The sequence below is a fragment of the Nostoc sp. CALU 546 genome (assembly GCF_048836525.1).
In genome coordinates, this window is record NZ_JAWJTF010000017.1 from 1 (window position 1) to 57671 (window position 57671).

The following is a 57671-nucleotide window of genomic DNA, read 5'->3' on the forward strand; positions in this document are numbered from 1 at the left end:
TGGTCGATATGTTTGGCTATCTCTATCTGAGCAAGCCATTCAACTATTAATGGAATATCGTCTATCCGCTCGGAGCTTATTTTTACTTCTGTCTCACTCATCGATGCACCACCACCTGACATCATTCTCTACTCAAACTACCCCCAAATCCACTCTCATCAGGGAGTTGCTTCAAAAATCCTCTTAATCATTACCCCTCAAGGAATTAATTCCTTTGACTGCCTTAAAATCAGCGAACGCACAGTATTGAGTTTGCTTTGCAGGTCAAGAGTCTGGAAAGCTTAAACTTAGATGGTGTCGGCAGTATTGAAGCTAAGGATATTCAAGGCAAACAGTTATCAGTTTCTCTTGATGGCGTGGGTAGCATGGCGATCGCAGGAAGCGCTGATGTACTAGACCTTAGCCTTTCTGGGGTCGGAAGCTTTAAGGGCGAGGAGTTCAAGACTAAACAGGCTACGGTTCGCAATAGCGGCGTGGGGAGTGCGGTGGTCAATGTGAGCGATCGGTTAGATACAACTGTATCTGGCGTGGGGTCAGTAGAGTATATTGGTTCTCCCCAAGTTCGAGAATCCGTGAAAGGGGTGGGATCAGTCAAGAAACGGTAGTTTTTATCAAAAACCATAAAGTTTCACTCGTACATCAACCGTTACGTTTCATATCGTATTCAATCAATTCATTCAGGAAATAGAACAAACACCCGTCACAGTAATGCCAGAAGTTAAAGTTGTTAACTCAAATATTAAAAGGGTACTGAATTTTATCAATGTTCCCATTAATCGTCTCTGCACAAGGGTAATCAAATGACATTCATACGGGCTTGGCGATTTATAACATTTATGCTGGCTTCGTTTAGCCTAAGTTTGTCTATGACCCATTTGCTAGAGTTGCCGCAAAGAATGCAGTTTGACCAACAACTATGGGTTAAAGTAACGGTTTTTGAAAATGTTTATAAGTTGTTTGGCTCAGTCGGCGCAGCTTTTGAAATTACAGCAATTCTGACGGGAATTGTGTTGGTATTTCTTGTTGGCAAACGTGGTTCAAGTTTCTACTGGACTTTGGGCGGAGTAATTTTCTTGGTACTTGCATTTGTGAGTTGGATAATATTTGTTGCGCCAATGAATGCTGAATTCGCCAAATGGTTGACGAATCCCATTCCAGCAGATTGGATGCGGTATCGGGATCAATGGGAGTATGCACATGCAATTAACGCCTTGATCAAAATTATTGGGCTAAGTTTGCTCGTTATCTCTGTGCTTGTAGAAACGCCGAGAATGGAGAAATTAGACTGAGACAATATGGAAAGTGAAACCAAATTAACGCTGATTAAAATTATTCACACGTTGATATGGGTATTCTTCAACTTTGTGATTTTCTATATGCTTTATGCCGCGATTGCTCACAATCTCAACATCTGGCTCTGGATTGGTTATGGATTTGTATTTATAGAAGGGCTAACTCTGTTAACTTTCAAACTTCAATGCCCATTAACTTTGATGGCTCGTAAATATTCAAACTCTACAAAAGACAATTTTGCAATTTATCTTCCCAATTGGTTATCCCAGTACACAATGCTGATCTATACATCTATTGTAGTAATTATTTCAATCATCACAATTTATCAACTTCTGAATTAACAATTATAGGTAAGCATCATGTGGATGAAATGGATTGCAATGATTGGTGTTTTCATCATAGTCTGCCTCGGACTTGCTGCGATCTATGGTAGCTATCGCTGGCAGTTAAACACTGATAACTTACGAGCCAAATTAATAAATGGACGGCAAACAATTAAGCCCCAAATCTATGAGCAAAAAGAAATTGAAGGCTTACCAGATCCCGTACAGCGATTTTTTCGGACAGTACTCAAGGATGGACAAGCGATCGTGGCTGTGGTCAAGCTCTCTCAGCAAGGACAGTTCAATCTGAATGAAACAGAAGCCAAGTGGAATCCTTTTACTGCCACTCAAATTGTGATGACTCAACGCCTCGGTTTTGATTGGGATGCACGCATCCAGATGGTTCCAGGAGTTAATGCCTTTGTTCATGATACTTATCTCTTAGGAGAAGGCAGCTTACACGCATCATTACTCGGTCTTTTTACAGTTGCAAAAATGCACGGTGCGCCTGAAAACAATCAAGGTGAATTGTTACGGTACTTTGCTGAGGCAACTTGGTATCCTACTGCCCTATTACCCAGTCAGGGTGTGCTATGGGACGCAATTAATGACACCTCCTCTCGCGCTACTTTGACGGATGGTGCAACAACTGTCTCCCTCATATTTCAGTTTAATGCTGAAGGGACGATCGCTACTTGTCGGGCTGAGGCTCGTTATCGTGACAAGCTTACTGCTATGCCTTGGGTCGGTCGATTCTGGGAATATTCAGTTTGTAATGGGATGCTTATTCCCTTAGAAGGCGAGGTGGGATGGGAGTATCCAGAAGGCACTCGGCTCTATTTTAAAGGAAGAACTACAGAGATTCACTATGAGTTCGCGTCTTGATGGACTGTAATCGAAACAAACATCAAAAAGTATGTTACGACTAGCGGAGCCTGACTATGCAGGAATTTCTATTTGCTCTAACACTATCAGCTTTGCCCGTTGTCAGCAACTTCATGGGAGCAATGATTGCTGAAGCCTTACCATCATCAAAACAAACATTAGGACTTGCACTGCACGCTGCTGCTGGCGTACTGCTAGCGATCGCATCTACCGAACTGATACCAAGAGTTGCGATGTCTGCGACGGGCTACGCCTACGCTAAACCTGTTTGGGCAGCTATTTTAGCGTTGTTTTTGGGTGGAGCTTTTTTTGTCTGGATTAATCAGCTTCTCAATTTAAGCAAAAATCGACTGCGTGGTGTTGATCATAATACCGTTAGTTGGGTGATTTTTCTAAGCATTGCCATCGACTTATTTGGCGATGGCTTAATGATTGGCACTAGTTTAACGATCGCGCCTCATCTAGGGGTGATGCTGACATCGGGGAGAGTTGTGGCTCACATTCCCGAAGGATTTGTCACCAACGCAGAGTTTAAGAGTCAAAATATGCCGCGAACACAGCGATTTTGGTTACTTGCGGCGTTTCTTATCCCTGTTTGGCTGGGCGCGACGCTGGGCTATTGGGGATTGCGCGGACAAACTGATCTACCCAAGTTAATTGTACTTGCATTTACAACAGGTACTTTGATGGTGGCGATCGTTGAAGAAATTCTTCCTGAAGCCCATCAAACTCAAGATACAAACTTATCTACGTTGACGTTTATTGGGAGTTTTGCACTTTCAATGTTGTTCTCATCTTATCTTGAATAACTCACCAACTCTGTATTATTTACAAAACTCTAGTTTCTATCAACGTAAACAATATGTCTACTGATAAATTTATCAAACTTGATATTTTAGATAAGATGAATTTAAATCTGCTTCCTTCAATTAACGCCAAGTTGATGATTGTCAACCATGCTGTGACAAAACCAGATTTGACAAGACCGGAAGGAGCTATTACACATGATGAAGCATTGTTTTTCACTCCCTTATGCTCGATGATATTTTTGGCAATTTTCATTTTTAAATTGCTAGATGCTTGGAAGATTGCAGGAGAAAAATTTACAACGGTCAACTGCTTCCATCAACTTCCCTGTCGGAACTGTCGCTTCTTTACAAACAACCATTATTTATACTGCACAGTACACCCCTCTATTGTCCTCACAGAACAAGCACTTGATTGCTCTGACTACTGTCCCTTAAGTGAGAATTTAGAATGAAAAATTGTGATAAATCCAGGCTTACTACCCACCGCAAAATAACCCGCAATCGAGAGGTAACTGATGCCAACTACAACAGACTTTAAAGACTACTATGCCATTTTGGGAGTAAGCAAAACCGCAACCCCAGAAGAAATCAAACGGACTTACCGCAAGCTTGCCCGCAAATATCATCCTGACCTCAATCCTGGAGACAATGACGCAGAAACAAAGTTCAAAGAACTGAACGAAGCAAATGAAGTACTCTCTGATCCAGAGAAGCGGCAGAAGTACGATCGCTTTGGTCAGCACTGGAATAATCCTGGTTACACTGAAGCGCCGACACCTAGCGGAACTAATGCTGGGACGAGCGACTTCGATCAGTACGGCGATTTTGATTCGTTTATCAACGATCTGCTGGGTCGAACGAGACGTAAAACCTCCACTGGTGGATTTGATGATTTTAATGGTGGATTTCGTTCTCAAGCCCCTGCACCAGATACCGAAGCTGCGATCGCCCTCACATTTTCTGAAGCATTTCACGGTGTCCAAAAGCGGCTGCAACTCGACGACGAAACGATCAACGTCCGCATTCCCGCAGGTGCAAAACCAGGCAGTCGAATTCGGCTCAAGGGTAAAGGTCGTCCTAGTCCATTCTCTCAACAGCGCGGTGATTTGTATCTAACTATCGAAGTGTTAACCCATCCCTTCTATCGATTTGAGGGCGATAACCTTGTTTGTGACATTCCAATTCGCCCCGATGAAGCAGTTTTAGGGGCAGAAATCAGCGTACCAACCCCCGATGGTAGCGTGACAATGAAAGTTCCTAAAGGGGTGCGATCGGGGCAATCGCTTAGACTGCGCGGCAAAGGCTGGACATTGCCCAAAGGGGGACGAGGTGACTTATTTGCCAAACTTCAGATTGTCACGCCGCAAGACCTGAGTGCGATCGAGCAAGAATACTACGAAAAAATCCAGGCAAACACTAGCTTTAACCCACGTACCCAGTTAGAGGAGATTAAATTATGACCTTCAGCCTTTCTAAAACCGTGGTTTCCCTCGAAGGTGAGCAACTTTACAGCTTTGAATATGCTGCATTGATCACTAAAACTTCGACTACCCTGGTGAAGTTTTACGTTGAGTTAGGCGTAATCGAACCCATCGGTGATTTACTACATTCCCGCGAAATTGCGCGAATTGCTCAGATTCAACGCTTGCGTCGAGATTTGGGGCTGAACTTAGTCGGAGCGGCAATGGTGTTAGATATGACGAGTGAAATTGCCCAATTACGGGCACAGCTAAAGGTGTATCAGTCTCATTCATCAAACTCGTTATGAGCTATCTGAACCAACGGTCAAAGCCTGCGTTAGATCAGGAGCGCAGTGAGGTGTTGCAACAGTTGGAAGATTGGCTAGAAACGCCGATGCTGGTGCTGGGCTTTGCTTGGTTGGGACTTTTTATTGTTGAGCTAGTTTGGGGGTTGAATCCTCTATTAGAAGCGATCGCTGCTATCATTTGGATCACCTTCATCATAGATTTTGGTATCAAATTTCTCCTCGCACCTCACAGAATTTCCTACCTTCGACATAATTGGTTGACCGCTTTTTCGCTGTTTATTCCAGCGCTGCGAATCTTTCGGATTTTGCGAGTCATGCAGTCTTTGCAATCAGTTCATGCGGTTCGAGGGTTACAGTTGTTGCGAGTGATGACACGAACCAACAAAGGAATGCGAGTCCTGGGAGCCAGTATTGGGCGGCGAGGGTTTGGCTATGTGGTGGGATTAACTATAATTGTCACTCTAATTGGAGCGGCTGGAATTTATGTGTTTGAGCGTGAACTTCCTGATGGCACTATTACCGATTATGGTACTGCACTGTGGTGGACGGCAATGGTGATGACTACCATCGGGTCTGATTACTTTCCGAAAACGGCAGAAGGGCGGGTACTATGTTTTTTCCTGGCACTGTATGCGTTTGCGATCAGTGGTTATGTGACGGCAACTTTGGCAACATTCTTTGTTGGTCAGGATGCCGAAAATAATGAAGCAGAACTAGCGGGTGTAAAATCAATTAAAGCCTTGCAAGCAGAAATTACCGCACTGCGAACTGAGATTCAAGCTTTAGCACGACGAGATTTAAATAATTCGTAATTCGTAATTCGTAATTTGTAATTCGTAATTAAGTTTTGTATCGTATTCAATCAATTCATTCAGGAAATAAAACGACCGTCTATCACAGTAATATCATAAGCCAAAGTTGTTAATTTGACTCTGGTAAGCAGTTCTAAAATTCAATGTGGAACTAGTGAACAAAGGAGATATCAATGAAAACAAAAGTAGGGCTGTGGATTGACCATAGAAAAGCTATTGTCGTGACTGTTACGGAGAAAGGGGAAGATATAAAAGAGATCATATCGGAAGTAGAAAAACAGCCTCGGCGTTCTGGTGATTCACTTCTGAAGGGCGCTTACGAATCACATCAAGTACCCGCAGATGATAGCCTCCAGAGAAATTTTACAGGACAACTTAATATTTACTATGATGCAGTCATTTCATATATTCGTGATGCAGAGTCTATTCTGATATTTGGCCCAGGTGAGGCAAAAGATGAACTGAAAAAACGTCTTGAAGAAAATAACCTCGGTAGACGCGTCGTAGGCATTGAAACAGTTGACAAGATGACGGATCATCAAATTGCTGCCAAGATTCGACACCACTTTGCCGAGTCGCGTTAAGCAGCAAAAAGATTTAACTCTTAACTTGCACCCTAGCAATTAGAAATCGTGGCTATACCAACGTACTCCTTTGGAGAACCCGTTGGCGCAGCCTCTCGAAGAGAAGGGTAGGCCGCCTACGGAGACTAACGCAAAATCAAGGCTTTTTAACCTGCGGAGGCAGGTAAAGTCTCGTGTAGCCGCAACTTCTAGTCGCCTAGTGCAAGATATTAAGTTAACGCAAATCAGTTGACTAAGCTGTTGCGCGTATAACTTGCACTTTTTATGGTTTGAAACCCTTGTTGCAACAGAAATACTCTGGAAAATTAAAGACACAACAGCTTAACCCCAAAAAATCAAACCGATGAATCCCCAACTCTCCACGTTTTGGAGCTTACCTTATGAAAATGTTAAGCCAGTCTCCCAATTCATCCAAAAAGCCTAAAACGGGATCTAGCCAGTCTGTAGACTCATCCAACGCACTTATCGATATCGCTCAACATGATGTAGATGGAGTTCTGCACTTATTTGACACTTCCCTGGAGGGGTTGACTGAGACTGAAGCCCAGCAGAGGTTAGGGAAATCAGGGCTGAATGAGATCGCCCGTGAAAAAGCGATCGCGTGGTATATCCAACTGCTGAAAACGGTGACTAATCCCCTCTCGCTTTTACTCATTGTTCTGGCGACGATTTCACTGTTAACTGGGAGTCCAACAGCCGCCTCGATCATTTTTGCGATGGTGATTTTCGGTGGTTTGCTGCGCTTTTCACAAGAATTTCAGTCGAACAAAGCCGCCGAAAAGCTGCGGGAAATGGTGAGCGCAACGGCAATGGTGAGTCGCTTGAGTGCCGCACCGAAAAAAGAGAAGGGAATAACAACAGGAAAGGAAATTGCCGTAAAGTTGCTGGTTCCTGGTGATGTTATCTTTCTTTCAGCCGGAGATATGATTCCAGCCGACGTGAGGCTGATTGCTACCAAAGATTTATTCCTCAGTCAGTCAACCCTCACCGGGGAATCTCTACCCACTGAAAAACACCCAGAACTCCCAGATCACAATGAGAAAAACCCACTAGAGTTAGTCAATCTCTGTTTTATGGGTACGGCGGTAGTCAGTGGTTCTGGAACAGCCGTTGTCGCCGAAACGGGTAGTCATACTTATCTAGCATCATTGGCTAAAACCGAATGGCACTAAGAAAAGCCGAAATGCTTGTGGGTTAAGCAGTTTGCAACTGCTTTCGTAATTCGTGCCGGGGTTTGGTCATTAACGGGTAAGCTTTTGGGCGGCGTTTACGGACTCGTGGTTCACTACGACCTGGGCGGTCGGGAACAGCCTTGTGAGCAATAACTTTTAACAAAGTGCAGTAAATTTGAAGACGTTTTGTTGAAGTTGCAGCTAATAATGTGGGAATAAAGTTAATTAAATGGTGGCGAGTACCTTGCAGCGATAAACGTAATGGAGGAGTAGTGTAAGTAGTTCCAGCCGACCACATTAAGCTACGAAGTAGATTGTAAGCAAGCAAAAAAACGTAAATTTCTTTGCGTACCATTGAGGGACTTTTACACCGCAAAACATCCATTCCTAGAGTAGTTTTAAGATGTCTTAAATCCAACTCAACATCCCAACGTTTACCGTAAATTCCAACAATTTCGAGAGTATAATAAGAAGATTTATCTAAAAGAGTAGTAATTAAACTAACTTGTTGAGTCCGAAAACCAGGAATAACAATGTAGTAATAAATTTCCCGCACAGTAATGGAAGAAGGTAGAGCATCAAATTCATCTTTGTTCAATCCTTTTGGACAACTTTTAGGCTTATACCAAGTAACTAATTTGTCACAATCTCCAACAATTTTGCCTTTTCGCATGGTTGTTGTGCGAGATTGATGCTTCCGAAATATAGCATCACAACCGAGTTTGGTAATAGCAATCATATCGGCGTAAGCGCAAAAAGCCCTATCTCCTAAAAGTACATCATTTGGTTTGAGAAAACTGTACAACCTCCGAGCTAATTTAATATCATGAGTGTTCAAAACGTCTATGCACAAAGCAACAGCAGCTCCTGTCACTAAACTAAATACCACACCAATTTTAGCAATTGGGAAGCCACATCCAGGCTTTTGGCTACTGGGCTGAGGGTATTCTTTTTGATTCTCTACAGTGTCAGGCATCGAGACAGTTGACCTCGAGACAGTTGACCCATCTATTACTTTGACATTTCGACCACACCATAAATATTCTGATGCTACTTTCTGTTCTAGGCTTTGTGCCGAAAAATTGAAGAGTTTTTCTAATAACTTTTCTGGAAGCCTTGCCCTAGCTTGGCAGTAAGCACTCGTATCTGTTGAAGGGACTTCTACTTCTTCACCAGCCAAATGTGCAATTATTTTACTCACAGCATTATTACAAGTTTTATCAGTATCCAGCACTTGTGATAAAAATGCCCATAAAGTTATTAATGGGTCAAATAACCGCTTTTTGTATTTAATTTTTAGCTCCGAGATTGCAAGTCTTATCACAGGCTCTGGCAATAGTTCTTTAAACGGTAGCCCCAAACTTTGGCTAAATTTATCCTTGAGGATTTGTACTCGTAGTGTCACAGTAGTATTTATGATGTTTGCTTGCTCGTCTCAAGGAAAGTATTTCATGAACGAGTAAGCTTTTCCTACCTACCAGAAATTTTTAGACAACTTGTACATCTGATTCCACTTTCTGATGCAAGACAAAGCGATGGCGTAGGCGATCGCTTCCATGACACTGCCATCTTGGACGACCACCTGACCCTCCTCCACTGTTCAATAGCTATTTAAAGCTGTAGCCCTTATTCCGTATAACTTAGAGCTTTTCTTAGTGCCATTCGGCTAAAACCGTTAGTGGACGAAAACCACGAACAAGCTTTGACAAAGGCGTGAATGGCGTGACTATGCTGCTGTTGCGCTTTATGCTGGTCATGGCTCCACTAGTCTTTTTGATCAATGGGGTGGTTAAAGGCAATTGGATCGAGGCATTCACCTTCGCTTTATCTGTGGCTGTGGGGCTGGCTCCAGAAATGTTACCTGTGATTGTCACGGCAAATTTGGCCAAAGGGGCAATTACCATGTCTAACAAAAAGGTGATTGTCAAAAATATTGATGCGATTCAAGACTTTGGCTCAATGAATATTCTCTGTACTGACAAAACAGGCACTCTAACTCAAGATAAAATCGTCTTGCAGAGACACTTAGATCCCTACGGTCAAGAAAGTACAGATGTTCTCAAATATGCCTATCTCAATAGCTTTTACCAGACTGGCTTAAAAAATTTATTAGATGTCGCCGTTCTCGCTCACAATCAAGAACTTGCATCTTTAGACATTGAGAAAAACTACCAGAAATTTGATGAAATTCCCTTTGACTTTGTGCGTCGTCGGATGTCTGTCGTTGTCGAAGAAATGGGAAAACAGCATATCCTAATTTGCAAAGGTGCAGTTGAAGAAGTCCTAAAAGTCTGCACCCAACTCAAAGTTGATGACAAGGTTTTGCCAATGGATGAGTCAGTCCATATCAAGGTTGCCGATTTACAACAAAAACTAAACTCTGAAGGGTTACGGGTAGTCGCGGTGGCATACAAAGTGATGCCAACCGATCAATTGCATTATGCCATTACCGATGAGAGTAATTTGGTTCTGTTGGGCAACATCGCGTTTCTCGATCCACCCAAAGATTCCGCAGCCCAAGCGATTAAAGCCCTCAAGCGCAATGGAGTTGATATAAAAATTATCACTGGGGATAATGAAATCATTACTCGTAAAATCTGCAAAGATGTTGGCTTACCTGTCCAAAACGTTTTATTAGGTAGCGATATTGAATCTCTATCAGATGATGAATTAGCTTCATCTGCTGCAAATACAACTATTTTTGCTAAATTCTCTCCCACTCAAAAAGCTAAAGTTATTCAAGTGCTGCGAAAAAAAGGCAATATTGTAGGATACATGGGAGATGGGATCAATGATGCAGCCGCTTTGCGGGAGGCAGATGTGGGCATCTCAGTTGATACGGCAGTCGATATTGCTAAAGAGTCGGCAGACATTATTTTGTTAGAAAAAAATTTGTTAATCCTAGAATCTGGGGTAATCGAAGGTCGCAAGACTTTTGCCAATATCATCAAATATATCAGAATGGGCACTAGCTCTAACTTTGGGAATATGTTTAGCGTTTTGGGCGCGAGTGCGATTCTGCCATTTTTACCGATGCAGCCAGTGCAGATATTAATAAATAATCTCCTCTACGACTTTTCGCAAACGGGCATCCCCTTTGATGATGTGGATCAAGAAGCCCTAATCAAGCCGCCGAAATGGAAAGTTGATAATATCCGGCGCTTTATGATCTTCATTGGCCCAGTTAGCTCCATTTTTGACTATTCTACCTATGCCTTGATGTGGTTTGTATTTGGGGCGACTTCTGTAGACAATCAAGCTTTGTTCCAAACAGGTTGGTTTGTCGAAAGTCTGATGACTCAAACGCTGATTGTCCATGTGATTCGCACACCTAAGATTCCTTTTTTCCAGAGTCGGGCTTCTTTGCCCATGCTGTTGATCACCGCCACTGTGATGGTAGTCGGAATGTATCTGCCATTTTCTCCAATTGGGGCTAGTTTAGGGTTTGTTCCTTTGCCAGCCGTTTATTTTCTTTGGTTAGCTTTAATCCTAACTTGCTATTGTATATTGACTCAATTTGTGAAAACTTGGTTCATCAAGAAATATGGATATACCTAAGAACCTAGTACCGCAAGGCGGAATTCAAAATTTAAAATGACGCTCTCTACGAGACGCGAAAAGCGAACCTGACTTTTCACGGGATGTGAAAAGTCAGATTACGTCAAGGGCTTGTACAAAAAAGCTATTCATCTTCGTCTCCTGATGGTCGTTCGCTCTCGCTTTGTTGGCTGTTCCACTCCAAAACAATACGCTCTAGCATTTCATCCTGCGTACAGTTATTTACAACAGCGTATTCCTTAATTAACTCTGTTACTTTTAGACTAATGTGGCGTATATCTAGTGGGTTATTTCTTGCCGTTTTCATGATATTTTCCCAGAATATTTAAGCAGTTTTGCTGTTTCTGTTACTAACTGCTTCACCAAAGGCTTTTGGATATACAGACGCAAGAGCCTTCAGTATTGCCAGTAAAAGCGATCGCTAGAATTTCTTTTTCTTTTGAAGACATAAATGTTCGGAATTTTCGTATTAGCCTAGCTCCTGTACTATGATTTGGTGTTGTTTGATTTTCTGAATTAGTTGATTAACTACGACACAAAACTTAATTCTTGATGATTTTTGCAATCCAAACCTCTTTCAGGAATTAACCAAAAGAATTATTGCCATTCCCTATCCTCAAGTTCCTTTATCGGCAACAATAAGGTGGCTTCAATTTCTTGCCTAATAGCAGATGTCACTTCACAATTGCTATGCAGACAATCGAGTAGTAACTGATTAGCATCATAGTAGCGTTGCAACACTTGCTCTTGCTCAGAGCTAAACTGCCACTGGTGGTTAATATTGCGATAATTAATCACCGTCTTGTTTACCTGTTCAGCCCAAGCTGAATAGTTCGTTTGCGACCATAGCTCAAACCGTTGTTGACTTTGACCAGAATTTGGCAATTCGTCAGAGAGTTGTTGCAAGGATTTATGGAGTCCAACATCCAGAACAATACCCAGAATGTTGCTCATAGCATCTCCGCAGGCGTGGATGTGGGCAAAGCTTTGGCTCCCATCAATTGCACACTCTATCAGCAGGTCATCTAATGCCGCATCCAGAAACATCCCCTGGTCGAGGCTGCTGGCTAGGGCAAAGTGCGAAGCTATGTGAGGAGTCCGACTTAAGGCTAGGTAAAATGCTCTCACTGTCGCATCTTTGGAGTGGATGGGAATACTGCGAGATTTTTGGCTAGCCCAGGTTAAAAACTCTTGTAAATAAGCATCTTGGGCAACGAGTGTATCAATCTGTTGCTTCATCAACTGTACTAGAGAGTCTGCACTCCTGAGCATGGTGGCGGTTAACAAGAAAATTTCGCGCCAGTGGGGGTCGGTGATATGACTGACTAGACCGAATAGCGCTTGCCCAAATGCCTCTAAGTTATGGCTGGCAACGATTTTCCTCGCTGTGAAGTATTCTTGAAATGCTAGATAGGAAAAGGAAAAAATTCCCCGCGCCCGTTCTGCCAGTAGCCCATGTTGAGCCTCCATTGACTTCAGCGCTGCTTCGCTTTCTATTTGCAGTGACTCTGCATCTATTGGCACGTTACTGAGATTCTGAATATAGTCACCAATGTATTGCTCAACGATGCGTTGCTCAAAGAAGTACTGACCCTGCTCAAATGTCGCGGCTGCAATCTGACTGAATAACCTGAGTTTTTGTGATAATAAAAACCCTCGGTAAATGTCATCCCGTTCAACGCCTCTGGCTTCATCCCATTTGCCTAATAGAAGGTCTAAACCTTCCTTATAAAAGTCAGTCCGCTTAGTCGGAAATTTTTCTTTACCGTGAAACACCCAACAGGCAAGATGCAAAAATAGGGGTGTGACGACGAGTTGGCGAAATTGCCAATTTTCATCTAATTCCAACTTCTGAATAAACTTAAGGGAGTGGGCTTGACCATCTTTTTGGTTGGTCTTGGTAAAGACCAGAAACCATTTTTGAGCGAAGGCTCGGATTTGTTCTAAGGTAAATGGGGCAATTTCAACATCGGTAAAGCCTCGAAGTCTGAGTTTTTGAGCTGCTGTTCGACAGGTCGCCACGAACCGATTTTTGTGATACTTCTCTGAAAACCTCCGAATTTCGTTCAAGATAGCATTGCTTTGTTGATTAAGAACTTCATCCATGCCATCAAGCAACAGTAATACCCTACCTTCATTCAGCAAGGTTTCGATGACTGAGGGATCGGAAATTCCAGATGTGATAAATTCCTGACGGATGTATTTTAATAGGCTGAACTCGTTGGTAATCTTAGACTCTTGGGCAAAGTTTCTCAGTGTGATGAAGACTGGCACTTGATTTGCTGCAAATGCGCTTTGGTTACATTGAATGGCAAGATGTTGCAAAAAGGTGGTTTTACCTACTCCTGGTTTGCCTAGCACCCTGAGCTTGGAGTATGTTTCAACTGCCTGTGTACCAGGTATTTGTTTCTCGTCAATTTCACCTAAGCCAATACGGTCAAATTCTTTGGGATCAAGGTTTTGCAGATCAGTGATTTCTAACCACTGAAGGCTGGCGATTGACTCCAAAATATTCACATCTATATATATGTCATCGATCGCAACGGGACGGCTGATATCCAATAACTGCAAAATACCACACTGGTCTTGAATTTTGTCGAAGCGTTGCGATCGCACTTTTTCCACTAGTTGATCAATATCCAGTACAGTCGGTTGGGCGTATTCTTCTCGTGACAAAAATTCTGCTGGAAGATTAGTCGCAATCTCCCGCCAATTCAGTTCTAAAATCAAACAAATTTCAATAAAGGTATGACGCTCAACTGGACGACCACTCAAAAACCGCCAAATTGGTTGTCTAGTCTTGAGGTTGACTTCTGCTGCTAGATTGTCTTGTGTCCACCCCTTACGAGCAAACGCTCTTTTAGCCTCTTGAATCCCAGTGAGTGATGCTTGGAGCGATCGCTTGACCATAGGAAAAAAACTTCTAAAATCAAAAACTCAAACTTTTATTAACATCTTTCATCATAGAGTTTTTTTTGTGGTATTAAATCTCTCCTTAGTTAAGGATATACACAATTAAGAAAAAATACTCTAGCTCTAGTGAGATCCTGTTAAATATATTAATTTTTATAATTAACTCAAACACTATGAATTTATTTTATACATTTCAAACTTGGAGCGATACTTAATCTCAAGCACCCATCTGTCATGCTCTATGAAGTACAGATTAAGGGCTGATCAATATTCGTCCTTATTCACTATGATTTTAGCTTGAAGATAAATATGAATTTTTTATTAATTAGTAAAGTATATGAAATCATTGAGCTTGCTGAATTAATCTATTGCCCAAAGTCATCAGATATACTGTTTGGGAGAGTAAATATACCAGAAACTTTTTTAGACAAATTGTCTAATTATTTAGAAGATTTTGAAATGACAGGAAGAACATCAATCAGAGTACTACATAAATATGTAGACGATTTTTCTTCAGATGAAAAAGGACAAGTTATAGCCCTTATATGGCTTGGTCAATATGTATCCTGTGAACAACCATCAGACTTAAATGATTTAACTGCACAAGCACTACATCTCATCCCTCAAAACTATACAACTAGCTATATTATCGAAAAGGCTTTCCTAGCTAAATATCTTCGCTCCGGGCTAAATAAAATAAATAATAACCACTGCAACAATTAAGAGTAATGAGTAATGAGTAAATTATTTTTCTTTCAATTTGTTGATTGAAGTTGTTAATGTCTTAATAATTATTTCATTCTCTTCTATCAGATTTTGAAATTTTGATTTTGACACCAACTCCGATTTTATCATTATTTTTATCCAATAAAGGGTTTCATTGGCTTCCTTTATGGCTATAGAATACTTATTGATAAAGTCTTTATTTGATTGTGCATATTTAGCTTCTGAACAGTTTGCACCTATTGATGTCCCGCTTCTTAAAAATTGTTTAGACAAGATTTTACCAGCGTCGTCAAAAGGTCTTTTATTTAGCTCAGAATAAACTTTGATAACTCTTATTGCAAAATCTTCCGTTCTTTCTTAAATACTGATATTTGCGTTATAATTAATCATGAGTAAAAAAGAATGTTGTAATTCAATTTTACTTTATAAGTAATGGGTATTGACTCATTACTCATTACTTAAAGAACGCAAAAATAACTTTTCCCACTGCAAAGTTTACTCAGCCAAAATTCAAGACACTAGGCTAAGGGTAAATCAATTGAGAAGACACATCCTTGATGGGGAATATCCCGAACTGAGAGTATACCTTTGTTTAACGATACGGCGCGTCGTGAGATTGTAAGCCCAATCCCCAATCCTGATCTATCTGTTGCCATCTGAGAAAAAGGCTTAAAAAGTTCTTCCACCTCACCAGGCGGGAGTCCTCCACATTGATCCTCTATTTCAAGCAAAACACGCCCACCTACAGCCTTACCGCGTATCCATACAATCCCACCCTGCTTGGTGAACTTAATGGCATTTTGAACCAGATTCGATAAGGCAGATATTATTAGGTGACGGTCTATTAAAACCTCCAATTCAGCCGCTACCTCAACACACACCTTAATTGATTTCGCACTTGCTTCAAACCATGCAGTAGCCTCAACTTCACTGACTAGGTGAATAACTCGACATCTCTGATATTGTCCGGTTGATTCGTTCCGCAGTCGCACCTCAACAAGTGAACGATCAATAATGTTTCTCATGCGCTTATGGGCATTTTTAAGAATACGAGATGTACTTCCATTGGTTCCGACTTTCCCTGTGATTATAAGTTGGGAAGCTAGAATAGCGGAGGTCAAAGCATTTCGCAACTCATGTGCTAGAAATCCAAGACGCTGAACCTCATCCCGCTCTGCATTTTCACGCTGACCTCGATTAAACTCTGTAACCGCTTCAGCGATAGCGATATCGAGGCAGAAATTTAATCGATTGAATTCACGAGGGGATGCTGTTTCACTACTATTCTCCTGAATATACTCAGTGATCGCTTGACAAAGAGCGCCGTAGCCATGAACAACCTGAGAAATGCTGTAGCCAAGTTTTAATGACTCTTTTCCCCGGCGCTCTGCGGAGGCTTTGTGAAGACTTTCTATAGAATTGTTATCTGGTTCTTTAGATTCATCTATATCAGCATCAGCACGTAATACCTCAATGAGTTCATCGTAGAACACAGGTAATCCTTTTTCCATTTCGTCGCTCGAACTCATGGAATCAGCAAGACGCGCGATCTTTTTTGAACACAAGGCGAGAATTTCGTCACGTTCTGCTAAGAGAAATTCATGTAACATTATGAATGTTCTTAATTTTAAACTTATTCTACCATCAGGAGATCGCTAGAACAGTGATCGCTCATAAGAGTAACTAGCAACTTGGGTTATATCTGCGAAACAGGCTCTCTTCTGCTTTCTCCTAAAAAATCGTCAGGACAACAAAAGGAATTTCAGGAGAGGGAATGGCGTAGGCATCGCTTTGTTGGTTAATTAAAATTAATCTGGACTAGGTTTTTTCTGCATCGTTAATCAACTTATACAATTCAACTATCCATCAAACTCTTGTAAATACTCGATTTCAAACGTCCGGTTGTTACACTCTTCACAAGAAGAGCAATTAGAAATATTTGAAAATGTTTTTAATAACAGACTGCACAGTTGAACCAAATGAATCTAGGCTCGAAAGTAAACATCTATATCAAACAACACTAATGTCACATACGTTGATTAATTTAACATTGCCAATAGTCATTCAAGAAATTGAGAATGTCTTAGATGAGTACCCTGAACATCCTTATCAATTAGCTTTTTCGATTCATGAGTTACGCCAAAAGTTAATTGCCCACATTCTAAGTCATGTCCCTAACCGCTATGTAGTCGAAGGGGTACAGGAATTATCCAGCACCCCCAAAAGCCGCTACTCTTTCCCTCTACAGGAGCGGATACAGATAGAAACAGTGGTTCACGGTAGTATTCTGCATATCCTGCGCGAAAACGCTGATTGGCTAAGTCGCCAAATCCTAACTGTGTCTCTTCTTGGGTCAATTCTGCTCCCTATTCTGATTTAATCACTTCATACTCTTGGGCAACAATACAGTAGAGAATATATTTTGCACTAGGGTCAATATTTGCTTTTACGCTAGCGCAAAGTATGTACTGTACTCTGCGTTTACTATGAGTAAAAATCCCACTAGATAAAAGGTTTCAGAATAAATTTTCTGTGCCGGAATTATCCTGAAATGTACTAGTTTTTACGACAGGTGCGATATTTTATGTGATAAACCAAACCTCGGTGTGCAAGATCGAAGGAGTCAACAGTAGCCATCCCTTGACCTTTGGCAGTCATCGCAGTATTCACCCGCATATTTACACTGTCACCACAGCCCGACCAAACATCAGCTACCGTCGCCAAGCTATCTCGAACATTATAGTCAGTTTCGCCACTAAAAGTCCGAGAAAAAACTGGGCCGCGGGTACCAGCAAAAAAGTACTCTGCTCTTAGTGTCCCAGTAGTTCCGGGAGCAATATAACCCCGATAATCAGCATCATAAAGGGAAATTTGAAAGCCTTGGGGTAATTTGATCGGAATACTCAAATTACAGCTTTTCCGCCTTTCTGCGGCGACATTTCCGATGGCTGCAAACTTGTCAAATAAAATGGTTAGCTCTTGACCATCGGGACTAACGCTCACACTGGCTGATTCATTGGGACAACCGCTACCACCATAACTTGCACCTAAAATTTCAACTTTGGCATCAGCAAAGGCGGGGCTAACTGAAGCAGTAATTAATGTAACGGCAGCAAGAAATACTTTTACAAATTTCATAATTTTTTGATCGCGAATCTACTAACCAGATTTACTGTGACATTCTGCTGTTGGAAATCAAGGTTGAATTGCGTCTGAGTTGTATAAGTTGTACTGAAAGCCTTCAAATCGTTACAAAAATCTCAAATTTAGTCGCTTTAAATTAGGATTTAGAGAGTACTATGGATATCTGAAGGTGGCAGCTATTAAGCTCTCCAACACAATAATTAAAATGGAAAGCTTAAAAGCACTCTCTCGCTACAATATGCTTGCTACTCTATTTTGATTCTGTTAGCTACCCAAACTCGAATTACTGAAAAAATAATGGGAGTGTAAAACAGTATGGTAATAAAACATCAAGAAAAAATTATTACCCTTTGGATTGTTTTCTTGTTGGGACTTCTCTTTCACAGTCAGTTGGGATTAATGCCTCTTTTTCACGGTCTTAGTGTGGCTGACTCCCACGCACAAAGCATAGCAGAAGTTGCCCCGATTATGTGGTTAATGTTGGGCTTTTTTGTGTTCCCGATGGCTGCGATCGTTGCTACTGTGTTTACTGATTCGAGTCGCTACCGAAGCATTCACTTTGGTTTAACCGTATTATATACCGTACTAAATTTTTGCCATCTTGTTGCAGATTTAGTGGTGCAACCGATCGCTTGGTATCAGGTTGTGCTTATGCTGATTTTGTTCATCATCGGTCTTTTACTCAACCTTGTTTCCTTCCAGTGGATGAAAGTTCGTCTGGTTAAGAGACCTCCAAAGAATAATTTATCCCACAAAGAACAAGAGACAGAATTTATTCAAGAATAATGATATATGAGTATAGGCATACAGATGTATACGGGAGCATGTCAACTTTGTTAGAACAAAAGAACTAAACAGGTTCTAAAGCTGGACATTAAGATAAGCACAGCGATGCTTGAGAACTTGAGGGACATTAGATTCATCCCATTGTGCTCCAGATATTTTTAGTCGCCGATCTATCTGTTTGATAGTAGACTCGATGGCACCAGAACCAATAGAACAAATACCTTCGGTTTGATAATACTCATAATTGACAATTCGATGTCGATGAGTTTCCAAATATCGGCAAAAATTTTGGGCTTTTTTAGCTTTAAGTGGAGAGATGAGGGCGAGAGTTTCATCAACTTTTCCTTGCCAAAGAAAAGTTTCCGCAGCTTTGAGTCGCTTGAGAGAACCACCAACTTTATGTAGATTTTCAATCAGATGAAACCAATCTAAAATCTCCCGTATTTCTCCTGGACAATTAAATTGTCGAATTATTTTCCATATCCCTGGATCTCCATCACCTAAACAGGTTAATGGTTCTGCCAAGTGTTGTTTATTTACCCAATCAATTAAAGCTTCATTTTCGCCTAATTTCGCTACCTTTATTTCTTGGTTGATGCAGATAGCTTTATAGTCTTTCCAGATGCATGGTTCTCCTTTTTCTTCTGTCCTAAGCCTCACCTTACCGCCATCCAGGCTAATTTCTTCTATTTCTTGTTCGCATCCTATTTCGGGAAAATCATACCGCTGAACGATTCTTTGTTGTGTGCTAGCAGAAATAGACATCCCGGTATATTTATGAATATCTTTTGCCGCATTTTCATAGGAGACATTTGCACTTGCTCTCAAGCAACATTGTTCTAAGTAAGGACTTATTTTCTGATTTTTCTCTAGTTTTAACTTTCGTGCTTGTTTTTCACTGATTGGCAATTCTCCAAGAATACTTTTAATTGTTCTTACTCTCCCCGATGAAGTTCCTGTTGCTTCTTTGAGAAAAAAAACCCTAATTCTGGCGTAATATATTCTAGAGTTTGCGCTCTGATTGTTTTTTCAATTCCAGCTAGGCTCTCTAATTCTTTAGTCTCTGCTTCTTGATACAGAATTTTTGCTATGGCTTGAAGATGTTTCTGGATTTTTTTCTGATTAGCTGGTTCCATTGTTGTTGTGAAAATTGATTTCTTCCTATATTTTCATTGATTTTGCCACTATTCAATAGTTCATATGTTCTAACAAAGTTGACATGCTCCCGATGTATACTTCTACTACAGCCAATTTATATGTTGTAAATATTTTTTTAAATGGAATTACACCATAGGAGAGATAAACGCTCAAAAGTTATTAAATAAAGGTTAAAAATTAAATATCTTAGTAAAACTTGTACAACTTATACACCAATCAAACGCTTGGTTAAACACGATTTCTAATCTTAGAGTGTCATACTAACCTTTATCAGCAAATTGACAAAGGTTAGTCAAATATATGCCTAGTAAAGCTTTATTAACAAGTCCTCGTAAATTGAGTATATCTACAACAATCAGTCAATCGATGATGAGTAAGCATTTTTGCCCTAACTGTTCAGACATTTTACTCCGTCATGTACGTTTGGGAGAACTTTACTGGCGCTGTAGTTACTGCTATCAGGAAATGCCCATTTAGAAAACGGGGGTGGTACGCTAACGTGCCATCAACACCACCACTGACCTAAAAAATCATAAATAGGTTAATTAATGGTTAACGTTAAACTAAGTTAATGTCATTATTTTTAATTTAAATTAAAATATTTATATCTATCTATTTTTCAGATATAACACTAATTTTGCAGCCCAATTTATTTAACTTTTAAAGTGGATTTTATCTACCTTTAGTTGGATGTTTAAGTTAGAAGATATATCAGAATATAAGTAGTTATACTGTATGTAATGCACATTCCACCCTTTTAATCAGGATATAAGGGACTTTTAAACAAGATAGTAGTGAATAGTGAAGTGCAGGCAATACAATTAGATTAGCTAAAAATCGAGATTTTTGTAATTGGGAAAGATCGATTTTATGACTCAATTATTTCATAGTCTTGTTAATTGCTAACCTTATGCAAACTGTATTGGAAGTAGCTGGTTGTATAAGTGAACCGCAAGTAAAACCATAGTTATCGATTGATATCCGCTTAACCATTTTGAGATTGATCAATGTAGTACCCAATGGTAGATGCACTGTACTACATCACTTCTTTGGTATTCATATTTAGTCTTGAAATATCGGGTTTTAAAACTGTGTAGACGTGGAGCAGTTTGTCATCAGACATCGCGTGTTCAACGATTCTTTAACTAAAAATAGATTAGTAGGATTCAAAATCTATGACCATTTCTCCTTCTAAGACAAAGGTTTCAGTTGTTGAAAACGGTAAATCTGCCACACTTAGTACTGAAGAACTGCGTCAGATAAATGCTTACTGGCGTGCCTGCAACTATTTAGCTCTAGGTATGATATATTTGCAGGACAATCCACTGCTAAAAGAACCCCTCAAGCCAGAACACATCAAGAATCGCCTGTTAGGACACTGGGGTACAAGTCCCGGTTTAAGCTTTATCTACGTCCATCTGAACCGTTTAATCAAAAAATATGATCTGGACGTGATTTACATCGCAGGCCCCGGTCATGGCGCTCCGGGCATCCTTGCGCCGACATACTTAGAAGGAACCTATTCTGAGGTTTATCCTGATAAGAGCGAGGACGAGGAAGGTATGCTGAAGTTTTTCAAACAGTTCTCCTTTCCTGGTGGAATTGGTAGCCATTGCACACCTGAAACTCCTGGCTCGATTCATGAAGGCGGCGAGTTAGGTTACAGCCTCTCCCACGCTTACGGGGCTGCTTTCGATAACCCGGATTTGATTGTGACAGCAGTTGTTGGTGACGGGGAAGCAGAAACAGGCCCTCTAGCAACAGCTTGGCATTCTAATAAATTTATCAACCCCATTCGGGATGGTGCAGTTTTACCAATCTTGCATTTGAATGGCTACAAGATTGCTAACCCCACCATCCTAGCCCGCATCAGCCACGAGGAACTAGAGGACTTATTCAAGGGCTACGGTTACACACCTTACTTTGTGGAAGGGCACGATCCAGCGCAAGTGCATCAACTGATGGCAGCAACTCTGGAAACAGTTATTTTGGAAATCAAGAAAATCCAAACCGAAGCCAGGACTTCGGGTGTTGCCAAACGTCCTCGTTGGCCGATGATTGTCCTTCGTACCCCTAAAGGATGGACTGCGCCGACAGAAATAGACGGTCATAAATTAGAGGGATTTTGGCGATCGCACCAAGTACCAATCACAGATGTAACTAGTAATCCTGCACACATGAAGATTCTAGAACACTGGATGAAAAGTTACAAGCCAGAGGAATTATTTGACGAGCATGGCAGTCTAATTCCCGAACTCAAAAAGCTGGCTCCCATTGGTTCTCGCCGCATCAGTGCCAATCCCGTTGCTAACGGTGGAATTCTGCGTAAAGAATTGCGTATGCCCGACTTCCGCAACAATGCAGTTGAGGTAGATAAGCCTGGTGCTGTTGAGGTGGAAAACACGAAGCCTCTAGGGAACTTCCTGCGAGATATCATGCGTAATAACATGAATAATTTCCGCATATTCGGGCCAGATGAAACCGCCTCCAATCGACTCAGTGCCGTCTATGAAGTCAGCGAGAAAGTCTGGTTGGCAGATATGCTCCCTGAAGATGCAGATGGCAGTGAGCTATCTACCGACGGGCGAGTGATGGAAATGCTCAGTGAACATAACCTGTTCGGCTGGCTGGAAGGCTATCTCTTATCTGGGCGGCATGGTTTCTTCCACAGTTATGAAGCTTTTGCTCACGTTGTTGACTCCATGTTTAACCAGCACGCCAAATGGCTGGAAATCAGTAAAAAAGAAGTTGCTTGGCGATCGCCGATTTCTTCTGAGAATATCTTACTATCCTCTACTGTTTGGCGACAAGATAACAACGGTTTTAGCCACCAAGATCCAGGATTCATAGATTTGGTTACTAATAAGAGTGCTGAAGTTACCCGGATTTATCTACCTCCCGACGCTAACTGTCTACTTTCTGTAGCCTATCATTGCCTACGTAGCACCAACTACGTCAACGTCATCGTTGCAGATAAGCAAAAACACCTCCAGTTTCTTAGCATAGAAGAGGCGATCGCACATTGCACCAAAGGCATCGGCATCTGGGACTGGGCAAGCAATGACCATCATGGGCAAGAACCCGATCTTCCCGATGTCGTCATGGCATCTTGCGGAGATGTTGTGACTATGGAAGCTTTAGCTGCAACTGCCATCTTAAGAGATGAGTTCCCCGATCTTAAGGTGCGGTTTATTAATGTTGTTGACTTGTACAAATTGCAACCAGATACAGAACATCCACATGGATTATCAGACTGGGATTTCGATAGTCTTTTCACCACAGATAAGCCTGTAATTTTCAACTTCCACGGCTATCCTTGGCTGATTCACAAACTTGCTTACCGTCGCACTAATCATGAAAATATTCATGTGCGCGGCTACAAGGAAAAGGGCAGCATTAACACACCACTTGAGTTAGCTATCAACAACCAAGTTGATCGGTTCAATCTGGTGATTGACGTGATTGATCGGGTTCCGAAGCTGGGTTCTGCTGCTGTCTATGTTAGAGAAAGCATGAAGAACGAAATTATTAACAACCGGAATTATGCTCACAAGCACGGTATCGATCGGCCGGAAATGGTCAACAACAACGGTTGTGTATTGCGCGAGCGATCGCTGGACAACCAGAAGTTATACTTATGGATGAACCTTGTTCTGCCCTCGATCCCCTATCCACTTTGCGGGTTGAAGAACTGATTCAGGAACTCAAAGAGCAATATACCATCGTCATTGTTACTCACAACATGCAACAAGCGGCACGAGTATCTGATAAAACAGCTTTTTTCAATGTTAGCGCCACAGGAACAGGCGATCGTACTGGCTATTTGGTAGAATACGACTCAACAGAAGTGATTTTCAATAACCCTAAGCAGAAAGATACAAAAGATTACGTCAGCGGTCGATTTGGTTAAATATGGGTTTTGAGAGCAAGTGTTTTGATAAATTAAGCGAATTTTGGATTTTGAATAATTCAATTCCATTATCCAAAATTTAAAAAGTCTTAGAGTCGTACAGTTAATTCATGAATTGCCCCTACAGTGTGGATCTATTTAGCATCAAAGAATGATTAATGAAAGCTAAAACGACCTACATATTATTGGTAAATGTATACCATGATTAATTTGTACAGTGCGTAAGTTAGATTTGAATTATTTTTGATAATTGTCATACCATTCTTTTAGTAAATCCAAATATGTCTAAAGTCAAAGATATTAGTAAAACTATTAATGTGCATGACTCGGAGTACTACTTTAGTCGAGAATTAAGCTGGTTAGAATTTAACCGCCGAGTTTTACATGAGGCGTTAGATATTCGGACTCCATTACTAGAAAAACTCAAGTTCATTGCCATCTTTAGTGCTAATCTTGATGAATTTTTCATGGTTCGTGTCGCACTTCTCAAAGAACAAGTTAAAGCACAGTTAATTCAGCGAACTCCCGATGGTCGCACCCCAGAACAACAATTAGAAGCAATCGATCAATATCTGCATCCAATGGTGACTCAACAGCATCATTATTTTGAGCAGACGCTTCGACCAGAAATGACAGCGCAAGGCATTCATCTACTTAATTATGTTGACATTAATCCCCAACAGCGTAGTTACTTTCAAAAACTATTTCAAGAAAGAATTTTTCCAGTTCTCACTCCTCTAGCTGTTGATCCTAGCCATCCCTTTCCACGAATGGCGAATCTCAGTTTAAATTTAGCAGTGGTAGTAAAAGCCCCAAACACAGGAGAAAAAAAATTTGCTAGAGTCAAAATTCCCACTATTCTGCCTCGATTTATTCCCTTACCTCAAGAATTGCAAATAGATAATGGGAAATTAAATCACTGGACAGGTATGCCGATAGAGCAAGTAATTGCTCACAATTTAAAAGCTTTATTTCTCGGAATGGTCATTGAGGAATATCACCTATTTCGATTAACCCGCAATACAGATTTAGAATTAGCAGAAGAAGCCGATGACTTACTCTTAGCAATTCAACAAGAGTTATATAAGCGCAAATTCATTGGCTCGGTGGTGCGGTTAGAAATTCAACCATCAATGCCTCAATCAGTACGACAGATGTTGATGACAGAAATGAAACTAATTGAGAGTGATATTTATGAGATAGAAGGTTTGCTGAATTTAAAAGATTTGATGTCGTTTACGGCGCTACCTTTACCTGAATTGAAAGATCCACCTTGGGCATCAGTAATTCCGTCTCGTCTGCGTCATCTTCATCAACAAAGTCAAATCGCCAACTTCAATGATGAGGAAAAAAGTATTTTCTCGGTGATTCAGCAAAAGGATTTGCTAGTACATCATCCTTACGAATCCTTTGGCGCTTCTGTAGAGGAATTTATTGCTCAAGCTGCTCACGATCCTGATGTGTTGGCAATTAAGATGACACTTTATCGGACTTCGGGAGATTCGGAAATTGTCAGTTCTTTAATTACTGCGGCTGAAAATGGCAAACAAGTTGCTGTTATTTTAGAATTAAAAGCTCGCTTTGATGAAGAAAATAATATCACTTGGGCTAATAAATTAGAAAAATCTGGTGTTCATGTAGTATATGGACTGGTGGGACTAAAGACTCATAGCAAAACTTTGCTAGTGGTGCGTCAAGAGGGAGAAAATATTCGTCGTTATTTCCATATTGGGACTGGAAATTATAATTCCAAAACAGCAAATTTATATACAGATTTAGGACTAATTAGTTGTCGAGAAGACTTAGGGGCAGATTTAACTGATTTATTTAATTATTTGACTGGTTATTCCTGTAAAGATTCTTACCGCAAGTTGCTGGTATCACCTATTAATATGCGCGATCGCATTACTGCCCTGATCCAGCGAGAAATCGAACACTGCAAAAACGGTAATCAAGGTCATATTATCGCTAAGATGAATGCTTTGGTTGACCCCCAAATTATTGCTACTTTATACAAAGCATCTCTTGCTGGAGTACAAATTGACCTAATTGTACGGGGTATTTGTTGTTTGCGTCCTGGAGTTCCAAAAGTTAGCGAAAATATCCGTGTTATCAGCATTATTGGTCGTTTTTTAGAACACTCTCGGATATTTAACTTTCATAATAACGGACAAAATGAAGTATATATCGGCAGTGCCGATTGGATGACTCGCAACCTAGATCACCGAGTGGAAGTAGTTGTACCAGTTGAAGATGATGATATTGTGCAGAATTTACAAAAAATTCTCAAAATAATGCTAGCAGATAATCGCCAAGCTTGGGAGTTGCAGCCAGATGGCTCTTACATCCAACGTTACCCTAATAAAAATGAGCCAGAACGTAGCGCTCAAAATATTTTGATAGAAATGATGCAGTAATTCTCTAATAAAAGTTACACAGAGTTATCTCCAGGTCTTTTCAGGGATTTCTGGATTGATTAAGGTATAGGTTGCTATCAGTATTTAGCATAACTTTACAACATGTCCCATTTTACACGTATCCTATCTCGGTGGCTACCCTATATGGCGAATGTATTTTTATTGATAGTAGGAAGGAGAGCTTTTCACCCAGACATTATGGTTGTGATAAAAATCACCACGCTGTTCTAACGTAAACCCACCCAGCAATAATCCCAACCATACTTCTACCATCGGCATTTCCAACACACGTTGCAGTTTAACTAAAGAAATCTCATCTTTGACATTTATCAGATGGTTAGCGATTGCACTTTGCCATTTTTCCACATCCTCATCTGATGCCAAATTGCGGACATCTTCTAAAGTTGTCACCTCATCAAGCATTGCCAAAACATTCGCTTTCTCAACAGGTGCTGCTACAGAATCGCCCGATTCAGTAGAATGTGAAAATTGGTGTGGGCCATGTGGTCTAAAGGTTTGTGGTGTTTGCGGTTCAATCAAATCATCTAAATCTAGGTGCATTGTTGTCCGCACTAGACCAGCAAAGAGATCGGTGCTAACAACTGGCCCCAAAAGACTATTGCGATCGCGGGTATCTTGCAACAGCACTTCGGCACGCGACTTGAGAATATCCGCAATTTGACTGAAGGCAAGCGCTGCGGTTAATAACTGTGCCTCCAAGGGTAATTTTTCTAGCTCGGCATCCAAACAATCCCACATAGCATCAAGGGAAGAAGTTGGTGGAGACTCGGACAACTCATCAAGTACATCCCAAATGGTTAATTGACGATATGTGGTCATATCTAAGATTGTGGATGTAGAGGGCAAGGCCGCACTGGGCAGTAGCTTGAGCTAATCTCAAACATATCCTTATACTGATATAGTGAAACACTGTATTGTTTGGCAAAAGCCTGCAACACCTGATCTGTATAGGCGCGGATCTTGCCAGCCGTTAGCCCAAAGCAGTGAATTGGTTCCAGGCGACAAACAGGTTTTTGCCCAAGCCAGAGTTCTGCCGACATAGCGTGCAATGGTTTATCCCCCGGTTCTTTATATAGATACAGCACTGCAAAATACGTTGCTGGTGGTTCGACTGCGATTGCATCAATTTCTGCTGAATTATTCTTGTCGCGGTGGCGGTAAAACGAACGGCGATTGTGGCAGACTTTTGGATTCCAACACCCGTCCCCTTGTGGCCCATGCAGTAGTTTTGCTTGGGTTGTTGGTAACTTGGCGCATAACTGACACTTGGGGTCTAACGGCTTCGGCATACCTTACTCCGCTTCTTCGCCGATTGCACGATAGTAAGCAGCGATCGCTGCTTCTTGCTCACTGCGAAGGGTATAGCGCCGAAACGCTTTCTCGCTTTGATGTCCAGTCAGCTTACGCGCATGGCTGGGGTCAACTCCCAATAGTAATAAATCAGTAGCGTAGGTGTGACGAAAGGAGTGAGGATGTAAATCCTCAATGTGAGCTATTTCACCGATTTTTTCCACAGCGAAGTAAATGCCGTGATAACTCAAGCGTTCACCTTTGTATGAAGCATGGTGTGAAATCATCAGTGGACTAAGGCTGTTTAACACCTCCCCTTGCTGTTCGCGCGATCTCAAATACTCTGCTAAAACTTCCCGGCTCTCTTTTCGCAGTGGAACCAAGCGTGGTTCATTGGTTTTGGTGTCTGGTAAAAATAGCAGCTTGCCATCAAATGACCCAACATTTAGCTGTACAACTTCCCCTGCCCGGAGTCCATGACTGAGAATGTGAACCAGTGCTGTATCCCGTTGCTTTGTTTCTCCCAATAACTCCAATGCTGACCAAACCTGTTCCATTTCTTCAGGGGTTAAACTCTGGGCTGGTGGCAGTGGCACTTTTTCCAGTTTTATCCCCAGTGTGGGATTAGTAGCAATAATTTCAGGATACGTGTAACACATCCATTTGAAAAAGCTTTTGAGAGCCGCAATTCCTGCATTAATACTGCTTTTTGAAAGTGGTTTACCAACATCAGTCCGTATTTCATCACGGAGATATTCTTTATATAGCGCAAGGTGACGTGGACGCAGTTCATGATAATGTAGCTCACTCCAAGCCAAAAACCTTTTGAGTTCGCGTTCGTAAAGCTTGCGGCTGTTGGGTGCGAGATTGTTGCTGCGTAGAAACTCTAGCACCTTTACCCACCGGATATCAGTGGGTGGTCTTGTACTAGTGGTGCGCCCAAGGAGCGATGCAGTTTCAGCGTTTAGGGGAATGAGTTTGATTGGAGGTAAGTTATTTAGTTCAGGGTTATTCACAATAATCTTGCGCGATCGCACTCGGTAGTTCTGAATTTAAAAGTTCAGTATACAGGAATGCTGGAGAACACAAAATAACATACCCTTATCTTTTATCCGACATAAACTCCGATTAACACTACTTCCCTTGATATACAACACTTTCACCAACATGCGATCGCTCTGGGTGCATGGTGGCAACGGAATACAAACTATTACGCTGCTGATAAATTTTGCTTGTCTTTGGTATCGCCTTTGATGCGTAATCCAAGCGATAACCATTTACAGGGTGCTAACTTTCAGTTATAGTTAGCCGCAACTTATTATAGGCACAATGCAACTATAACTTTGACTTGGTGCAAAGATAGTTTACAAAAGTTGCTCAGGCAGTTGCCATAATATTGGTTTAGCGAAGAGACAGAGGGGCAGGCATCTGAAGAATGCATTCGGAAAAACTTTTCTCCCTGATCAGGTGCCTGTCCCTCAATCTCTAAGATTCGGATCGTGGATAACTGCAACCACCTCGACGCAGAACCGTCTGGGAATACAAATTGTCTGCTTTAATTACAAAAATCATCCACCCGAATATCCCGCCAGACATCAGAAACCTGCCAGCCGGAATTACCCACAGATTGTACTGGAGGATTGTCAAGAAATGGAATATAGTCAGGAACTCTAGGCTCTGAAATCGCTACTGGTTTCTCCTCAACCTCAACCACAGGGGCTGGAGAATTGACAGTATTAGCTTCAAGAAGTTGGTCTTCAGCCTCCTCGATTAGCTTCATCTGTCTCAGGGTAAGCTTGTCGGATTTTTTGATAATTTTCTTTGTATGTATCTCATTAGAAGTATTCATTGGCTGTTTCCTCGAAGGCATTGACTTAAAATTTGTCTGGGTAAAGTTGGGAGAAGATGAGTATTAATAATTGCACGGAATTAACAAGGTACACCAAAACTATGGAAAATACGAGTCTCTTGTCGAGGAATTTATTAATTGTGTACAAATCTGTTTTCGTGCAGATGCCCCAGCATAATGTGTTGGGCAGATGCAAGTATTAAGCGTAAGCGTAGCTCGCCGCAGGCATCGCTTCTCGATCATGACTGTAACTCAAGATTATTTTGCGGTTTTGACTCCTAATAAGCAGATAATAGATGGTTGAGAGTTCTCGCTGTAGAAGCCTTGCCACGGGCGGCTAAACCAACAAAAAGACCTTATTTAATCGTTTGGTTTAATGAAATCAGCGAACTCCCCCGGAGCAAAGATTTCTTTATTGTTATCAGGTTTGCGAAGTGGATCAGGGTTGTATGCAGTGGGGAGCCGCATATAAACGTATTCACATCTCACCCCATCAAATTTAGTATCGGTGGTAATGCCCCAATCTTGAATGTATGCTCCAGTAAGAGTAGCGCCAGTCAAGTCGGTTCCGTTAAGCTGTGCTTGTACTAGCTTTGCTCTGGATAAATCTGCATCTTGTAAATTCGCTTGACTGAGGTCTGCACCAATAAAACTGACATCTATCAAGTTAGCTCCTTTAAAGTTAATTCCGCTTAGGTTTTCACGGTCAAAATTAATGTTCTGTCCAACACCTGTCTCTAACACGCTTACCACTTGTGCTTTTTGAAGGTAACTTGTTCCAGGGCGAACAAAGTCGAGTTTTTTAGTTTTGTTGAAACAGGTACGAATTAGAATGGTTTTTCTAAAATCTGTACTTTTTAGTGTGGCGGCTGTGAAATTAACATCAGTTAAATCAGCACTGTGAAAGCTTGTACCACCAATAGCTGCAAAAGCAATAGCAATGTTCCGAATCCAAGAGTATTTTTCACCTCCTTCTATTGCTCTGCGACTAATGTAAGCACTAAATAAAATCCCGGCCACGGCGAAGGCGAAGGCGAAGGCGAAGGTGACGGGGAATGCGTCGGGTTCGGCTTCGGTGAAGCCGCTGAAGGCGGCACCTAAGCCGAAGATGAAGGCTGCGGCTCCGGCTCCGGCGACGGCCCCGCCGAAGGCAACGGCGAAAGTGAAGGCTGCGGCTCCGGCTCCGGCGACAGCGAAGACGACGGCGAAGGCGACAGCGAAGGCGACGGTGAAGGCGACAGCGAAGGCGACAGCGAAGACGACGGCGAAAGCTCCGTCGAAGGCGAAAGCGAAGGCGACGAAGGCGACGATGAAGGCGACGACGACGGTGAAGGCGACGGTGAAGGCGACGGTGAAGGCGACGGTGAAGGCTGAGTTTAATCCTTGGCGAAGGATTACTATAAATAAAACAATCACTACTATTAAGGCAGTCCAGCCTGCAATCTGATTTTCTAGACTTGAACTTTCAAATACCAAAGCTGTCAATACTTCAGTAGAGGCTAAAAAAAATCCTGAAATTCCAGATAGCACGCAAGAAATACAAACTAAAAAAATAGCCCAACGCCTTTGCAGCCCAGCAGTAGCATGGCTAAAGTTTGCGTTCCTCAAATTAGCCCCACTAAAATTAGCACTCCGAATATCAGCGTAACTAAAATTTGCCCCCTCAAGGTTTTGTCCTTTGAAGGAGCGCCCACGAAGATTTTGACCAAAGAAGTCCTGGTGCATGATTGGGTACTGGATGTCAATTTACTTTTGCTACAGTCATACCAAGATTGATTCCGTAATTTCAACGCTTGAAAGCGCTTTTATTTTTATATTGCCTCCGGCAAGAGGTAGATGCGCGAACAATTCTTTTTTATCCAAAGTCCAAAAAGTACTCTTGTGTATAGGTTTTTATCGGGAAGTTAGCCATGTTTCAAATATCACGCGGACTGCGTTCTGCTTTGAGAATTCTAGTTGGTCTAATTTGGATTTTTTCAGCGTTTTGCTTTTTACTATTGACTCGCATACCAGTGCTGCTTCCTTGGTTGGCTGTTCTGCCTGACTGGTTGGCTAGGATTGCTATATCCTTTGTGGTTAGTCCAGGGTTTATAATTCTAAGCTGCATTCTCGTTGCATTGAGCAGTTTATTACTTTGGCATCGATTTTCTAATAAATGGGCAACTATCTTTGCAATCCTTATCCCATTCCTACTCTTCATTGGAACTGTTCTATTTGGTGATATCGATACTCAGGGAACACAACGATACGTCACTGATGCAGCTAAACGCGGCGATGTGAGGAGTACTCGTGAACAGATATTAATTCGGGGTGGATCGGTTAATCAAGTAAGGGCATTGATTTATGTGGGGACAGATGTAAATGTGCGCGATCCACAAGGGCGTTCTGCGCTTTACTGGGCTGGATGGGCTGGAGGAAAGCCAAAAGTTAAGCTACTGCTTCAAGCAGGGGCTAAACCTGATGGAAGGGCACTGGTAAATGCTGCCTTTTGGGGAAGCTTAGATGCCATCAAACTAATGTTTGAAGCGACCCCTGATGATGGAAAAGCGCTGGTAACAGAGGTGGGCAATCAAGCGCTGGAGGCAAATAAGACCCACACGAGTGCAAGTGCTTCAGATCGGGCACAAATTGCTCAGATGTTAATAGCACGAGGAGCAAAGTCGAATGACCAGAAGTAACAGAGGCAAGTGTTCTCTTGAGATTTTCTTTACAAATCAGCGCTCCCTAATAAGTAGCAATTAGCGTTGCTTAAAGCCAATCTTGAGCCAGTAAATTAGTACAATTTTTGAATACTGGAGTTTTCATTTTTGAAAAAGCATTTGAGCCAAAGTCTACCTATAGCACCAAGCCGAAAACTGAAGATTACGATCCTAACAGTAGGTTCAAGAGGAGACTTGCAACCATACTGCGCTTTGGCTATTGGCTTGAAACGTGCGGGGCATGAAGTAACGATTGCAACCCATGAGAACTTTGAACCATTTGTGAGGAAGTTCGATTTAGAATTTGCAACGATCGCTGGCAATATGCAAGAGTTTTTGCAATCGAAACAAGGGCAGCGATTAATTGCGGGAGAAAAGTTGAAAAAAGAAGAAGGAGATAAGCTTTTACTTCAACAGTTGGAATCAGCTTGGAGTGCGTGTGTTGGAAGTGAGGTAATTATCTACACGCCGTTAGCTACCTTTGGATATCACATTGCAGAGAAATTAGGCGTACCTTGCTTTTTTGCATCAGTTCTGCCGTTGAGTCCTACAGCGATGTTTGGGTTTTTGAGGTTTGCTCAAATAACTAAAAACCCGCTAAAGAAATTAATCAACTATGGCAGCTACTTACTAGTAGAGTTTTTGCACTGGCAAAGATATCGTCACCTGCTCAATCACTTTAGAACAGAAACTTTGAAATTGCCGCCTCTACCATATTTGGGCAGACGCTTCAGACGGAAGACTCCGGCAAATGTATCACGAATCCCTGTATTGTATGGATTTAGTTCGCACATCATCCCAAGACCCCGTGACTGGCCTGCATGGGCGTATGTGACTGGTTTTTGGTTTATTGACCAAGCCTCCGAATATGAGCCACCTCTGGAACTAGAGGATTTTCTTGGACGAAAGCAATTACCTTTGTGTTTTGGATTTGGGAGCATGACAATGCCCAATCCAGAATATCTCACACACTATATAGTGGAAGCTTTAAAGAAAACCCATCAAGGCGGGATTATATTGTCAGGCTGGGGTAACATTGGAAGAACAGTGAATATAAAAGATTCGCTACGAGTGTTTGTGATCAAGGAAGTTCCGCATGATTGGTTATTTCCTCAAGTGCCAGCAGTAGTACATCACGGAGGAGCAAGTACAACGGCGGCAGTGTTACGTGCGGGGACACCATCAATTACCGTACCTTTTTTTGCAGATCAGCCAGTTTGGGGCGAAAAGCTAACTCGGTTGGGAGTCAGCCCACAACCGATACCGTACAAGAAAGTGTCAGATAAAACTTTAGCAGCAGCAATTGAAGTAGTACTGGGTGATGAGGTCATGCGGTGTAAAGCCCAGGAGTTAGGTGAGAAAATCAGGGGTGAAGATGGTGTGGCGAACGCTGTTGAAGCATTCCATCGGCATTTGGGGTTGATTGAGTGAGAAATTGCAGACAATTGAAGAAGAAGTCAGAAGTCAGAAGACAGAATTCAGAATCACAATCGGTTGGAGATTCAAACCCTAAGCAATTGTAGACACCGTATAGACAGTGGGAATTTGAACCTTTTTACTCATTGATTTTTCGTTCAGGAATCATTCTGAATTCTGACTCCTGACTCCTGAGTTCTTTTATTTAAATACATCATCACACCTACAACAGCAGTCAATGTCCCAAGTCAAAGTTGATACGGTACTCTGTGTCAACGGCAGTGTCCTAATGGTTTTTTACACGCCAGGGCATTGCTGGGAATTCCGTATCATCAGCCGCACGGGTGGGATATTCGGGGAAAAAAAGATTTATTACACGGCGGAGGCAGCGTTGCGGATGGGGTTGGAGTGGTTGCGGGATGAACGGTAATGAGTGCGTATATGCGATCCAAGGTCAGCATTAGTAGCAAGAGACAATCGCTTTTAGTGAAGGTAAATTGCTTGAAATTGTACAGTGATTTTTTATTTGTCGCTCCACTAACTATGTGGAGGCGAATTAATGGAAAAGAAAAGTTGGCGATCGCTACAATCAATATTTCAAGTATTTATACAGAGGTATTAATACTTAATATTGTATAAAATAAAATTTAGCGAAAAGGTAATAAATGTAACTTTATATACTCTACTGAGACGAAAAACTCAGTAGAGTATTTTCGTGAGAATCACTGCCCTTGAAAAATTGTCTTGTCTTGTTGCAACCCAACAAAACCTCGTTCTAACAACCATAAAGTGAAAACTGCGGCTGCCGTCTCAAGAAATGTAATCGCACTTCTTGAAACATCTATAAGTTGTGTTTCTCTCAATTGCGGTCATTGCCATTAGGAGCCGACAGTTGAATCATCTCAGTAAAACGTGAATACTTAACCGCATCGGTAGGGGGATAATCTGCCGACACTGCAATCAACCCAATTTTAAGATCCTCGAAATAAATCACACCCCCAATACGTCCTTCAACTTGAAAAGCTCCATGAAATAAATGATACGGAGCGATGTAGATGAGCAAACAGTCACTAATCTTTATTGCCCTGTCAAACATCTGGTGACAAGTTTTTTGGAGGACGGCATCTAGATATTCATTATAGGCAGGCTCACCCAGGTCAGTGAATTCCGGTAGATCCGCAAAATGATCCATGTAAAATAGCCAGATATCAGACAAGTCTGCGTCATTCGTCAGTTTCTGCTTAAGTTCTTGCAATCGGTCGATATTCATATTGTGGATATTGAGGAGATGGGGCAAACAGACAGTACTGTTAAAAAGTTATCAATTATTTTTGCATTAATGGGGGATAAAGAATTGCCACCAAAGGGTTCTACTAAATGGTGGGAGACTAAGATCACGAAAATAGTGCTAGTGTACTATAAGATTTGTAGTTTAGGATTTAATTTGCTCGTGGCATAGTGCGTAAAAAGCGAGACTGTTTTTAGTGGAGCTACCCTTGGGACAAGAATCTGTCGCTAGAACCAGGAAAATAGTTCACGTTGATATGGATGCCTTCTACGCATCGGTAGAACAGAGGGACAACCCTAGCTACCGAGGCAAACCGTTAGTCGTCGGTGGCAGCCCGAATCAGCGAGGTGTGGTTGCAGCAGCCAGTTATGAAGCTCGTAAGTTTGGGATTCGCTCCGCGATGCCGTCAGTAACAGCGATCGCTAAATGTCCCGCACTTATCTTTGTCAGACCGAGATTCGACGTTTACCGAGAGATTTCCACTTCAATCCACGCCATATTCAAACGCTACAGTGATTTAGTGGAAGGAGTTGCGCTAGATGAAGCATATTTGGAAGTTACTGAGAACAAGCAAAACATCCCCTACGCTTCTACTATCGCAAGACATATCAAAACTGCGATTCTCCAGGAAACCCAGTTGAGGGAGCAATGCGGTTTTGTCAGATCCAGTAAAAAACAAGCGGTCGCAAAAATCAAATCTAAGTAATAAGTAATTTTATTTACTAAATATACGCTGATAGCCACGTGAATTTATCTTGATGGGATATCTCAAAAAGATTACTAGCAAGGTATTTGACGATTATTAACAAAAATATCTACAATTAGCCTTTTATACTTAGTGTTAATTAAACCAAGTAACAAGTTGAAAGTAGAGCTAAAGTATAAAATTTATCAAGCAGTTTCTGGTTTGATAAAGGAATTAAAGATGGAAGCACAAAAATTATCCCAACTTTTAGCTATCCATTGACAACGCAGATGTAACATAATTTCTGCATTTTCTTTCAACCAAAATTTACTGTTACCCTTGATTCTTAAATTGACAACTTGGCGGATTAAACTCTCAATTGCACCACTACCAATAGGTAATTTTTTATGTATTGCTTTATCGTAATTTAAACGTCCTTTACGATAAGCATCTAAAATATAATTTCGTTTAGTTACCATAATCTTACACCGCTCTCCAGTAGCTACAGCAATCAATTCATCCATCTGGCTAATTAAGGATTTAGCTTTACCCTTTTTTAAACTCTTTCTAACTTTTACAAACCATTCTTTAGACTGTACTTCTTCATTAAAAGCCGCGTCTGCAAATACTTTTATATTTTCCGTAACATGATAAAAATCGAATAATTGATAAGTTTCGACTGGGCATCCTAATCTTGTCAAAAGTGGGGGGATATGTATCCAGATCCATTCCGCTCCATCCCCGATTAATAATACTTGTTTTGCTTGACTAATTCCCAAGTCAACTAAATCCGCTTCTAAAATCTCTAAAAGTGCTTTATATCCTTCATAAGTGCCATTATTAGTAATAGGAATTTCAGAACTATTTATTTTTTTACCTTGCTCATCAACAACATAAATTGTGAATAACTTTGGCTCAACCCATTTGCCAATAAACCCGTTTCGCTTGGTTTTGGAGTTTTTTCTCCCCTTTTTATTAATTCGGATTCTACTGCGACCACCATCTACGGCAATGACAACTCTTTGACCTTTAAGAATATTACCTTCAGCTAAATTCCCTATTTGCCGATTTAAGATTTTAGATTGACGTAAGTTGATCCCAATTTGACCAAATTTATATGTTAAACGTTCAATTCGTTTTAAACTAAGGTTAATTCCCCAACCCGTTAAAGTTGTACAGGCGGCTTCAAATGAGCTAGTGATTGCACCATATTGGGCAACTGTTGACCATACTAATGGGGTTAAGCTAGATGACATTCCCAACCACTTTAATAGGGGACAAAATCCTTGAATAGCGATTTTATTTGTAGTCTTGCTTATTGACTTTATTTTTACCATGTATGGCAACTTTAAAGTAACTAGAACGTTTCCAACTGTTAATATTTGCCGCGTTCTATAACCGTGTTTTTGCATACTGCCATTCCACCAACCTCTTGTTTTATCCATAGCTGTTTGATTGGCTGACTGAGATTGTGAAAGGTTATACAACAAAATAGCAATACATTGACCAGCTAAAATAAGTGCAATTTCTCTAATTTTTTCTTCCCTTTCTTCAAGAATTTTTCCATTCCACTCCGTGATATTCGTCAATTCTAAACATTTTGACACCTCTAAAGAAAAATTTGATAATGATTTGCTTAAATCTAGAGTTGCACATATACTTTTTTCCATTAAGGTAGATAATCCCTGTCTTGAAATTATTGCTCAAAGGGAATACTAGCTTTTTTTGTGTCAAAAAAGAGAGTCTTGCAAGTTGTAACTCAAACTCATCTTTCTTTTTTAAGGGTTAATACGGGTTGAAGAGTATAAATTTATTTTTATCACTGAAAGAATGATTTAGCGATCGCTTGTTTTTTACCGGATCTGACAAAACCGCATTGCTCCCCCCAGTTGACAGCAACCGCAGGCGTGTCGATTAACAAGTTTCTTGCAAAAATGGCATCAGGGCAGAATAAACCCAATGGACTAACGGTGATTTTACCGGAGGAAGCGATCGCCTTTGTAGAACAGCTACCAATTGAGAAGTTTCATGGCATTGGAGCCGAATTGCCTGCTGTAGATATGGATTTAACAATAGCTATGATGGTCGGTTCGCATATCGAAAAATATTTGCCGACCAATGGTCGGCAAATAGGTGAAAAAATCCTTACACAATAAGACTTTTGAGCTTAACCTGCTAATAGTTCAAATGATTCTCATACCCCTAACCTGACTGCCAGATACTGGTTGTAGCGCCTCATGACTTCCATGCGAAGCGCACCTCCTATAGCCAGTTCCAATCCTGCTTCTGGTTCTACTTCAACGATTGGGACGATCGCATTGTTCAGCCAGCCTAAACCATGTTTCTCATCTACTTCTATATGGTCGTAAAAATATTCGCATTTTACCCGTGCATCCGAATATAGGCGTTCTAAACCAGCAACAACTGAACGATTACGATTTGGGTCGAAAATTTCGGGCATTCCTAAACTTCCAATTCCCTTAAAATAGTGTCTCCGGTTCAAACCGAAGCAAAAGTACAGGTTGTGACCTGCGTAGGGCCGCCAGTCTTGCCAAATGGGGAGTGTTGGTTGCTCTAAACCAAGGGAAGCAAGCATCTGCGTGAACTGCCTACCGTGTGACTTCTCTGCTACTCCATGACCACATTCATCCCACATATTATGAACGATTTCAGCTTTCACTGTCTCTGAAAAGTGGAGTTGTGCTAAAGCTAAGGCATCGCAAAAACGATAGTTTAAAGTCGCATCTGAGAGTATAAATATATTGAATTGCTCAATAGATGCTTGGTTTTTTAAAAAGTTTAACAAGCATTTATCGAGATCCGATTCTGTGTGTGCCTGTTGAACAAACCAATCACGAAGTAATTTTGGGTGTTTTGCTTCAGACGGAGATGGTAATTGTTTTTGAATACGTGGCAGTTCATAATTAAGCCATGCATTTTCAATTTGATTACGAATTGTTAATAGCCAAGGGCTATGTTCGTGTATACAAATTGGTGATAGGGGGTGGCTAAGACTTACTTCATAGATATTATAAAGACTTTTATGAACTTCCAAAAGTGCTACAGATTCTTCATCAGTAAATGCTGAATGCAAAATTATTGGCAAATCTTGATATAAGGTGTTAAGGATTGTCTCAGCTTCTGGAAGCATCTGGTGAGTATTAGAAAGAAGATAGACAATTTTTTCTGATAATGTACGTGCCTTTTCTGTAGATTGAGGAGTTATAGAAGAAGGTTTTAAGTTAATTACTCGGTCAGTTGATGAATTTAATAGCATTTAAGTTAGAGAATTTTCTTAAGGTTAATATCAATGAAGGAAGAGTTTTTGGAAATCAAAGAAATATGTAGAACCTAATTTGTCAATCAAAGAATAGACAAATTTCATAGAACTTTTGGTAAAAATAATGTTTCCAAAATTTCTTCACGCACTTGAAAAGTAACAAGGCAATCTGTTTGAAGTAAACAGTCTATTAGCAGCTTATTTACATAATAATAATCTTTAAGGCTTTGTTGATCTTCTTCGTTAAAATCTTTAAAACTAACTCCTAACAATTGATCACCTAATAGTTTTTTACTTGCGACTTCTCTGACTTTATCTGCACCGTGCTTTAATCTCTCTTCATTTTCTTGCATAGTATTATTTACTTCAAAAAAATCACTCATTATCCTCTCTAGTTCTTCTCGATTATCTTGGCGTATTTTTTTAGATTTTATACCATAATTAACAGCAATTTTCATAATTTCATCAGCAGAAGCTGCATTAATTACTTTTATACTTGCTTCATCAGTCATGTCGTCATATTTTTTAGCATGAATAATACCTTCTTCCAAGCTATTAATATCTTTAAGTATACGAGTAAAACAATTACCACAAGTTAAGTACTTTGTTCGTGGTTCCAACAAAAAGCAAAGCTGTCTATCTGGGTCGATGTCATAATCAATGTCAAAATAAAATGCACGAATAGCAGCAGAAAATTTCTTTGCTTCTAGATTATCTTTTATCTGAAATAGTTGAAGTAGCGATTGAGATTTTTTATTTACAAGCTTCAGATATTTCTGTAGATTATCTCTCCCTTCTAAGATTCGATCGGCTTTCTCCTTCATCAATCTAAAAAGGTTACTAGCATCTAATAATATCTCTGCTACTAAAAGGAAAATCTCCCTCCATTTACGGTCTTTTAGATGTTTAACTAGCTTTTGTAATTCTTCTTGATCTTTTTGTAATTTCTGATTACTTATTAATTTGTTATCAGCTTCCGAATCTGGGAATTTATCATTATTTTTAAAATCCTCATCCTGATGTAATTCTTCATCTGATGTTTGTGGGATTAAGCTAACAATTCTTTTAGCAACAAAATACTCATGAAAAGTGAGGTGAGAAAATGAATAAATACCTTTAGCTCGCTCAATTATAATCCCATGTTGAGCTTCCATAGCTTTCAAAAGCTCTTCAATATCACCCTGTGAAATATTGGACTCGCTATCAAGATTTGATATTTTCTCGATATATTTTTTCAGAATGAGCTTGACTTCTAATGGGGTAAAAAAATACTTCTCCTTTTCAAAAGTACTGTAAGCAATTTGACGGAGTAAATCTTTTTTGCGTGGAAGTGATAATTTTTGATAAATTTGATCTCGATGAATTCCACGTTTGGCATCCCATTTTTTTAGTAAAACATCTAATCCTTCATGATAACTTTCCGAACGACTATTTGGTAGACTAGCAGATTCTTCAAATACTAAGCATAGAAGAGTTAGCAACAGAGGAGTGACGGCTAATTGATAGATACGATTATTCTTATTTAAGTACTTAATAAACTTCTCTGATTTGACTGATTTATTTTTGAACCAATTGTTGGCAAATTCATTAATTTGTTTATTATCAAAATCAGCTATCTCTACTTCTGTGAATTTATCAAAGGTATACTCCCATGCCGCAATTCGACAAGCAATAACAAAATGATTGTCAAAATATATCCGAGAAAAACTTCTAACTTCTTTTAAAGTATGCTCTTGATATTCGGCGCTAACTTCATCTAATCCGTCCAGTAAAATCAGAGCAGAACCCTGTTTAAATAATTCGACAAGCTCTTCTTCCGTTACATCACACCCAGAGTACTGCTGCCTAATATATTCTAATAAACTAGGTTGAGTTGGATCTTCCGCAAAATATTTTAAAGGGATAAAAATAGGTACAAGGTGAGGTTGAAAACTACCTTGATTGCACTGAACTGCTAGATATCTTAAGAAGGTAGTTTTACCAGCTCCTGGCTTTCCTAGTACAATTAATTTCTTATATTTTTCAACTGCTTTTACGCCAAGAACCCGCTTTTCTACAACTTTACCTAACCCAAATCTGTCAAAATCCTCATATCCACATTCTTTAAGTAATTCATCAATTGTTTTACGTCGGAGTGCTATTAGCTTCTCCAAAATATTCACATCGGTATAGATTTGACTCAACTCAATCGGTTGCGTCATATCTAATATACGCATCGTTCCGCACAACTCTTGGGTTAGTTCTTTTATCTGAGTACGCACCTTTCCAACTAAATCTTGAGCTGAAGGTGCCAAATATCCATACACAATCTCTTGGTAATCAATTTCTAACGCTTCACAAATGGCGGTAAAGTACTTTTCCCAAACGTTCTCGCCGTTAAAAAACTTACTGATAACAGAACGATTGCAACCCAGTTGAGCAGCTAGAGACTCTTGCGTGAATTCTCGCTTGGTAAAAGCCTCATGTGCTTGCTGGAGTCCTTTTGGAGATGCTTTCAAAGAGGGTTTTGCCATTGCTGTTACAGTTAGGTACATACATTCTAGCAATTATAGCCTTAATAAAACAACATAGCAGTTTTATGCAAAAGCTTTAAATAAAAATAAATATACAATAGCTAAAAATAAGTAAACATACTTGCAAAATAAATCATAGTAAGTTAATGTACTTATAAGCCAAAAGAGCGAGTCATAGTCGCTCTAGCAGGAGTAGACCTATGACTCATCATGACTTTACGGGATTTTCACTAAGAGAGTGCCTAGACAGTCTGCCCAGGTTTATTGGGACAGAAAGTCCATATTATGCTTCTCTCAAAAGAGTTGGGAAAGATAACCAAAGAATTACTTTTCCGAATAGACATTCAATCACCTGTCCTTATGAGGAGCTAATTGATGTAGCTAAGGAGTACGGTCTTACCCCATCACCCTTGGGGATGACCACTTTGTTGTCGCAGCAACCTCCTAATAGCGCGATTGATTTTTTTCGTTCCAGGGTTATTGTTGTGGCAATAATCAGTGGTTTTGGGATTGTTAGAGTGGAATTCCCCGACTCTAGATCATTTATTGGCAAAGTCGAAATATTTTATAGAGGGCAGCGAATAAAGACTCGCTAATAGTTTTTTAGTGGTGAAGGAAAAATAAATTCTGTCCTCCTAGTTTTTACACACTTCATTTAGAGCAGCTGGTACAGCTGACACTTACTAACAATTAAACATCTACTCGTTAATATCCAACTAGCCTTGAGGATTAGATACTAATCACATGCTGGTTCAAGTGGAAACCCACATGAACTAGCTTTTTTGTTGGAAGTTACATACAACCCACATTCCGCACTTCAAAATGTAGTATAAAAGCCTAAGTAATGATTTCCGAATACAAGTAAATAATAAGACATGTAAATCTTTAATAAACTCGCAGAAATAAACCTGTGTGACGAAGACGGTGAGGCTTACATTGCTGAGAAGAAATTGATTTCAAGCTTTGTCTAAAACTAAATAGACATTGGTTCAATCCAAGTGAGACAATTCATATAAACTCAAAAACATTTGAGGGTAAAAAATGTCTCCAATCGAAAATGCTCAAATTAAAAATATTGACCATTTAGGAATAGTAGCTGGGTTAATTGATGAAATAGGAATAGTTGAAATAATTAATTCCCAATTAGGAATAGACCCTCGTGAAAAGATAACAGCAGGAACACTGGTGAAAGCAATTTTAATCAATGGATTAGGATTTGTCTCAAGACCTTTATATTTATTTAGTCAGTTTTTTGATGATAAAGCTATCGAAATATTATTGGGAGAAGATGTAAAAGCTGATTACATCAATGACGATAAAATTGGCAGAGTTATGGATAAGTTATATAAAAGTGGATTGAATAATCTGTTTATGGAAATTGTATTATCAGTAATTAAAAAATTTAATCTAGCTACAAAATACTCACATTTGGATGCAACATCATTTCATCTGCATGGAGAATATAACAGTGAAGAGCATCAGGAAAAAGAATCGGAAATAACCAGGGAAAGACCAATAATTATCACTAAAGGATATTCTCGTGACCACAGACCAGATTTGAAACAATGTGTTTTAGATTTAATAACTAGTAGTGATGGAGACATCCCATTATTAATGAGAGTTGGAGATGGAAATGAAGCGGACAAAGCTGTATTTGGCAAAATCTTAGTAGAGTTTAAAAAGCAAATAGATTTCGATAGTATTATGGTCTGTGATAGTGCATTATATAGTCAGGAAAATCTCAATTTAATTGCACATTTAAAATGGATAAGTAGAGTGCCAATGACCATAAAAAAAGCACGAGACTTAGTGCAATTGGTAGAGATAGAAGAGAGAAACACACAATCAAGAGAGAAAGGGGTAGCCCAAACTTTAGATGAATACCAGTGGAAAGAAGAAATAGTAAATTATGGTGGGATTAAACAAACTTGGCTGATAGTAGAAAGCCAAAAAAGAAAGTCCAGTGATTTAGAGAAGCTAGAGCAAAGGCTCAAGAAAGAAAAAGTTAACGTTGAAAAACTACTACAAGAATTAAAAAGAGAAGATTTTGAAACTCCGCAGACAGCCAGATATAAACTAAAAGTCATCAATAAAAAGCTGAAACTCTTTGAAATTAAAGAACTCCATATTTTTGAAAGTCAGTCAAAACAGAAGAAAACTGTTTATAAAATCTCAGCAGAGATTTATGAAAAACTAGAAGAGATAGAAATCCTCAGAAAATCAGCCGGAAGATTTATTTTAGCGACGAATTTAGTTGATGACGAAAAGTTAACACCCTCAGAAATTATTACAACTTATAAAAATCAACAGTCTTGTGAAAGAGGATTTAGATTTCTGAAAGACCCTTTATTTTTTGCAGATAGTTTTTTTGTAGAAAACCCTGAGCGCATTGAGACGATGTTATTTTTAATGTCTTTGTGTCTGTTAGTTTATAATCTTGGTCAAAGGGAACTGAGAAATAGCTTAAAAAGACTCAAAGTCGGCATCAAAAATCAACTAGGAAAATTAACAATTTCCCCTACCTTAAGATGGGTCTTTCAATGTTTCCAAGGAATTCACTTTTTGACTTTAAATGGGATTAATCAAGTGATTAATTTAACCTCAGAACGCCATTATATTTTGAATTGTTTACCATCATCTTGTCAAAAGTATTATCTACTTTCTTAAGCTAAACACTGTTTTCAGATTGAATCAAAATTTATCAACATCTGGAGGAACAATCATTGCTCTTCAAAATCAGCGTCCTTGCATAACCTATTTTATGGGTCAAATTTTTTATATTTGCTCATTTATCTTCATGCGTTAGATTCATTCTGTACTCTAGTTCTTAACTATCCTAATTTTTGGCTTTTCTCTTCCTCGTAATCTTTTTATACTTCAATTTGAAGTGCGGAATATGGGATACAACATATAGGACTGTTGCATTTGTCAATAGTTTGTTGTAAGCGAAGGTGTATTTATCCCCAAATTTCACTCTTCAAAAAGGGAAAAACCATGAAACATCATCTAACTGACGACGGTAAATTCTTATTCAACTCAGCTTGTAAGGTGCTGAAATTTTTTCTGCTGAGTCTGTTTGGTTTCGTGATCGCGTATGTCATCTCTCAAGTTTTTGGAGTTGACACAATTGTTCAAATGCTATTATCTCCAAGCCTATGGGAGTGGCTTGGACGCATCGCAGTGTTTATCTTCTGCTTATTTGCAGTTGCCATCATTTATGAGTCTTCTCATTAATTGTCTATCGACATTATCGAGTCAGGTAGGAGTCAGTGAATAGTTCAAGAGAGAGGGAAACTGCTCGACGCTCTCTAAGAGACGATCTTGCTAGCTAAATCTCTGTAGGAGTATGTGGACTCGCTCTCCGTGGCGCTATCTGTTTCAGTAAAGCGATAGACGACGGGTCTTGGGTTTAAGACCCCGATTGTTGCCTCAACTTCCCCTTTCTTACGGCAGTCGAGCATGGCTCCTTTCTCAGTAGGGAGCGAATCCCCTACTGAGCAAAGCTCCTCCAGCATACCTGCCTCCTTCAATTTGTAATCCATGCGGTATCGGATTAGATTATCGTCATGAATAAAGTTTTTTTGAATATTTATTTGGTAGCTATTACATTGCTACCGCTTGGTTTAGCCGTTATGGACTCTAGTTATATACCTTTAGCTACTGGCATTATTCCTACATCCATAACTTGTTTGTTGCAGCTGAATTCCAGTAAGACTACAAAACCCCAAATTGAAGAGAGTGAAGATTCAGACTGACTTAGTATAATCTAACTCTAATTTTGATAGATTATACACTCGTGCTGATAGGGAAATTAATGTTTGACGACTTTGAACAATAAGGAGCGCTGGTTGCATCAGTACTCAAGTACCCAAGTGCTTATGGGTATATTGCCATACCCACTGCCTCTCTAAATCGTAGCTGATCGCTCGTGCGATGGGCGATCGCATTTGAAGAAGGCGAAAGATAGCAACTATTCTTCTAGGTTGTGACAAGGTTAATCATGCTTATGCCTCATTATGAGCGAGAAGACTGCACAAATAATCAATCCGTTTCCAAGCGATCGCAGCTTGCCGGGGAGAGCAACTCAAGCCATAAGCACGACGGGCATCGTAATTCCCCTTGATTCCCTTGGCTACTCCAACGGGAATCCCAGAAGCCACCTCACGAATACCGGGTTCAAAGCTTCGGTCTTCATGAGAGAACCGTACTTGCGTAATCTGATTTCCAATTTGGTCTGCCCAGGAGGTTGGCTGTTGACGGTGGAATAAGCCATCGGCGTAGGCAATGATAAAGACTCTTTCTCTTTCATGTGGCAAGCCGAGGCAGTACGCGGATATAGTTTCCCACTCACATACATACCGGATTTTGGAAAGGTCTTCGAGGACTGTTGCCATTCCTCTAGAGAGTAGCCCTGTTGGGTTTTCGATGAGAGCGATTGCTGGTCTACACTGGTTGATGATGCGGAACATTTCGCGCCACAGTCCAGACCTGGGGTCGTTAAGTCCTTTTTTATCTCCAGCGTTACTGGTGCCGCTACAGGGGAATCCCCCACACAAAATGTCGAATTGTCGTCGGTAGCAGTGGTAGTTAGTAATATCTGCGTGGATTGGAATTCCTGGTTGTTCATGGCGCAATTGTGATTGAGAATAAGGGGAGATTTCGACAAATTGCTGGACTCGGAATTTGTGGGATAGACCTGCGGCTGATATTCCGTGGTGGCAGAGTCCGCCGATACCGGAGAAAAGAGAAACGACTGATTTCATGAGGCGATCGCACTCCTCACCAATTCATCAGGTACTTCAAAAATTCCCAACCGGCCAATGTAAGGAATCGGTGTAATCTCGCGCGGATTCTCCAGATGCCAATGGTATTGCCCAGCCATCCCCCAGCCAGATGCAACTTGTGAGAACTTGCAATCTACTATTGTGACAATGCCAATAACTTGGCCGCGACGTAGAGAGATTAACTCTGGGATTACTACTCCCATGCTTTGACAAAATTCTTTCGCCTCAAAGTATTCTTTTTTGGTACAGGTTTTTGCGGCGTGAATCAGAATGTCGCCGCGATAATGAATGGGCCAGCCACGGTTTTCAATATTTTTGAGAGCATAAATAATTGCCCATGCCCAAGGCTGACGGACAGATAGCGCTTTCACAGGTTTTAAAACTCCAGTAATTGAATATGTGCGTCTAATGCTGCGATCGCTGGATGTGGCTGTAAATTACCTGGCCAAGTTCAAAAATTTCGATGTGGATAAATCGCACAACATGGTCGCAGTGCCGAGCTTACCGTAAAGGCGGTTTTTCTCAACAATTAACTCGATAGTGCGATCGCTTGGGTCTTTTGTGTAGACAGCATCCCGATAGAGCATGATTAACTGGTCACAAACCTCAAAGATTTCGCCAGAATTACGTAACAGATGACGATTGGGGCGTTTATCAGCCGTTGTTTGATTCCCTCGATTGATTTGACAGCCCAAGAAAACAGGGATTTTGTGAGACTTGGCAATATCCCGAATCTGGCGGGTAATCTTGCCGACTTCAAAAGCCATGTTTCCCCCAGACTCCAGAGGAATCTGCTGCAAGTAATCAATAAATACAGCCCCAATAGAACCACCGAATTCGGCAATGGCACGGCGCACCGCAGAAGCAATCATTGGGGTTGTAGGGGAGGAATGCTCGTAAACCTTCCAAGGCAGTTCCACCATTTGTCCTATACCTTGTGCTATTTGCTCCCAGTAGCATTGCGTATTGGTTTGAATCATAGAAGCGTCTACGCCAGTGATTCGGGCCAGCATTCGGGCATTGAGTTGATTCTTATCCATTTCTGGAGTTACATACAGAACTGGCTTTCCAAGTTTAGTCATGATTTCGTAAGCGTAAGAAATCATGAAGTGAGTTTTCCCCATGTGGGATTCAGCAGCTACTACAACTAAGCTGCTGGGGTAAATCCCCCCAGTGATATTTTCCAAGTCGTACCAACCAACTTTGTCGCCTGCCATATTCCCCATCTCCAGCTTTTGAAAAAGTTCAATGCCCATGTCTTGTGCTGAGAAAACTTTGCAGCGTTCATCGCTTTGATTTTGGGTTACAGTGAAAACTTTCGCCTCAGCTTCCCCAAGGACAAGTGGTAGTTCAGTTTGCGTCTCGTAACCGAGTTGGACAATTTCATTGCCCACTTTGATTAGCTGTCGCCGTCGATATTTCTCCATTACCAAATCAGCCAAAGCGTCGATGTTGACGGCTGATACAGTGCGGTCTACCAAAGTTGCTAACTTATTCCTGCCACCAATGCGATTGAGCAGATTGTGGTCAGCCAACCAAGCGGTGACGCTTAGTAAATCTGTAGGTTGGTATGTAGCATGAAGTTGGACTGCGGCTTGATAAATATCTTTGTGAGCGCTGATGTAAAAGGCTTCAACGCTTAGGCGATCGCTGACTCTGGTTATTGCTTCTGGGTCGAGCATAATCCCGCCCAAAATTGCTTCTTCAGCTTCGATATTTTGTGGGGGCAAGTTGTCAAGTGACCTGTCAGGATGGAAAGAAACTACGTTGTCTTGATTAGGGTGCATAATTAGGCTCTAAGTGCTAATTTTAACTGCGCTTCAACTTCTCGCAAATTCGTGGAAGATGGTCTGGTGTTGCTCGGAACTTTTGGCTCATTTGCTTTGGCTTGAAGTTTTGCTTTTAGCTCCAGCATTTGTGGGCTGTGTTGATACTCATTGGATGGAACCCGAATGGATTGCTCTTGCTGACGGCGTATCCGGTCTTGTGCCAAGGCATCTTCGAGCGTGGTGCTAGTGATATTTTTTACTTTGTGAGCCAAAGGAGTGCGCTGTTGAGGTAGGGGCTGTTTTTCTGTTTGCAATGCTTGGTTATAGCGCTGCATCAGGTTCGTCCATCCCCCTTTGGTTTTCTCCCAGGTGTTGATTACTGCGATCGCATGATCTATTTCCTGTCGTGCCGAGAGTTTCGATTTAGTGGCTAATTCTTGTGCTAGGAAGTCCACGACTATCGGATTGAAGTTTTGGTAGAGGTTATTGAGTTTTCGCTCTCCATTGCGCCAAGGTAAAACCCAGCGATTCCACTTGATTGAGTCTCTAACAAGCAGGGGCACGCAATCATCACTCATAGCAGTCGGGTCTGTTAGCCAAGCATCAATCAGTTCTTTCACGTTCCGGGCTGTCTTGTAGGGACAAGTTAGTTGCGGCTTATTCGATTGCTCGGATTTCCCAAACGACCCCGCCGCAATAGTTGACCTACAAGAGGTGTTATCGGTTTGTTGCAAAGACTCGGAATTTTTTAACAACGAAGTGGGTTGTTGTGGGGTTGGTTCTTCTGAGGTTGATTCTTCTGGGGTTGATTCTTCTAAGCTTGGTTTTTCTGGAGTTGGTTTTTCAAGGTTTAGTTGTTCAGTTTCACACACACACGATTCTTGGGTGGGGGGAGCAACTTGAGTATGTTTTTCTTCTTTTTGGTTTTCTCTATATTGTTCTTCTAATAGAGGGGCTGATTCACCACCTCTGGTTGAGCCACCTCTGGTTGAGCCACCTCTGGTTCGACCACCTCCGGTTTTGGCCCCCCTGGTTGCGCCACCCCCTAAAAACAAGTCACTGGTCAATTCAACAGGTGGCAAGGATTCTCGAAAAGCGATCGCCGAATTGGTATCCTTGAAGATGTGATACTCAAAATCAAATAACCCCGCTTCAGTGCGAATTTTTCTTCTGACTAAATAATTTTGGATTTCCGCAGTTTTGAGAATCTTGCGTAATTTGTCTCGACCATAACCCAGTGAGTTTTTAATGCTGTTGAAATTCACCTCCCAGCCTTCAGTGTGTGATGTCATCCAGCAAATTAATCTGAATGTGCCATCATCTATTTCGGAGTTACGGATTAAAGCATTGGATACTGGTGTATAATGCGTACTGAGAGATTTACCTGCTATAACTTTGCTCATAAACACCTCCGGCAACTTTGTAGCAACTCATGATGTAAACTCATATTTCTAATCTGCACCCTGCTAAAATTTACAGTTTATTTTTCCCTCGCACTGTTTCTAACAGGCGGGGGATTTGCTTTTACTCACGTACAGAAAAAGGAAATTCTCTAACCTGTAATTCTTGTGGAAACTCTTCAATATCTCCTCCCTTCTTGTCGCGGGTTTTAAATCGCTGTCCCCCAAATATTGCATTCGCCCCCAACTGCTTCACAAACACAGGTGTTTTAGCTACCTGACACTGTTGGACAATTGAATTAATCCATTCAATGTGGCATGGTCTGGAATTTGGGCCAGACTCACCACCAATAATGACTAACTGAACATCATTCAAATAGTGAGTGATATCGCCCAAATCTTCTAGCAATGGTTCAACTGACCAGAACCGAATATCAGCAGAAATTTTGCTAAGAAATTGACTACGTTCTTCTAAAGTGCGGCGATTCTCAATCGAAGTTCCTGGCCAAATATTTAAAGGTAATTTGTCTAGTCCATGACAAGAAAGCCATTCACCCATAGATGACAGCATAATTTCTGGGCGTTTGGTGAGAATCTGAAATATTTGATTGGGAGCAACGAACATTCCGTCCAGCATTTCATGTTGCCAAAAACGCGGAACCCACTCACCAAAAACATCAGTCATTGAAGAAACGAAATGCTTCTTAGATTTCCTTTGGAATCCCCATTTCCGAATAGCTTCTGTATCTAACACTAGCTCTGGTGGTTGTCCAGAGTAGGGTTGCTTGTTTCCGCCAAAGAAAGAGTTTTTATTTAATTTCTCTGCATAACAATTTGCACAACCCTCGCTTTTCTTATGACACCACCAACCGCCTCCTTTAGCACGGATGATATTTTCTGTTTGGTCAGTCCACTCTATGCTTGTTGACATAATTACCCTTTATATAATGCTATTTTCATGCACTCAAAGAAACATTCGTTTCACTATCAAACTTTTGGACTTCATCCCCCCAACAATCCCAACCATCACGAGAAGAACGAGCGAACATTTCTAACTTCGTCATGTCTGGGCAGAGTTTATCTACTAGTTCAAAAAATTCATCTGGTTTACGAGAATGTTCCCGTCGTCGTGCATGGATTAGTGATGATTCATTAGTGAGCGAACGTCCAGCAAAAGCCCTGACATTACCTCTTACAGCTAAAGCACAATGCTCAGTTGCATTACGTAGCCAATGACCAGTTCCCAGATGGGTTGTACCAGCTTTAGTAACTTTTTCCCAGGTTAGAATCGTTTTCAAGCTAAAACCCCATGTTTCTAAGCAATGTGCGGCTTCAATCATGTGATTGTTGGTGAACCAAAGCCAGAGAACTGACCCTGTGCGATCGCTTAAGTCTGGAACGGGCAATGACAGTATTTCTTCTATGTGCATTGGCTTGTAGTTAATGCGGTTTCGGTGAGTTTTATCCTGATTTCTCAGCCGATAGAACCAGGGAGGGTCAATCACGATGCACTGGTATTGACCTTCTAATGTTGTTAGTCTCATGTTTAACTCCTGTTATTTTCAAACTTGTTCTGGAAATTCAATGTGGCTTAAAATCTGAAGTTCAACAGCTAATCCGCTTAAGAAATTTTGGAGTTCGACTGTTGCCAATTCTTTGGATATCTCTTTTTCTGACGTATAAATAAGTTGCTTGTGATGCCCGAAGTAAACTTCTGTACGAGTTAAGTTTTGCTCTGTATCAGTTAACAGAGTCAAAGTAAATCTTCCAAGTTTGCAAAAGTAATACTGACGGGTTGCACAAGAAGTATCTCCTTGATGCCAAGTAATATTGGTTTTTGAACCAATGTGAGCGCTAATAGATTCAAAATCTACTTGGTAAATATTCAAATCTGCTTGCATTTCTCCACTGTTGTAGTAGCCAACAATGTATTGCCTGATTCCATCTACTGATAGGCTATCGGGGATATTAATATGGGCAACAGATGCAACTTTTTCAACTACTGTGACTACGACTTCCATATCTCCTGCCTCAAACCCCAAATTCAAAAACTTTAATTCCATCAACATCAACGGGATTAAGGTTAATTAATCCGCCGCCAGCGTAATTACAAGGAATCTTGCGCTTATCCAAATCATCGAAAGCATCTTTACAAACTGGCATCCATCGTCCTACACAAGAAAATCCTGCGGCAGAAGATGGAGCGCCAGCTTTTTTGTAATCTTGGACAGAAGCAATGTGACCACAACATGGACACTTAAACTTCCATTGCATCTTGTCTTGTCCAAATAGTGTTTCTCCAAGAGTTAGCCACTGCTCTTTATTCATATTTAATCCTCCTCATCTTCTAATTCTTCGTCTTCATGGAAACTTACCCCAAATAATTCATGAATAAAAGCTCCTACTTTTTTCCAATCAACTTGGGCTTCAGCTACTTCCGGCATAGGATATTTTTTAGTGATTCTTTTAAAACTAGAAAAATCTTCCCAAGTCCACTCGCCTAACTTATCTGATTCAGTCTCAGTTAGATAATTTAGGCTAATAATATAATCTTGTACTCTTTCTTTGATTTGTTCTCTGTCGCCAAATTTCCAAAACTCACCAAACCAAGTAATTACTTTTTTTGTGCTGTCTGTTTCTGAAGAGTCTTCCTCCACCTCCTCATCTGAACATTCATCTTCGATGGATTCAAATTCTTCGACTGCGAAAATAGCCATAGCCACACACGCTCTTTCTGCTGGATGTGTAGCTGATTGCATCCGATAGCTTTCGGGGACTACATAGCCTTGGATCGCGTAGAATTTCTTAGCTAGTTTTTCAATGAATACATCTTTCTGGAAGTAGCCGAGTTCCATATCTTTTCTCCTCAAGGTAAAATTTACCTTTGTTGTAAAAGTCTTAATTTTTGATGATTCGGCGATCGCTCTGCTTGACCGATGACCAATGACCAATGACCGATGACCATCAAGCAGTAACTACAGCTTTCTTATTAGCGAAAGCCCCCGCCTGTCTTAGCGCTGCACCAGGACTGGGATGAGCGAAGAATTCTTCTATAGCTTTGGTCAACCCAGCCGCAACAGTCGGCTCGTGGCAAGCGTAGACATAGATGGGCTGTTGAACCCCATTAACCAATCGCGTTTCTTGGCGATCGCCCAAGTGTGGGTAAAACGTGCGAACCCATGTCCCAAGATGACCACGGTAGTGAGCGCCGCTCAGGGGGACTTTCTTTCCCAGTTCGCTCTCTGCAAAGTTCACAACCCCCAACCAGCGTTCTTCTGAAGGGGTGAGCAATTTTCTGTTGTGTTCTGCCAGAAGATTCCCGGCATAGTCTTTAAATTGCTGTTCCATGTACGGGTTGAGTCTGCCACCAGTTAACTCAGCTAAAGTTTTCATTGCCAGGACAAGAGTATGCAATCGCTGTTCAACCGGTGGGAGAGCAGAAACAGGTGCAGGAGTTTGAGGAGTGATGCTGGGAACTGCTGCAACCAAGTCTAAAATGATGGTTCTAACTTGCGCTGCTACTTGAGATTGCTGCAAGATCATTGCGATCCTTAATGCACCCAAAGCCGAAAAAACTCTAATTTGGGAAGTTCTAGATGGTAGACAGAGTGTCTGTCGAGCATCACGTAAGTCAATGCCTGTAAGGGTTTTAGTTTCTTGGGTTTGGAATTCAGATTGATTTACTCTTGTTAGCTCTTTGACTGCGGACTCTGTAACTGAAAAATATTCCGCTATTTGTGCAGTAGTTGCCCAGCCGCTACCGTTCCATACAGCGAACACTATTGCCTTTGCTTTGCTGAGAACTTCTTGGGCACGAGAATCATCTAGGTTAGAAAGTGCAGAAGTTCTCAATGAGGGAGACTCGATAAAAACATTTTGATTCAAAGGTAAATTCATATTGACTCCTAACTAAATTTCCAAATTTTAGATATTGATTTCAACACCACTTCTTAAGTCATATTTCACCTCAGCGAAAGTTTCATTGATTAATGCTTTGTGTGTGATAATTAGAAATCTGTAGCGGGAGAAAAACTTCCGTGCGTTCATCTAAAGTAATGGCATTCCTTTAGGTGAACGCTTTTGTATTAGTCAGAAAGGTGTGAATTGGAGGGGGAAAGGGGAAAGGGTAAGGGGTAAAGGAAGGAGGAGAAAAGACTTTTCTCAATACAGTACAGAGCAAGTATTTTTAAATATGGATGTTCCCATTTCCCTTTAACCTTTCTCTTTTTTCCCTATTATTCACGGTCTAACTCCTTACTTCCTTAGCTATTGTTTGCATCCTTAGTTAATACGCTTAACTGACGGTTGAGAATATTTATCTGCTGTTGGTAAAAGTCAATTTCAGCAGTGATTTGGTGGAATAATTCTTCTGGTGTGAGCGGTTGGATTTGCTCCTCTTGCAAGTACGATGTTTCGTTAGAGTTTTTGTTAGGCATCAGCACATAGCGCCAACCATCATCAAATTGTTCAGCCAACTCTGTACCCAAAGGATAGTAATAAAGTCCCAGGATGATGCCCTGTTGTGTACGCTGTTCCAAGTTAAAGCGAGGGTAGGTCCAGTGTTGGGGAATGGATATTGTGGCTTTCATAGATTTAATTGGGGATTGGTGAATAAAGGGAAAATGAGAGAAGAATTCAGGAGCCAGAATTCAGCAGTCAGAATTTCGGGAAGAGGTGGGAAAAAGAGGAGAAAGGAAGGCAGATTTTATTAACTTCTGCACCCTGCTCTTTGTTTCTTTACTGACTCCTGACTCCTGGATTCTGACTACTGAATTACGCTGTGACTAACTCCGCTCTTTCCAGCAGTCGTTGCAATTTATTGCCAGTTAGCTGTTCTAACGGTTGCTCTAAAAAATATTCATCAAAAATGGATTTACTATCAGTAGACACGTTCACCATCGATAGCGGTTGCACTACATCCATTGCAGAATCACAGGCTATGCGCTGGGTTTCGTCTGTTGCGCGTGTTAACCACCAGTTACTGTCAGTCTGCCCTACTTCGCCTAGTTTGATATTGTTGTTGTAAATGCCGTCGTTGAGGATTTCGTAACCGTAATTCTGGCGTTGGTTGAAAATCTGCGCCATGACTTCGTTACCAGTGGCGCATGGTGTTGCAAGTTGTTCCTGCACAGGTAATGAGCCATCTTTGCCATCTTTGCCATCTTTGTAGTGAGTGCAGATGAAGCGATCGCAACGCATTGGGGTATTGGCACGAAATACTTCTTTCTCGTTGACCATTACTACCCAGGGTTGCGTTAAGTGGTTGTTGTCATGGCTAATGCTGGCTACCAATTTGTCATCAGCGTAATATTCGTGATGGTCAAACGAGATTTCGACTATTGTGAGGGGTTCGGGAGCGATTGCTTGGGCTTGGTCAGCGATGTAGTTGTCTAGTTCGGCTTGGGCGAGGGCTTGGTTGTCAACTTTCTGAAGCTGTGTGAATTGGTGGGTGATGATTGCGTTTACCCAGGTTTGGGCTGCTCTTTTGTCCCCGGTGGGTGTAACGCCGAGTTCGACAGCGATTCTTTTGAGGCGGGGAAGGTTATAGCGTGAGAGGGCTTGCTGTGTGTAGGTTGGATGCGTCATAATGAAGTTTCCTTATTATTAGGAACAGAGAAAGCGCTTCAGATTGGTAGTCGAGGGCGCTTTCTCTTTATCTTTTCCTATTATGCGCTAATTTTTTAGCGCTGTCAAGAATATTTTAGCTATTAGCGCTAATATATTAGCGTGTATATTACAAAGGAAGCGCTAAAAAGTTATGGTTTATATGGAGGATATTAATTTATGGGAGCTGCCATTTGTGGCACTTGAAGACAGAAACTCATTGCCGGATGAGCCTTGTGTTTACTTGGCAATCGATAAAGATAACTCGGTGCTGTACGTGGGTATGTCAGACAATTTAAGGCAGAAATGGAAAAGCCATCCTAAGCTAGAAGCCTTAAGTCGTCTTGAAGGCGTTAAAATCTCGTACATTAGAACCGAAGCTGAATTACTCAGAAAGCTAGAAAATGCCCTAATCAAAGTTTTCAAACCTCCGTTGAACTTAACGGAAGCACCCAAAAAAGGCATTGCAGCTTTAAGGGAAAAAATAGGATTAACTCAAAAGCAATTAGGTGATTTAGTTGGAGTTGATACTTCGACAATCAGAAATTGGGAATATGGCAAAGGCTCAGAAACTTTCGCAAAAGTAGCAAGACTTTGTAAAGTGCTGGAATGTGATATTGAAGATTTGTTTGAGGAAGAAGCAGTGTGATGATTGAACCTGCTGAAGAACCTCTTTTTGCTCTAACCTCTGTCTCATTTTATAAGCGATGCCTGCGGTGGGTTACGCCTACGCATTTAGCACCTACATTCAAAAGCTGTGTTGTGATTGACTTTGAGCAAATACCATTGAGCTAGAGGAGGTGGAATAGTGAATAAACCACCCCGTAAGCCGAACAAAGCCACATCTGCTACATCCAGTGACGACACGCTACCAGATAACCAAGACCTTGAAGAAAACCCAGCTACAGCAACAATTACAGTTAGCGCTGTTGAAGTAACAGAGTTGACCCAAGAGGAGCAAAGCGATCGCCTGCACTTGGAGAGGAAAGTGGAACGGGCGTTTTTTGAGGCGGGGAAGGCATTAATGGAATTACGGGATCGCAAGTTATATCGCTCTACTCACAAAACTTTTGAGGAGTATTGCCGCGATCGCTTTGGGCATAATCGTCGCCAGTCTTATCTTCTAATGGATGCAGCAGTAATATTTGATAACTTAGAGCAAAAATGTGATCGTTCCGATCACATTTTGCCGACTAATGAGTGGCAAATCAGGCCACTGTCCAAGCTTGACTCGGACATTCAGCCCGAAGCATGGGAGCAAGCTGTAAAGTCTGCCAACGGGAAAGTACCATCTCATCGCATTGTCAAAGATGCGGTGCAGCGAATAATGGAACGTACTCAAGTACCTAACACCTATCAATTAGGCGAGGTATGCCAAATCTTAGCCAAAGATAATCCAGAACTCAGGGGCAAGGGTGGCTGCTGGGGCATCGTCAGCCATGTGGGGGAATTTAGCTGCACCGTCAAAACCTGGGATGGCGAGTATACGGTTGGATTGCAGTACCTGAAGTCGCTCAATTACTTGCCTGCCGAGTGTGAGCAGATGCGGGTGATTTGCGATCGCATCAGTCAAGTGTATTCTGATTCGCTTGAGGAGACAGTCAAAAGCCTGTTGCAGTTGTTGGGGAAGGTAAATCGTAACCGTTCACAGGATTTGAAACGCTACAGTGAAAAATGGGTTACTGAGGTGGTAAATTAAACTGCATGAAAGAAAACTGCCTCGCCTACGGAATTGAAATTTCCGACTCAGATTGGGACAAGACTCCAACCATCGTCAAACAACTGGTGGAGAAGATGGGGCAGCATATCAAGAAATCAGAAGAAAAGTTGGCGGAACTTGAGGCCAAACAGCAAGAACTATTAGAAAAAATCAATTGCACATCAAAAAATTCCTCATCTCCACCGTCTTTAGATCCACTTCATGCCGAAAAAAAACCAGAAAAAAAGAAGAGTGGTAAAAAGCGAGGGGGACAACCAGGGCACAAGGGTCATAGTCGGTTTTTGTACGATGTGTCCGAATGTTCAAGTGTTTTAGACCACCATCCAAAGACCTGTAGCTGTTGCAAAGAAATATTATTGGGAGAAGATGACAATCCTTACCGCCACCAGATCGTAGAAATTCCCCCCATCAGCCCAATCATCGTAGAACATCGCCTGCACCAACTAATGTGTGGGGAATGCGGTACTTTAAGCCGTGCAACATTACCACAAGATGTGTATCCAAGTAGCTATGGTGTAAGAGTAGTGGCTCTTGTAACTGTATTGAGCGGACTTTACCGCCACAGTCAAAGGATGGTACAGAGTGCCATGCTAGATATATTTGGAATTTCGATGTCTTTGGGTACAGTCAATAACCTGAGACTTGAAGCAAGCAATGCAGTCGAAAGTGCAGTTGAAGAAGCAAAAATATACGTCCAAAACTCCCGTGTAGTTGGCGCGGATGAAACCAGCTTTGCTCAAGGGAATGTTGATGGATGCAATGACAAAAAAAGTCTTGGTTGGCTATGGGTTGCGGTTACACCACTAGTGACGTTTTTTGAGATTGCCCTTTCCCGTTGTTCGGATGCAGCCCGTAATCTATTGGGTGAAAACTTTTGCGGGATTTTAAATTCAGACAGGTATGCAGCATACAATTGGGTGGGTTTAGAGCAACGCCAATTGTGCTGGGCACACTTGAAACGAGAATTCATCAAAATATCCGAGCGTCCCGGAGTTTCAAGCGACATCGGAAATGCTCTGCTAAAACAACAAGAAAAATTATTTGAACTGTGGCATCGAGTTAGAGACGGAACTTTGAAGCGTTGTGAGTTTCAGC

At 41.0% G+C, this 57671-nt stretch carries 58 protein-coding genes and 2 pseudogenes (1 of these 60 running past the window's edge); 30 read left to right on the forward strand and 30 right to left on the reverse strand.

Features of this window, described 5'->3' with window-relative positions; genetic code table 11:
- Positions 1 to 257 precede the first annotated feature (257 nt).
- The 11 genes from RRG12_RS11010 to RRG12_RS11060 all read left to right on the forward strand — a co-directional run bounded on the left by RRG12_RS11010 (position 258) and on the right by RRG12_RS11060 (position 7646).
- Positions 258 to 605, forward strand: a complete 348-nt coding sequence (locus tag RRG12_RS11010) for a GIN domain-containing protein (protein ID WP_420759290.1) — start codon at positions 258 to 260, stop codon at positions 603 to 605.
- A 195-nt stretch (positions 606 to 800) separates the two neighbouring features.
- Positions 801 to 1289 (forward strand): hypothetical protein, encoded by a 489-nt coding sequence (locus tag RRG12_RS11015; RefSeq protein WP_420759291.1) that lies wholly within the window; start codon positions 801 to 803, stop codon positions 1287 to 1289.
- Between the two features lie 6 nt (positions 1290 to 1295).
- Positions 1296 to 1634, forward strand: a complete 339-nt coding sequence (locus RRG12_RS11020) for a hypothetical protein (RefSeq protein WP_412983222.1) — start codon at positions 1296 to 1298, stop codon at positions 1632 to 1634.
- A gap of 18 nt (positions 1635 to 1652) precedes the next feature.
- Positions 1653 to 2501: a DUF6920 family protein gene (locus tag RRG12_RS11025; protein ID WP_420759292.1), complete on the forward strand. Its 849-nt coding sequence runs from the start codon at positions 1653 to 1655 to the stop codon at positions 2499 to 2501.
- Positions 2502 to 2557: 56 nt separating this feature from the next.
- The gene (locus RRG12_RS11030) at positions 2558 to 3310 is read left to right on the forward strand and encodes a ZIP family metal transporter (protein WP_420759293.1); all 753 of its coding nucleotides are present in this window, start codon (positions 2558 to 2560) and stop codon (positions 3308 to 3310) included.
- 53 nt (positions 3311 to 3363) lie between these two features.
- Entirely contained in the window at positions 3364 to 3762 is a 399-nt protein-coding gene (locus RRG12_RS11035) for a hypothetical protein (protein ID WP_420759294.1), read from the forward strand.
- Between the two features lie 63 nt (positions 3763 to 3825).
- Positions 3826 to 4770, forward strand: a complete 945-nt coding sequence (locus RRG12_RS11040) for a DnaJ C-terminal domain-containing protein (RefSeq protein WP_420759295.1) — start codon at positions 3826 to 3828, stop codon at positions 4768 to 4770.
- Positions 4767 to 5078, forward strand: a complete 312-nt coding sequence (locus RRG12_RS11045) for a chaperone modulator CbpM (RefSeq protein WP_420759296.1) — start codon at positions 4767 to 4769, stop codon at positions 5076 to 5078. The genes RRG12_RS11040 and RRG12_RS11045 overlap by 4 nt, the downstream gene beginning before the upstream one ends.
- Positions 5075 to 5890, forward strand: coding sequence for a potassium channel family protein (locus RRG12_RS11050; RefSeq protein ID WP_420759297.1), 816 nt, complete (start codon positions 5075 to 5077; stop codon positions 5888 to 5890). Before RRG12_RS11045 ends, RRG12_RS11050 begins: the two co-directional genes overlap by 4 nt.
- Positions 5891 to 6063: 173 nt before the next feature.
- Positions 6064 to 6474 carry a hypothetical protein gene (locus RRG12_RS11055; RefSeq protein WP_420759298.1) on the forward strand — a complete coding sequence of 137 codons (411 nt, stop codon included), beginning with the start codon at positions 6064 to 6066 and terminating at the stop codon, positions 6472 to 6474.
- A gap of 380 nt (positions 6475 to 6854) precedes the next feature.
- Positions 6855 to 7646 (forward strand): cation-transporting P-type ATPase, encoded by a 792-nt coding sequence (locus tag RRG12_RS11060; RefSeq protein ID WP_420759299.1) that lies wholly within the window; start codon positions 6855 to 6857, stop codon positions 7644 to 7646.
- A gap of 22 nt (positions 7647 to 7668) precedes the next feature.
- Here the strand turns inward: RRG12_RS11060 and RRG12_RS11065 are convergent, their stop codons facing one another.
- Entirely contained in the window at positions 7669 to 9051 is a 1383-nt protein-coding gene (locus RRG12_RS11065; RefSeq protein WP_420759300.1) for an IS4 family transposase, read from the reverse strand.
- Positions 9052 to 9311: 260 nt separating this feature from the next.
- On the opposite strand from RRG12_RS11065, the pseudogene mgtA reads away from it, so the two are divergent.
- Positions 9312 to 11204: pseudogene (gene mgtA / locus RRG12_RS11070) on the forward strand (magnesium-translocating P-type ATPase); the annotation flags it as partial.
- 124 nt (positions 11205 to 11328) lie between these two features.
- Here the strand turns inward: mgtA and RRG12_RS11075 are convergent.
- A complete protein-coding gene (locus RRG12_RS11075) occupies positions 11329 to 11511 on the reverse strand; it encodes a hypothetical protein (protein ID WP_292755234.1) in 183 nt (60 codons plus the stop codon).
- A gap of 290 nt (positions 11512 to 11801) precedes the next feature.
- On the reverse strand, positions 11802 to 14114 hold the full coding sequence (locus RRG12_RS11080; protein ID WP_420759301.1) for an NACHT domain-containing protein: 2313 nt from the start codon (positions 14112 to 14114) through the stop codon (positions 11802 to 11804).
- 312 nt (positions 14115 to 14426) lie between these two features.
- On the opposite strand from RRG12_RS11080, the gene RRG12_RS11085 reads away from it, so the two are divergent.
- Positions 14427 to 14840, forward strand: a complete 414-nt coding sequence (locus RRG12_RS11085; protein WP_420759302.1) for a DUF3775 domain-containing protein — start codon at positions 14427 to 14429, stop codon at positions 14838 to 14840.
- A gap of 21 nt (positions 14841 to 14861) precedes the next feature.
- Here RRG12_RS11085 and RRG12_RS11090 read toward each other — a convergent pair.
- A pseudogene (locus tag RRG12_RS11090) lies at positions 14862 to 15185 on the reverse strand (four helix bundle protein); the annotation flags it as partial.
- 176 nt (positions 15186 to 15361) lie between these two features.
- Entirely contained in the window at positions 15362 to 16453 is a 1092-nt protein-coding gene (locus RRG12_RS11095) for a sensor histidine kinase (RefSeq protein WP_420759303.1), read from the reverse strand.
- A gap of 413 nt (positions 16454 to 16866) precedes the next feature.
- Here RRG12_RS11095 and RRG12_RS11100 point away from each other — a divergent pair, with 413 nt between their 5' ends.
- Positions 16867 to 17223, forward strand: a complete 357-nt coding sequence (locus RRG12_RS11100; protein ID WP_420759304.1) for a hypothetical protein — start codon at positions 16867 to 16869, stop codon at positions 17221 to 17223.
- A gap of 176 nt (positions 17224 to 17399) precedes the next feature.
- Here RRG12_RS11100 and RRG12_RS11105 read toward each other — a convergent pair whose 3' ends face one another.
- Positions 17400 to 17981, reverse strand: a complete 582-nt coding sequence (locus RRG12_RS11105; protein WP_420759305.1) for a DUF4360 domain-containing protein — start codon at positions 17979 to 17981, stop codon at positions 17400 to 17402.
- Between the two features lie 321 nt (positions 17982 to 18302).
- On the opposite strand from RRG12_RS11105, the gene RRG12_RS11110 reads away from it, so the two are divergent.
- On the forward strand, positions 18303 to 18773 hold the full coding sequence (locus RRG12_RS11110) for a hypothetical protein (protein WP_420759306.1): 471 nt from the start codon (positions 18303 to 18305) through the stop codon (positions 18771 to 18773).
- A gap of 75 nt (positions 18774 to 18848) precedes the next feature.
- On the opposite strand, the gene RRG12_RS11115 is transcribed toward RRG12_RS11110, so the two are convergent.
- Positions 18849 to 19909, reverse strand: a protein-coding gene (locus RRG12_RS11115) for an ISKra4 family transposase (RefSeq protein WP_420759307.1) whose coding sequence is annotated in 2 segments (ribosomal slippage) — positions 18849 to 19753 and positions 19753 to 19909 — 1062 coding nt in all. Because the reading frame shifts where the segments join, the coding sequence is not laid out codon by codon here.
- A 1197-nt stretch (positions 19910 to 21106) separates the two neighbouring features.
- On the opposite strand from RRG12_RS11115, the gene RRG12_RS11120 reads away from it, so the two are divergent.
- The 3 genes from RRG12_RS11120 to ppk1 all read left to right on the forward strand — a co-directional run bounded on the left by RRG12_RS11120 (position 21107) and on the right by ppk1 (position 26258).
- Positions 21107 to 23626 (forward strand): phosphoketolase, encoded by a 2520-nt coding sequence (locus RRG12_RS11120; RefSeq protein WP_420759308.1) that lies wholly within the window; start codon positions 21107 to 21109, stop codon positions 23624 to 23626.
- Positions 23524 to 23841 (forward strand): phosphate ABC transporter ATP-binding protein, encoded by a 318-nt coding sequence (locus tag RRG12_RS11125; protein WP_420759309.1) that lies wholly within the window; start codon positions 23524 to 23526, stop codon positions 23839 to 23841. Before RRG12_RS11120 ends, RRG12_RS11125 begins: the two co-directional genes overlap by 103 nt.
- A 281-nt stretch (positions 23842 to 24122) precedes the next feature.
- Positions 24123 to 26258 (forward strand): polyphosphate kinase 1, encoded by a 2136-nt coding sequence (gene ppk1 / locus RRG12_RS11130; RefSeq protein WP_420759310.1) that lies wholly within the window; start codon positions 24123 to 24125, stop codon positions 26256 to 26258.
- Positions 26259 to 26417: 159 nt separating this feature from the next.
- On the opposite strand, the gene RRG12_RS11135 is transcribed toward ppk1, so the two are convergent.
- The 5 genes from RRG12_RS11135 to RRG12_RS11155 form a co-directional block, all read right to left on the reverse strand.
- Entirely contained in the window at positions 26418 to 27098 is a 681-nt protein-coding gene (locus tag RRG12_RS11135) for a hypothetical protein (protein ID WP_420759311.1), read from the reverse strand.
- A gap of 2 nt (positions 27099 to 27100) precedes the next feature.
- On the reverse strand, positions 27101 to 27568 hold the full coding sequence (locus RRG12_RS11140; RefSeq protein WP_420759312.1) for a hypothetical protein: 468 nt from the start codon (positions 27566 to 27568) through the stop codon (positions 27101 to 27103).
- A gap of 3 nt (positions 27569 to 27571) precedes the next feature.
- Positions 27572 to 28588 (reverse strand): tyrosine-type recombinase/integrase, encoded by a 1017-nt coding sequence (locus tag RRG12_RS11145; protein ID WP_420759390.1) that lies wholly within the window; start codon positions 28586 to 28588, stop codon positions 27572 to 27574.
- 536 nt (positions 28589 to 29124) lie between these two features.
- Complete coding sequence (locus tag RRG12_RS11150; protein ID WP_420759313.1) at positions 29125 to 29418, reverse strand: hypothetical protein; 294 nt, start codon at positions 29416 to 29418, stop codon at positions 29125 to 29127.
- Positions 29419 to 29778: 360 nt separating this feature from the next.
- Positions 29779 to 31143, reverse strand: coding sequence for a pentapeptide repeat-containing protein (locus RRG12_RS11155; RefSeq protein WP_420759314.1), 1365 nt, complete (start codon positions 31141 to 31143; stop codon positions 29779 to 29781).
- A 185-nt stretch (positions 31144 to 31328) separates the two neighbouring features.
- Between RRG12_RS11155 and RRG12_RS11160 the strand changes: the two genes are divergently transcribed.
- The 3 genes from RRG12_RS11160 to RRG12_RS11170 all read left to right on the forward strand — a co-directional run bounded on the left by RRG12_RS11160 (position 31329) and on the right by RRG12_RS11170 (position 33963).
- Entirely contained in the window at positions 31329 to 32096 is a 768-nt protein-coding gene (locus tag RRG12_RS11160) for an ankyrin repeat domain-containing protein (protein WP_420759315.1), read from the forward strand.
- A gap of 129 nt (positions 32097 to 32225) precedes the next feature.
- Entirely contained in the window at positions 32226 to 33548 is a 1323-nt protein-coding gene (locus tag RRG12_RS11165) for a glycosyltransferase (RefSeq protein ID WP_420759316.1), read from the forward strand.
- A gap of 223 nt (positions 33549 to 33771) precedes the next feature.
- Positions 33772 to 33963 (forward strand): hypothetical protein, encoded by a 192-nt coding sequence (locus RRG12_RS11170; protein WP_420759317.1) that lies wholly within the window; start codon positions 33772 to 33774, stop codon positions 33961 to 33963.
- A gap of 292 nt (positions 33964 to 34255) precedes the next feature.
- Here RRG12_RS11170 and RRG12_RS11175 read toward each other — a convergent pair whose 3' ends face one another.
- Together RRG12_RS11175 and RRG12_RS11180 are read right to left on the reverse strand one after the other, a co-directional pair.
- A complete protein-coding gene (locus tag RRG12_RS11175; protein WP_420759391.1) occupies positions 34256 to 34396 on the reverse strand; it encodes a hypothetical protein in 141 nt (46 codons plus the stop codon).
- A complete protein-coding gene (locus RRG12_RS11180; protein WP_420759318.1) occupies positions 34393 to 34803 on the reverse strand; it encodes a hypothetical protein in 411 nt (136 codons plus the stop codon). The genes RRG12_RS11175 and RRG12_RS11180 overlap by 4 nt, the downstream gene beginning before the upstream one ends.
- A gap of 226 nt (positions 34804 to 35029) precedes the next feature.
- On the opposite strand from RRG12_RS11180, the gene RRG12_RS11185 reads away from it, so the two are divergent.
- The gene (locus RRG12_RS11185; protein WP_420759319.1) at positions 35030 to 35527 is read left to right on the forward strand and encodes a hypothetical protein; all 498 of its coding nucleotides are present in this window, start codon (positions 35030 to 35032) and stop codon (positions 35525 to 35527) included.
- 185 nt (positions 35528 to 35712) lie between these two features.
- Here RRG12_RS11185 and RRG12_RS11190 read toward each other — a convergent pair whose 3' ends face one another.
- A complete protein-coding gene (locus RRG12_RS11190; RefSeq protein ID WP_420759320.1) occupies positions 35713 to 37176 on the reverse strand; it encodes an ISLre2 family transposase in 1464 nt (487 codons plus the stop codon).
- A 264-nt stretch (positions 37177 to 37440) separates the two neighbouring features.
- Between RRG12_RS11190 and RRG12_RS11195 the strand changes: the two genes are divergently transcribed.
- Positions 37441 to 37662 carry a hypothetical protein gene (locus tag RRG12_RS11195; protein WP_420759321.1) on the forward strand — a complete coding sequence of 74 codons (222 nt, stop codon included), beginning with the start codon at positions 37441 to 37443 and terminating at the stop codon, positions 37660 to 37662.
- Positions 37663 to 37700: 38 nt separating this feature from the next.
- Here the strand turns inward: RRG12_RS11195 and RRG12_RS11200 are convergent, their stop codons facing one another.
- On the reverse strand, positions 37701 to 38783 hold the full coding sequence (locus RRG12_RS11200) for an iron-containing redox enzyme family protein (protein WP_420759322.1): 1083 nt from the start codon (positions 38781 to 38783) through the stop codon (positions 37701 to 37703).
- A gap of 104 nt (positions 38784 to 38887) precedes the next feature.
- Positions 38888 to 41299, reverse strand: a complete 2412-nt coding sequence (locus RRG12_RS11205) for an NACHT domain-containing protein (RefSeq protein ID WP_420759323.1) — start codon at positions 41297 to 41299, stop codon at positions 38888 to 38890.
- Positions 41300 to 41499: 200 nt separating this feature from the next.
- Between RRG12_RS11205 and RRG12_RS11210 the strand changes: the two genes are divergently transcribed.
- The 4 genes from RRG12_RS11210 to RRG12_RS11225 all read left to right on the forward strand — a co-directional run bounded on the left by RRG12_RS11210 (position 41500) and on the right by RRG12_RS11225 (position 45054).
- A complete protein-coding gene (locus tag RRG12_RS11210) occupies positions 41500 to 41895 on the forward strand; it encodes a hypothetical protein (protein WP_179070074.1) in 396 nt (131 codons plus the stop codon).
- A 445-nt stretch (positions 41896 to 42340) separates the two neighbouring features.
- Complete coding sequence (locus tag RRG12_RS11215; protein WP_420759324.1) at positions 42341 to 43966, forward strand: IS1634 family transposase; 1626 nt, start codon at positions 42341 to 42343, stop codon at positions 43964 to 43966.
- A 327-nt stretch (positions 43967 to 44293) separates the two neighbouring features.
- The gene (locus RRG12_RS11220) at positions 44294 to 44533 is read left to right on the forward strand and encodes a hypothetical protein (protein ID WP_179070075.1); all 240 of its coding nucleotides are present in this window, start codon (positions 44294 to 44296) and stop codon (positions 44531 to 44533) included.
- A 332-nt stretch (positions 44534 to 44865) separates the two neighbouring features.
- Complete coding sequence (locus tag RRG12_RS11225; RefSeq protein ID WP_322698096.1) at positions 44866 to 45054, forward strand: hypothetical protein; 189 nt, start codon at positions 44866 to 44868, stop codon at positions 45052 to 45054.
- Positions 45055 to 45159: 105 nt separating this feature from the next.
- Here RRG12_RS11225 and RRG12_RS11230 read toward each other — a convergent pair whose 3' ends face one another.
- The 13 genes from RRG12_RS11230 to RRG12_RS11290 all read right to left on the reverse strand — a co-directional run bounded on the left by RRG12_RS11230 (position 45160) and on the right by RRG12_RS11290 (position 54838).
- Positions 45160 to 45291 (reverse strand): hypothetical protein, encoded by a 132-nt coding sequence (locus tag RRG12_RS11230; protein ID WP_256874832.1) that lies wholly within the window; start codon positions 45289 to 45291, stop codon positions 45160 to 45162.
- Between the two features lie 12 nt (positions 45292 to 45303).
- Positions 45304 to 46062, reverse strand: coding sequence for a DNA cytosine methyltransferase (locus RRG12_RS11235; RefSeq protein WP_420759325.1), 759 nt, complete (start codon positions 46060 to 46062; stop codon positions 45304 to 45306).
- Complete coding sequence (locus RRG12_RS11240; RefSeq protein WP_420759326.1) at positions 46059 to 46454, reverse strand: ASCH domain-containing protein; 396 nt, start codon at positions 46452 to 46454, stop codon at positions 46059 to 46061. The genes RRG12_RS11235 and RRG12_RS11240 overlap by 4 nt, the downstream gene beginning before the upstream one ends.
- Positions 46455 to 46520: 66 nt before the next feature.
- Positions 46521 to 47870 (reverse strand): replicative DNA helicase, encoded by a 1350-nt coding sequence (locus RRG12_RS11245; RefSeq protein ID WP_420759327.1) that lies wholly within the window; start codon positions 47868 to 47870, stop codon positions 46521 to 46523.
- 2 nt (positions 47871 to 47872) lie between these two features.
- A complete protein-coding gene (locus tag RRG12_RS11250) occupies positions 47873 to 49255 on the reverse strand; it encodes a hypothetical protein (protein WP_420759328.1) in 1383 nt (460 codons plus the stop codon).
- A gap of 121 nt (positions 49256 to 49376) precedes the next feature.
- A complete protein-coding gene (locus RRG12_RS11255; protein WP_420759329.1) occupies positions 49377 to 50183 on the reverse strand; it encodes a DUF5131 family protein in 807 nt (268 codons plus the stop codon).
- A 25-nt stretch (positions 50184 to 50208) separates the two neighbouring features.
- On the reverse strand, positions 50209 to 50796 hold the full coding sequence (locus tag RRG12_RS11260; RefSeq protein WP_420759330.1) for an MT-A70 family methyltransferase: 588 nt from the start codon (positions 50794 to 50796) through the stop codon (positions 50209 to 50211).
- An 18-nt stretch (positions 50797 to 50814) separates the two neighbouring features.
- Complete coding sequence (locus RRG12_RS11265; protein ID WP_420759331.1) at positions 50815 to 51273, reverse strand: hypothetical protein; 459 nt, start codon at positions 51271 to 51273, stop codon at positions 50815 to 50817.
- Positions 51274 to 51283: 10 nt separating this feature from the next.
- A complete protein-coding gene (locus tag RRG12_RS11270) occupies positions 51284 to 51580 on the reverse strand; it encodes a VVA0879 family protein (protein ID WP_420759332.1) in 297 nt (98 codons plus the stop codon).
- 2 nt (positions 51581 to 51582) lie between these two features.
- Positions 51583 to 52107, reverse strand: coding sequence for a hypothetical protein (locus RRG12_RS11275; protein WP_420759333.1), 525 nt, complete (start codon positions 52105 to 52107; stop codon positions 51583 to 51585).
- A gap of 109 nt (positions 52108 to 52216) precedes the next feature.
- Complete coding sequence (locus RRG12_RS11280) at positions 52217 to 53149, reverse strand: hypothetical protein (protein ID WP_420759334.1); 933 nt, start codon at positions 53147 to 53149, stop codon at positions 52217 to 52219.
- 365 nt (positions 53150 to 53514) lie between these two features.
- Positions 53515 to 53841 carry a hypothetical protein gene (locus RRG12_RS11285; protein ID WP_420759335.1) on the reverse strand — a complete coding sequence of 109 codons (327 nt, stop codon included), beginning with the start codon at positions 53839 to 53841 and terminating at the stop codon, positions 53515 to 53517.
- 184 nt (positions 53842 to 54025) lie between these two features.
- The gene (locus RRG12_RS11290) at positions 54026 to 54838 is read right to left on the reverse strand and encodes a hypothetical protein (RefSeq protein WP_420759336.1); all 813 of its coding nucleotides are present in this window, start codon (positions 54836 to 54838) and stop codon (positions 54026 to 54028) included.
- 181 nt (positions 54839 to 55019) lie between these two features.
- Here RRG12_RS11290 and RRG12_RS11295 point away from each other — a divergent pair, with 181 nt between their 5' ends.
- The 3 genes from RRG12_RS11295 to tnpC form a co-directional block, all read left to right on the forward strand.
- Positions 55020 to 55505 carry a helix-turn-helix domain-containing protein gene (locus RRG12_RS11295; protein ID WP_242060848.1) on the forward strand — a complete coding sequence of 162 codons (486 nt, stop codon included), beginning with the start codon at positions 55020 to 55022 and terminating at the stop codon, positions 55503 to 55505.
- A 159-nt stretch (positions 55506 to 55664) separates the two neighbouring features.
- Positions 55665 to 56555, forward strand: a complete 891-nt coding sequence (locus RRG12_RS11300; RefSeq protein WP_420759337.1) for a hypothetical protein — start codon at positions 55665 to 55667, stop codon at positions 56553 to 56555.
- A gap of 5 nt (positions 56556 to 56560) precedes the next feature.
- A protein-coding gene (gene tnpC / locus RRG12_RS11305; RefSeq protein WP_420759338.1) for an IS66 family transposase crosses the window boundary here: on the forward strand, positions 56561 to 57671 show its 5' portion. Its footprint extends 425 nt past the window's final position; only the first 1111 of its 1536 coding nucleotides appear in the window; the start codon lies at positions 56561 to 56563; its stop codon lies off the right edge, out of view.

What these genes read in the sequence shown, in the direction of transcription:
- RRG12_RS11015 (WP_420759291.1), top strand. Translation starts at nt 801, where the DNA reads ATGACATTCATACGGGCTTGGCGATTTATAACATTTATGCTGGCTTCG.
- RRG12_RS11020 (WP_412983222.1), top strand. Translation starts at nt 1,296, where the DNA reads ATGGAAAGTGAAACCAAATTAACGCTGATTAAAATTATTCACACGTTG.
- RRG12_RS11025 (WP_420759292.1), top strand. Translation starts at nt 1,653, where the DNA reads ATGTGGATGAAATGGATTGCAATGATTGGTGTTTTCATCATAGTCTGC.
- RRG12_RS11030 (WP_420759293.1), top strand. Translation starts at nt 2,558, where the DNA reads ATGCAGGAATTTCTATTTGCTCTAACACTATCAGCTTTGCCCGTTGTC.
- RRG12_RS11035 (WP_420759294.1), top strand. Translation starts at nt 3,364, where the DNA reads ATGTCTACTGATAAATTTATCAAACTTGATATTTTAGATAAGATGAAT.
- RRG12_RS11040 (WP_420759295.1), top strand. Translation starts at nt 3,826, where the DNA reads ATGCCAACTACAACAGACTTTAAAGACTACTATGCCATTTTGGGAGTA.
- RRG12_RS11045 (WP_420759296.1), top strand. Translation starts at nt 4,767, where the DNA reads ATGACCTTCAGCCTTTCTAAAACCGTGGTTTCCCTCGAAGGTGAGCAA.
- RRG12_RS11050 (WP_420759297.1), top strand. Translation starts at nt 5,075, where the DNA reads ATGAGCTATCTGAACCAACGGTCAAAGCCTGCGTTAGATCAGGAGCGC.
- RRG12_RS11055 (WP_420759298.1), top strand. Translation starts at nt 6,064, where the DNA reads ATGAAAACAAAAGTAGGGCTGTGGATTGACCATAGAAAAGCTATTGTC.
- RRG12_RS11060 (WP_420759299.1), top strand. Translation starts at nt 6,855, where the DNA reads ATGAAAATGTTAAGCCAGTCTCCCAATTCATCCAAAAAGCCTAAAACG.
- RRG12_RS11075 (WP_292755234.1), bottom strand. Translation starts at nt 11,511, where the DNA reads ATGAAAACGGCAAGAAATAACCCACTAGATATACGCCACATTAGTCTA.
- RRG12_RS11080 (WP_420759301.1), bottom strand. Translation starts at nt 14,114, where the DNA reads ATGGTCAAGCGATCGCTCCAAGCATCACTCACTGGGATTCAAGAGGCT.
- RRG12_RS11085 (WP_420759302.1), top strand. Translation starts at nt 14,427, where the DNA reads ATGAATTTTTTATTAATTAGTAAAGTATATGAAATCATTGAGCTTGCT.
- RRG12_RS11095 (WP_420759303.1), bottom strand. Translation starts at nt 16,453, where the DNA reads ATGTTACATGAATTTCTCTTAGCAGAACGTGACGAAATTCTCGCCTTG.
- RRG12_RS11100 (WP_420759304.1), top strand. Translation starts at nt 16,867, where the DNA reads ATGTCACATACGTTGATTAATTTAACATTGCCAATAGTCATTCAAGAA.
- RRG12_RS11105 (WP_420759305.1), bottom strand. Translation starts at nt 17,981, where the DNA reads ATGAAATTTGTAAAAGTATTTCTTGCTGCCGTTACATTAATTACTGCT.
- RRG12_RS11110 (WP_420759306.1), top strand. Translation starts at nt 18,303, where the DNA reads ATGGTAATAAAACATCAAGAAAAAATTATTACCCTTTGGATTGTTTTC.
- RRG12_RS11120 (WP_420759308.1), top strand. Translation starts at nt 21,107, where the DNA reads ATGACCATTTCTCCTTCTAAGACAAAGGTTTCAGTTGTTGAAAACGGT.
- ppk1 (WP_420759310.1), top strand. Translation starts at nt 24,123, where the DNA reads ATGTCTAAAGTCAAAGATATTAGTAAAACTATTAATGTGCATGACTCG.
- RRG12_RS11135 (WP_420759311.1), bottom strand. Translation starts at nt 27,098, where the DNA reads ATGACCACATATCGTCAATTAACCATTTGGGATGTACTTGATGAGTTG.
- RRG12_RS11140 (WP_420759312.1), bottom strand. Translation starts at nt 27,568, where the DNA reads ATGCCGAAGCCGTTAGACCCCAAGTGTCAGTTATGCGCCAAGTTACCA.
- RRG12_RS11150 (WP_420759313.1), bottom strand. Translation starts at nt 29,418, where the DNA reads ATGAATACTTCTAATGAGATACATACAAAGAAAATTATCAAAAAATCC.
- RRG12_RS11155 (WP_420759314.1), bottom strand. Translation starts at nt 31,143, where the DNA reads ATGCACCAGGACTTCTTTGGTCAAAATCTTCGTGGGCGCTCCTTCAAA.
- RRG12_RS11160 (WP_420759315.1), top strand. Translation starts at nt 31,329, where the DNA reads ATGTTTCAAATATCACGCGGACTGCGTTCTGCTTTGAGAATTCTAGTT.
- RRG12_RS11170 (WP_420759317.1), top strand. Translation starts at nt 33,772, where the DNA reads ATGTCCCAAGTCAAAGTTGATACGGTACTCTGTGTCAACGGCAGTGTC.
- RRG12_RS11180 (WP_420759318.1), bottom strand. Translation starts at nt 34,803, where the DNA reads ATGAATATCGACCGATTGCAAGAACTTAAGCAGAAACTGACGAATGAC.
- RRG12_RS11190 (WP_420759320.1), bottom strand. Translation starts at nt 37,176, where the DNA reads ATGGAAAAAAGTATATGTGCAACTCTAGATTTAAGCAAATCATTATCA.
- RRG12_RS11195 (WP_420759321.1), top strand. Translation starts at nt 37,441, where the DNA reads ATGGCATCAGGGCAGAATAAACCCAATGGACTAACGGTGATTTTACCG.
- RRG12_RS11200 (WP_420759322.1), bottom strand. Translation starts at nt 38,783, where the DNA reads ATGCTATTAAATTCATCAACTGACCGAGTAATTAACTTAAAACCTTCT.
- RRG12_RS11205 (WP_420759323.1), bottom strand. Translation starts at nt 41,299, where the DNA reads ATGGCAAAACCCTCTTTGAAAGCATCTCCAAAAGGACTCCAGCAAGCA.
- RRG12_RS11210 (WP_179070074.1), top strand. Translation starts at nt 41,500, where the DNA reads ATGACTCATCATGACTTTACGGGATTTTCACTAAGAGAGTGCCTAGAC.
- RRG12_RS11215 (WP_420759324.1), top strand. Translation starts at nt 42,341, where the DNA reads ATGTCTCCAATCGAAAATGCTCAAATTAAAAATATTGACCATTTAGGA.
- RRG12_RS11220 (WP_179070075.1), top strand. Translation starts at nt 44,294, where the DNA reads ATGAAACATCATCTAACTGACGACGGTAAATTCTTATTCAACTCAGCT.
- RRG12_RS11225 (WP_322698096.1), top strand. Translation starts at nt 44,866, where the DNA reads ATGAATAAAGTTTTTTTGAATATTTATTTGGTAGCTATTACATTGCTA.
- RRG12_RS11235 (WP_420759325.1), bottom strand. Translation starts at nt 46,062, where the DNA reads ATGAAATCAGTCGTTTCTCTTTTCTCCGGTATCGGCGGACTCTGCCAC.
- RRG12_RS11245 (WP_420759327.1), bottom strand. Translation starts at nt 47,870, where the DNA reads ATGCACCCTAATCAAGACAACGTAGTTTCTTTCCATCCTGACAGGTCA.
- RRG12_RS11250 (WP_420759328.1), bottom strand. Translation starts at nt 49,255, where the DNA reads ATGAGCAAAGTTATAGCAGGTAAATCTCTCAGTACGCATTATACACCA.
- RRG12_RS11255 (WP_420759329.1), bottom strand. Translation starts at nt 50,183, where the DNA reads ATGTCAACAAGCATAGAGTGGACTGACCAAACAGAAAATATCATCCGT.
- RRG12_RS11260 (WP_420759330.1), bottom strand. Translation starts at nt 50,796, where the DNA reads ATGAGACTAACAACATTAGAAGGTCAATACCAGTGCATCGTGATTGAC.
- RRG12_RS11265 (WP_420759331.1), bottom strand. Translation starts at nt 51,273, where the DNA reads ATGGAAGTCGTAGTCACAGTAGTTGAAAAAGTTGCATCTGTTGCCCAT.
- RRG12_RS11270 (WP_420759332.1), bottom strand. Translation starts at nt 51,580, where the DNA reads ATGAATAAAGAGCAGTGGCTAACTCTTGGAGAAACACTATTTGGACAA.
- RRG12_RS11275 (WP_420759333.1), bottom strand. Translation starts at nt 52,107, where the DNA reads ATGGAACTCGGCTACTTCCAGAAAGATGTATTCATTGAAAAACTAGCT.
- RRG12_RS11280 (WP_420759334.1), bottom strand. Translation starts at nt 53,149, where the DNA reads ATGAATTTACCTTTGAATCAAAATGTTTTTATCGAGTCTCCCTCATTG.
- RRG12_RS11285 (WP_420759335.1), bottom strand. Translation starts at nt 53,841, where the DNA reads ATGAAAGCCACAATATCCATTCCCCAACACTGGACCTACCCTCGCTTT.
- RRG12_RS11290 (WP_420759336.1), bottom strand. Translation starts at nt 54,838, where the DNA reads ATGACGCATCCAACCTACACACAGCAAGCCCTCTCACGCTATAACCTT.
- RRG12_RS11295 (WP_242060848.1), top strand. Translation starts at nt 55,020, where the DNA reads ATGGAGGATATTAATTTATGGGAGCTGCCATTTGTGGCACTTGAAGAC.